Origin of the sequence: Xanthomarina spongicola (assembly GCF_003148645.1) — a bacterium.
Taxonomy (GTDB): Bacteria; Bacteroidota; Bacteroidia; order Flavobacteriales; family Flavobacteriaceae; genus Xanthomarina; species Xanthomarina spongicola.
In genome coordinates this window covers 230,687-288,357 of sequence record NZ_QGGP01000003.1, presented here as the reverse complement: position 1 = coordinate 288,357, position 57,671 = coordinate 230,687, and the positions used below count along the sequence as shown (strand labels likewise).

57 protein-coding genes and 1 tRNA gene (2 of these 58 running past the window's edge) are annotated in these 57,671 nt (G+C 31.1%); 32 read left to right on the top strand and 26 right to left on the bottom strand.

Annotation, left to right across the window (positions count from 1 at the left end; translation table 11 throughout):
- Together LX78_RS08260 and LX78_RS08255 are read left to right on the top strand one after the other, a co-directional pair.
- A protein-coding gene (locus tag LX78_RS08260) for an O-methyltransferase (RefSeq protein WP_109682186.1) crosses the window boundary here: on the top strand, nt 1-197 show its 3' end. 448 nt of this gene lie to the left of the window's left edge; 197 of the gene's 645 nt are visible here — the last part of the coding sequence; its start codon lies off the left edge, out of view; it ends in the stop codon at nt 195-197.
- 38 nt (nt 198-235) lie between these two features.
- Nucleotides 236-712: a hypothetical protein gene (locus tag LX78_RS08255; RefSeq protein ID WP_109682185.1), complete on the top strand. Its 477-nt coding sequence runs from the start codon at nt 236-238 to the stop codon at nt 710-712.
- A gap of 151 nt (nt 713-863) precedes the next feature.
- Here LX78_RS08255 and LX78_RS08250 read toward each other — a convergent pair whose 3' ends face one another.
- The 6 genes from LX78_RS08250 to LX78_RS08225 form a co-directional block, all read right to left on the bottom strand.
- Complete coding sequence (locus LX78_RS08250; RefSeq protein ID WP_109682184.1) at nt 864-3,128, bottom strand: ATP-binding response regulator; 2,265 nt, start codon at nt 3,126-3,128, stop codon at nt 864-866.
- Between the two features lie 141 nt (nt 3,129-3,269).
- Nucleotides 3,270-3,554, bottom strand: a complete 285-nt coding sequence (locus tag LX78_RS08245) for a Sec-independent protein translocase subunit TatA/TatB (RefSeq protein WP_408068259.1) — start codon at nt 3,552-3,554, stop codon at nt 3,270-3,272.
- An 88-nt stretch (nt 3,555-3,642) separates the two neighbouring features.
- On the bottom strand, nt 3,643-5,949 hold the full coding sequence (locus LX78_RS08240; protein ID WP_109682182.1) for a M1 family metallopeptidase: 2,307 nt from the start codon (nt 5,947-5,949) through the stop codon (nt 3,643-3,645).
- Between the two features lie 65 nt (nt 5,950-6,014).
- Nucleotides 6,015-6,518: a DUF6702 family protein gene (locus LX78_RS08235; protein WP_109682181.1), complete on the bottom strand. Its 504-nt coding sequence runs from the start codon at nt 6,516-6,518 to the stop codon at nt 6,015-6,017.
- Nucleotides 6,519-6,586: 68 nt separating this feature from the next.
- Complete coding sequence (locus tag LX78_RS08230) at nt 6,587-7,342, bottom strand: hypothetical protein (RefSeq protein WP_245881501.1); 756 nt, start codon at nt 7,340-7,342, stop codon at nt 6,587-6,589.
- Nucleotides 7,343-7,464: 122 nt separating this feature from the next.
- The gene (locus tag LX78_RS08225) at nt 7,465-8,238 is read right to left on the bottom strand and encodes a carboxypeptidase-like regulatory domain-containing protein (protein WP_170109824.1); all 774 of its coding nucleotides are present in this window, start codon (nt 8,236-8,238) and stop codon (nt 7,465-7,467) included.
- Between the two features lie 125 nt (nt 8,239-8,363).
- Between LX78_RS08225 and pepE the strand changes: the two genes are divergently transcribed.
- On the top strand, nt 8,364-9,071 hold the full coding sequence (gene pepE / locus LX78_RS08220) for a dipeptidase PepE (protein WP_109682179.1): 708 nt from the start codon (nt 8,364-8,366) through the stop codon (nt 9,069-9,071).
- A gap of 147 nt (nt 9,072-9,218) precedes the next feature.
- Here pepE and LX78_RS08215 read toward each other — a convergent pair.
- Nucleotides 9,219-9,291: transfer RNA gene (locus tag LX78_RS08215), tRNA-Gly, on the bottom strand.
- Nucleotides 9,292-9,355: 64 nt separating this feature from the next.
- Here LX78_RS08215 and LX78_RS15020 point away from each other — a divergent pair.
- From LX78_RS15020 to LX78_RS08195, 4 genes are all read left to right on the top strand, one after another.
- The gene (locus LX78_RS15020) at nt 9,356-10,294 is read left to right on the top strand and encodes a GNAT family N-acetyltransferase (RefSeq protein ID WP_109682178.1); all 939 of its coding nucleotides are present in this window, start codon (nt 9,356-9,358) and stop codon (nt 10,292-10,294) included.
- A 47-nt stretch (nt 10,295-10,341) separates the two neighbouring features.
- Nucleotides 10,342-11,106 (top strand): M48 family metalloprotease, encoded by a 765-nt coding sequence (locus LX78_RS08205; protein ID WP_109682177.1) that lies wholly within the window; start codon nt 10,342-10,344, stop codon nt 11,104-11,106.
- Between the two features lie 102 nt (nt 11,107-11,208).
- Nucleotides 11,209-12,726: a 2,3-bisphosphoglycerate-independent phosphoglycerate mutase gene (gene gpmI / locus LX78_RS08200; RefSeq protein ID WP_109682176.1), complete on the top strand. Its 1,518-nt coding sequence runs from the start codon at nt 11,209-11,211 to the stop codon at nt 12,724-12,726.
- A gap of 38 nt (nt 12,727-12,764) precedes the next feature.
- Complete coding sequence (locus tag LX78_RS08195; RefSeq protein ID WP_109682175.1) at nt 12,765-13,178, top strand: BT0820 family HAD-type phosphatase; 414 nt, start codon at nt 12,765-12,767, stop codon at nt 13,176-13,178.
- 23 nt (nt 13,179-13,201) lie between these two features.
- Here LX78_RS08195 and LX78_RS08190 read toward each other — a convergent pair whose 3' ends face one another.
- Complete coding sequence (locus LX78_RS08190) at nt 13,202-14,473, bottom strand: acetyl-CoA hydrolase/transferase family protein (protein WP_109682174.1); 1,272 nt, start codon at nt 14,471-14,473, stop codon at nt 13,202-13,204.
- A gap of 121 nt (nt 14,474-14,594) precedes the next feature.
- On the opposite strand from LX78_RS08190, the gene map reads away from it, so the two are divergent.
- Genes map through LX78_RS08175 form a run of 3 tightly spaced genes read left to right on the top strand, consistent with a single transcriptional unit; the run spans nt 14,595 to nt 16,652 of the window.
- Nucleotides 14,595-15,413, top strand: a complete 819-nt coding sequence (gene map, locus LX78_RS08185; protein WP_109682173.1) for a type I methionyl aminopeptidase — start codon at nt 14,595-14,597, stop codon at nt 15,411-15,413.
- 47 nt (nt 15,414-15,460) lie between these two features.
- A complete protein-coding gene (locus LX78_RS08180; RefSeq protein ID WP_109682172.1) occupies nt 15,461-15,838 on the top strand; it encodes a GxxExxY protein in 378 nt (125 codons plus the stop codon).
- 37 nt (nt 15,839-15,875) lie between these two features.
- Entirely contained in the window at nt 15,876-16,652 is a 777-nt protein-coding gene (locus LX78_RS08175) for a class I SAM-dependent methyltransferase (RefSeq protein WP_109682171.1), read from the top strand.
- A 124-nt stretch (nt 16,653-16,776) separates the two neighbouring features.
- Here the strand turns inward: LX78_RS08175 and LX78_RS08170 are convergent, their stop codons facing one another.
- Nucleotides 16,777-17,754, bottom strand: coding sequence for an FAD:protein FMN transferase (locus LX78_RS08170; RefSeq protein WP_109682170.1), 978 nt, complete (start codon nt 17,752-17,754; stop codon nt 16,777-16,779).
- A complete protein-coding gene (locus tag LX78_RS08165) occupies nt 17,754-18,131 on the bottom strand; it encodes a Na(+)-translocating NADH-quinone reductase subunit F (protein ID WP_109682169.1) in 378 nt (125 codons plus the stop codon). Before LX78_RS08165 ends, LX78_RS08170 begins: the two co-directional genes overlap by 1 nt.
- 179 nt (nt 18,132-18,310) lie before the next feature.
- On the opposite strand from LX78_RS08165, the gene LX78_RS08160 reads away from it, so the two are divergent.
- The 4 genes from LX78_RS08160 (at nt 18,311) to ggt (ending at nt 21,996) form a co-directional block, all read left to right on the top strand.
- A complete protein-coding gene (locus tag LX78_RS08160) occupies nt 18,311-18,502 on the top strand; it encodes a hypothetical protein (protein WP_109682168.1) in 192 nt (63 codons plus the stop codon).
- Between the two features lie 196 nt (nt 18,503-18,698).
- Nucleotides 18,699-19,439 carry a DUF6090 family protein gene (locus LX78_RS08155; RefSeq protein ID WP_109682167.1) on the top strand — a complete coding sequence of 247 codons (741 nt, stop codon included), beginning with the start codon at nt 18,699-18,701 and terminating at the stop codon, nt 19,437-19,439.
- A gap of 40 nt (nt 19,440-19,479) precedes the next feature.
- Nucleotides 19,480-20,229 carry a hypothetical protein gene (locus LX78_RS08150; RefSeq protein WP_109682166.1) on the top strand — a complete coding sequence of 250 codons (750 nt, stop codon included), beginning with the start codon at nt 19,480-19,482 and terminating at the stop codon, nt 20,227-20,229.
- A gap of 69 nt (nt 20,230-20,298) precedes the next feature.
- Nucleotides 20,299-21,996, top strand: a complete 1,698-nt coding sequence (gene ggt / locus LX78_RS08145) for a gamma-glutamyltransferase (protein ID WP_109682165.1) — start codon at nt 20,299-20,301, stop codon at nt 21,994-21,996.
- 143 nt (nt 21,997-22,139) lie between these two features.
- On the opposite strand, the gene nqrF is transcribed toward ggt, so the two are convergent.
- The 6 genes from nqrF to LX78_RS08115 all read right to left on the bottom strand — a co-directional run bounded on the left by nqrF (nt 22,140) and on the right by LX78_RS08115 (nt 28,259).
- Entirely contained in the window at nt 22,140-23,447 is a 1,308-nt protein-coding gene (gene nqrF / locus LX78_RS08140) for an NADH:ubiquinone reductase (Na(+)-transporting) subunit F (protein WP_109682296.1), read from the bottom strand.
- Between the two features lie 4 nt (nt 23,448-23,451).
- Nucleotides 23,452-24,180 carry an NADH:ubiquinone reductase (Na(+)-transporting) subunit E gene (nqrE, locus tag LX78_RS08135; RefSeq protein ID WP_109682164.1) on the bottom strand — a complete coding sequence of 243 codons (729 nt, stop codon included), beginning with the start codon at nt 24,178-24,180 and terminating at the stop codon, nt 23,452-23,454.
- A gap of 77 nt (nt 24,181-24,257) precedes the next feature.
- A complete protein-coding gene (locus tag LX78_RS08130) occupies nt 24,258-24,902 on the bottom strand; it encodes an NADH:ubiquinone reductase (Na(+)-transporting) subunit D (protein ID WP_109682163.1) in 645 nt (214 codons plus the stop codon).
- 3 nt (nt 24,903-24,905) lie between these two features.
- Nucleotides 24,906-25,652, bottom strand: coding sequence for a Na(+)-translocating NADH-quinone reductase subunit C (locus LX78_RS08125; protein ID WP_109682162.1), 747 nt, complete (start codon nt 25,650-25,652; stop codon nt 24,906-24,908).
- 2 nt (nt 25,653-25,654) lie between these two features.
- On the bottom strand, nt 25,655-26,854 hold the full coding sequence (locus tag LX78_RS08120; RefSeq protein WP_109682161.1) for an NADH:ubiquinone reductase (Na(+)-transporting) subunit B: 1,200 nt from the start codon (nt 26,852-26,854) through the stop codon (nt 25,655-25,657).
- Between the two features lie 49 nt (nt 26,855-26,903).
- The gene (locus tag LX78_RS08115) at nt 26,904-28,259 is read right to left on the bottom strand and encodes a Na(+)-translocating NADH-quinone reductase subunit A (RefSeq protein ID WP_109682160.1); all 1,356 of its coding nucleotides are present in this window, start codon (nt 28,257-28,259) and stop codon (nt 26,904-26,906) included.
- A gap of 193 nt (nt 28,260-28,452) precedes the next feature.
- Between LX78_RS08115 and LX78_RS08110 the strand changes: the two genes are divergently transcribed.
- Nucleotides 28,453-29,703, top strand: coding sequence for a type IX secretion system plug protein (locus LX78_RS08110; protein WP_109682159.1), 1,251 nt, complete (start codon nt 28,453-28,455; stop codon nt 29,701-29,703).
- 96 nt (nt 29,704-29,799) lie between these two features.
- Nucleotides 29,800-30,186: a Co2+/Mg2+ efflux protein ApaG gene (gene apaG / locus LX78_RS08105; RefSeq protein ID WP_109682158.1), complete on the top strand. Its 387-nt coding sequence runs from the start codon at nt 29,800-29,802 to the stop codon at nt 30,184-30,186.
- Between the two features lie 8 nt (nt 30,187-30,194).
- On the opposite strand, the gene LX78_RS08100 is transcribed toward apaG, so the two are convergent.
- Nucleotides 30,195-31,190 carry a DUF6695 family protein gene (locus tag LX78_RS08100; RefSeq protein WP_109682157.1) on the bottom strand — a complete coding sequence of 332 codons (996 nt, stop codon included), beginning with the start codon at nt 31,188-31,190 and terminating at the stop codon, nt 30,195-30,197.
- Nucleotides 31,183-31,908 (bottom strand): NRDE family protein, encoded by a 726-nt coding sequence (locus tag LX78_RS08095; RefSeq protein WP_109682156.1) that lies wholly within the window; start codon nt 31,906-31,908, stop codon nt 31,183-31,185. The genes LX78_RS08100 and LX78_RS08095 overlap by 8 nt, the downstream gene beginning before the upstream one ends.
- A gap of 148 nt (nt 31,909-32,056) precedes the next feature.
- On the opposite strand from LX78_RS08095, the gene pruA reads away from it, so the two are divergent.
- The 3 genes from pruA (at nt 32,057) to LX78_RS08080 (ending at nt 36,732) form a co-directional block, all read left to right on the top strand.
- Nucleotides 32,057-33,682 carry an L-glutamate gamma-semialdehyde dehydrogenase gene (gene pruA, locus LX78_RS08090; RefSeq protein ID WP_109682155.1) on the top strand — a complete coding sequence of 542 codons (1,626 nt, stop codon included), beginning with the start codon at nt 32,057-32,059 and terminating at the stop codon, nt 33,680-33,682.
- A gap of 148 nt (nt 33,683-33,830) precedes the next feature.
- Nucleotides 33,831-36,206 (top strand): T9SS type A sorting domain-containing protein, encoded by a 2,376-nt coding sequence (locus tag LX78_RS08085; protein WP_109682154.1) that lies wholly within the window; start codon nt 33,831-33,833, stop codon nt 36,204-36,206.
- Between the two features lie 10 nt (nt 36,207-36,216).
- Entirely contained in the window at nt 36,217-36,732 is a 516-nt protein-coding gene (locus LX78_RS08080) for a hypothetical protein (protein WP_146192553.1), read from the top strand.
- A 1-nt stretch (nt 36,733) separates the two neighbouring features.
- On the opposite strand, the gene rsmG is transcribed toward LX78_RS08080, so the two are convergent.
- Nucleotides 36,734-37,363, bottom strand: a complete 630-nt coding sequence (gene rsmG, locus LX78_RS08075) for a 16S rRNA (guanine(527)-N(7))-methyltransferase RsmG (protein ID WP_109682152.1) — start codon at nt 37,361-37,363, stop codon at nt 36,734-36,736.
- A gap of 143 nt (nt 37,364-37,506) precedes the next feature.
- Here rsmG and LX78_RS08070 point away from each other — a divergent pair, with 143 nt between their 5' ends.
- Both LX78_RS08070 and LX78_RS08065 read left to right on the top strand, forming a co-directional pair.
- The gene (locus tag LX78_RS08070) at nt 37,507-38,601 is read left to right on the top strand and encodes a fatty acid desaturase family protein (protein WP_109682151.1); all 1,095 of its coding nucleotides are present in this window, start codon (nt 37,507-37,509) and stop codon (nt 38,599-38,601) included.
- A 32-nt stretch (nt 38,602-38,633) separates the two neighbouring features.
- Nucleotides 38,634-39,821 carry a pyridoxal phosphate-dependent aminotransferase gene (locus tag LX78_RS08065; RefSeq protein ID WP_109682150.1) on the top strand — a complete coding sequence of 396 codons (1,188 nt, stop codon included), beginning with the start codon at nt 38,634-38,636 and terminating at the stop codon, nt 39,819-39,821.
- Between the two features lie 56 nt (nt 39,822-39,877).
- On the opposite strand, the gene LX78_RS08060 is transcribed toward LX78_RS08065, so the two are convergent.
- The 3 genes from LX78_RS08060 to trkA form a co-directional block, all read right to left on the bottom strand.
- Complete coding sequence (locus LX78_RS08060; protein WP_109682149.1) at nt 39,878-40,141, bottom strand: hypothetical protein; 264 nt, start codon at nt 40,139-40,141, stop codon at nt 39,878-39,880.
- A gap of 186 nt (nt 40,142-40,327) precedes the next feature.
- Complete coding sequence (locus LX78_RS08055) at nt 40,328-41,821, bottom strand: TrkH family potassium uptake protein (RefSeq protein ID WP_109682148.1); 1,494 nt, start codon at nt 41,819-41,821, stop codon at nt 40,328-40,330.
- Between the two features lie 9 nt (nt 41,822-41,830).
- On the bottom strand, nt 41,831-43,180 hold the full coding sequence (gene trkA, locus LX78_RS08050) for a Trk system potassium transporter TrkA (RefSeq protein ID WP_109682147.1): 1,350 nt from the start codon (nt 43,178-43,180) through the stop codon (nt 41,831-41,833).
- 133 nt (nt 43,181-43,313) lie between these two features.
- Here trkA and ubiE point away from each other — a divergent pair, with 133 nt between their 5' ends.
- Nucleotides 43,314-44,039: a bifunctional demethylmenaquinone methyltransferase/2-methoxy-6-polyprenyl-1,4-benzoquinol methylase UbiE gene (gene ubiE, locus LX78_RS08045; protein WP_109682146.1), complete on the top strand. Its 726-nt coding sequence runs from the start codon at nt 43,314-43,316 to the stop codon at nt 44,037-44,039.
- 4 nt (nt 44,040-44,043) lie between these two features.
- Nucleotides 44,044-44,757 carry a type IX secretion/gliding motility protein PorT/SprT gene (porT, locus tag LX78_RS08040; RefSeq protein WP_109682295.1) on the top strand — a complete coding sequence of 238 codons (714 nt, stop codon included), beginning with the start codon at nt 44,044-44,046 and terminating at the stop codon, nt 44,755-44,757.
- Nucleotides 44,758-44,841: 84 nt separating this feature from the next.
- On the opposite strand, the gene LX78_RS08035 is transcribed toward porT, so the two are convergent.
- On the bottom strand, nt 44,842-45,561 hold the full coding sequence (locus tag LX78_RS08035) for a TrmH family RNA methyltransferase (protein ID WP_109682145.1): 720 nt from the start codon (nt 45,559-45,561) through the stop codon (nt 44,842-44,844).
- A 135-nt stretch (nt 45,562-45,696) separates the two neighbouring features.
- Between LX78_RS08035 and tamL the strand changes: the two genes are divergently transcribed.
- From tamL to accD, 3 genes are all read left to right on the top strand, one after another.
- Complete coding sequence (gene tamL, locus LX78_RS08030) at nt 45,697-48,219, top strand: translocation and assembly module lipoprotein TamL (RefSeq protein WP_109682144.1); 2,523 nt, start codon at nt 45,697-45,699, stop codon at nt 48,217-48,219.
- Between the two features lie 51 nt (nt 48,220-48,270).
- Nucleotides 48,271-49,338 (top strand): class II fructose-bisphosphate aldolase, encoded by a 1,068-nt coding sequence (fbaA, locus tag LX78_RS08025; protein WP_109682143.1) that lies wholly within the window; start codon nt 48,271-48,273, stop codon nt 49,336-49,338.
- A 172-nt stretch (nt 49,339-49,510) separates the two neighbouring features.
- Entirely contained in the window at nt 49,511-50,368 is an 858-nt protein-coding gene (gene accD, locus LX78_RS08020) for an acetyl-CoA carboxylase, carboxyltransferase subunit beta (RefSeq protein ID WP_109682142.1), read from the top strand.
- Nucleotides 50,369-50,414: 46 nt separating this feature from the next.
- Here the strand turns inward: accD and LX78_RS08015 are convergent, their stop codons facing one another.
- Nucleotides 50,415-51,260, bottom strand: coding sequence for a hypothetical protein (locus tag LX78_RS08015; protein ID WP_109682141.1), 846 nt, complete (start codon nt 51,258-51,260; stop codon nt 50,415-50,417).
- A gap of 182 nt (nt 51,261-51,442) precedes the next feature.
- Here LX78_RS08015 and rpsO point away from each other — a divergent pair, with 182 nt between their 5' ends.
- Entirely contained in the window at nt 51,443-51,712 is a 270-nt protein-coding gene (rpsO, locus tag LX78_RS08010; RefSeq protein ID WP_109682140.1) for a 30S ribosomal protein S15, read from the top strand.
- A 161-nt stretch (nt 51,713-51,873) separates the two neighbouring features.
- Nucleotides 51,874-54,102 carry a polyribonucleotide nucleotidyltransferase gene (locus tag LX78_RS08005; protein WP_109682139.1) on the top strand — a complete coding sequence of 743 codons (2,229 nt, stop codon included), beginning with the start codon at nt 51,874-51,876 and terminating at the stop codon, nt 54,100-54,102.
- A gap of 73 nt (nt 54,103-54,175) precedes the next feature.
- Here LX78_RS08005 and LX78_RS08000 read toward each other — a convergent pair whose 3' ends face one another.
- Complete coding sequence (locus LX78_RS08000; protein ID WP_146192552.1) at nt 54,176-54,571, bottom strand: hypothetical protein; 396 nt, start codon at nt 54,569-54,571, stop codon at nt 54,176-54,178.
- Between the two features lie 167 nt (nt 54,572-54,738).
- Between LX78_RS08000 and LX78_RS07995 the strand changes: the two genes are divergently transcribed.
- Both LX78_RS07995 and rpe read left to right on the top strand, forming a co-directional pair.
- Nucleotides 54,739-55,602: a sigma-70 family RNA polymerase sigma factor gene (locus LX78_RS07995; RefSeq protein ID WP_055442537.1), complete on the top strand. Its 864-nt coding sequence runs from the start codon at nt 54,739-54,741 to the stop codon at nt 55,600-55,602.
- A 143-nt stretch (nt 55,603-55,745) separates the two neighbouring features.
- Nucleotides 55,746-56,408, top strand: a complete 663-nt coding sequence (gene rpe, locus LX78_RS07990; RefSeq protein WP_109682137.1) for a ribulose-phosphate 3-epimerase — start codon at nt 55,746-55,748, stop codon at nt 56,406-56,408.
- Between the two features lie 43 nt (nt 56,409-56,451).
- Here rpe and LX78_RS07985 read toward each other — a convergent pair whose 3' ends face one another.
- Entirely contained in the window at nt 56,452-56,871 is a 420-nt protein-coding gene (locus LX78_RS07985) for a CBS domain-containing protein (protein ID WP_109682136.1), read from the bottom strand.
- A gap of 161 nt (nt 56,872-57,032) precedes the next feature.
- On the opposite strand from LX78_RS07985, the gene LX78_RS14875 reads away from it, so the two are divergent.
- Nucleotides 57,033-57,296 (top strand): hypothetical protein, encoded by a 264-nt coding sequence (locus LX78_RS14875; protein WP_185117706.1) that lies wholly within the window; start codon nt 57,033-57,035, stop codon nt 57,294-57,296.
- A gap of 58 nt (nt 57,297-57,354) precedes the next feature.
- A protein-coding gene (locus LX78_RS07975; protein ID WP_109682135.1) for a glycosyltransferase family 9 protein crosses the window boundary here: on the top strand, nt 57,355-57,671 show its beginning. The gene runs 1,780 nt beyond the window's last position; 317 of the gene's 2,097 nt are visible here — the first part of the coding sequence; the start codon lies at nt 57,355-57,357; its stop codon lies beyond the right edge, outside the window.

Below are 57,671 nucleotides of genomic sequence, written 5' to 3'. Positions count from 1 at the left end.
AACGATTAAAAAGAGGTGGAATTATTTTATCTGATAACGTTTTATGGAGTGGTAAAGTTCTGGACACTACTTTCAAAAAAGAGGACACATCTACACCTGCACTTATTGAATACAATTCTCTTTTAAAAACCGATAGTAGAATAGAAACGGTTATGTTGCCAATTAGAGATGGGTTGACCATTAGTAGGAAGAAATAAGTTGAATTAATAATAAATCACCCAAATATTACCATAAAATGAAAAAATATTTAATGCTTTTACTTTTAGTGATTTGTTTTTTAAGTTTCAATAAACCAGAAAGTCAAACTGATGAAAAACTCTCTGAAACTCAATTACAGTTTATAATAGAAAACTATCATTGGAATTCTGAAGACTTAATCATTGTAAATTTTAAACAACCTCGAAGCAGTTGTCATTACGACAATTATAAGAATTTGAAGCAATCTTCCGAATGGTGGACTGAATATTATTCTAAAATGGAATTAGTAAATGTGCGAAACATTTTTGTTTATTCTGAAAGTAAAAAAGCAACAGAAATTATTGATTCACAAAATCATTTTTCAGATATAAGTAACTTTTTCCTTGACAATTTCTTTAATAAAGAACAATCTTGCTATGGTATTCTAGTTATTAATAAGAAAGGTGAGTTTCAGAAAAAAAATGGAGAATATACTCAAGAAGACATTGTCAAGTATATAAATATTTTAAATTAAAAACTAATAGTTGTTGTTAGGATAACACTTGACTTAAAAAAATAGACGGCCTTCGTTCCTGTCTGCCGAGAGGCAGGTACACTATTTATAAATCATTAAAACAGATTTATATATGTACGTAAACGAAACTATAAATCAGAAAATCGTATTCTTAAGACACCTTTACAAGTGGTGATTTTTCGTCAATCTTATTTTTGCTTTTTTGAATATTAGATAATATGGTTTGGTAAAAACGTGAATTATCAAATGGTTTCGTTATAATATCATTATAGCCTATAGCTTGATATTCTTTTTTAACTTCTTCTATATCTGCTGCTGTTAATGCAATAATTGGTATCAGACTATTGGTCTTTCTTATTTCTTTTGTGGCTTCATTTCCGTTTAATATTGGCATATTAATATCCATTAATATCAGGTCATAATCTTTCAGTTTTAAGGCATTAACAGCCTCTAAACCATTTTTAGCTATATCGCATTGAAAGTTTCCTTTTTCTAAAATATTTCGGGTTACTATTTGATTAATTTTATTGTCTTCTGCTACTAAAATTTTATAATTCCCATTTAATGGAACTGTCTTCGTTTCATTTAATTTATTAGAGTAATCATTATCAACTTCAAAAGATACTTGAAATCCAAATGTTGAACCTTTTCCAACTTCACTTTCTAATTCTATTTGACTTCCAAATAATTCTATTAAATTTTTAGTAATTGGCAATCCAAGTCCAGTACCTTTATAATTCACATTATTGTTTTCATCCAATTGCAAAAAATTCTCAAAAATGCTTTCATGCATTTCTTTAGGAATTCCTGGTCCATTATCTTTTACAGAAAAGTGTAGGCTTACTTTGTCTTGGTCAATTTTTAAAGCTTTAACCGTAACAGTTGTTACTTCATTTTCAGTAAATTTTATACTATTCCCAATTAAATTTATTAATACTTGAGAAAGTCTCACATTGTCACATTTAATATACTTTGGAATGCTTTTATCAATATCTACCTTTATTCTATTGTTAGTCTCTTGCAACTTATATTCAAATGAATCTGTAATATTGTCTATTAACTCTCTTATATTGATTGTAACATTTTTTAATTCAATTTTTTGAGATTCAATTTTACCAATCTGTAAGATATCATTAATTAGATTCATGAGGTAATCACCTGAGTATTTTAATGATTTCAAATATTTACTATCTCTCTCACTTAAATCGTTTCGTTTTAATAATAAAGAGGTTAAACCAACAACACCATATAGAGGTGTTCTTAATTCATGCGTAACATTTGAAATGAATTTTGATTTTAATTGAGACGACTTTTCAGCTTGATCTTTGGCGTATTCTAATTGTTTATTCTGTGCTTCTAAAACCTGACTTAACTTTCTCTTTGAAAGGTAATTTCTATATAACATTAATAATGATATAGCTAGCACAAAGATAGTTACAATTATTGCGATATTAATTTTTTTAATTTTTTGTGTTATCTGTTCTTGAGCTATTTTTTCCTTATTTGCACGTTCGGCTATTTGTTTATAGTCGGCTAAATAAAATTTAGATTTTGCAATATTTTCTTGTTTGACTTTTTCTTCATTAATAAACTGTTCTCTGTAAAAATTATGCTTGATTAAAAAATTATAAGCCATTTCAGTATTATCCAATTTGGAATTAGATAATGATAAATCGCGATATATTTCACTAATTAAGAGGTTACTATTTAAATCCTTTATTTGTTGGTCTTTAAGAAATGTAATGGCTAATTCAAATTTATCATTTGCCTTGTTAAAAAAATTCTTTCGGTTAAAATAACGTCCATATGCATAATTAAATTTGGCATATGTGTAGGCATCGAATGGTAATTTGTTCAAGTTATTTTCTGCTCTCAGTAAATTTATTAAAGCTAAATCAAGATTGTTTCTTTGCATATAAACAGAACTCATTTCCATTTTGATGTCAAACAATATGCTATTTTGCTTGTCATGATTATCCTGATCCCTTACGTTTGATTTTTGCCCATATTCTAGTGCCTTTTCTAAATAAGGTATAACGTCTTCATCCTGATTTATTTCTTCATATAATTGTGCTAAACTTAAGTATGAATTAGCTATTAAAAAATTATCATCTATTTTAAGTGAGTACACTAACATCTTATTATAACACAACTTAGCATCATCATATTCATGCATATAATTATAAATCCTTCCTAAATTGTAGGTGGCAACTGCATGACCATAATTATCTTTTATAGAATCTGATAATTTTATAGCTTCATTAAATTTATTAAAGGCTTTGGTAATGTCATTATGGTTATAATGAACTAATCCTTGCGAATTTATTTGATCAATTTTATTAATAATCTCTCTTTCACTTTGAGAAAAAGACAGAGTAATAATAAAGAAGAAACTGATTAGTAGGTAACTTTTCATCTCTTTAATGGTTAATTTGGGTACTACAATATTTGATAATTTGATTAATCTTTCTAAAAAATGGGATGAAAAGAACTGTTTTTCGTTTATTGGATGAAATAAGCAATAAAAACAGTTAAAATGCAGTATATAAAGTAGATGTTATAGTTTTCTTCTTACAGAACCCGTAAAATCTTCTAAGTCGTCTTTTACTTTATTAAGTTCGTCTTGAACATCTTTAGTGATGCTGGTATCAATGCCATTTTTTTCGGCACTCTTTGTGATTTCCGTTTTAATGTCGTTTGAAGCATCTTTAAGCATACGTATGCCTTTTCCTAAACCTTTGGCTATTTCAGGAATTTTGTCTGCACCAAAAATCATGACTACTATAAATAGTATAAACATGATTTCTGTAGTACCTATAAATAAAAAAATGCTTGCTTGTATCACACTGCAAATATAGTGAGTTGATTCTTGAGAATAAAAAAAGCCGACTCATTTTTATGGTCGGCTTTTAAATATTTAACGTTTAACATTAATCTTTTACTTCGTCTTTAAACTTATCGAAGTCACTTTGTTTAACTTCTTTTGGCCAAGAGTTGTTAGATGTATCTACATCTGCTGTTTCTAGATTAGGATCGACTGTAATTTTTACAATTTCCTTATCTGATGCAACGGCTTTACTAACCTCTTTATCGTTCAGTCTCCAAATTTGTGCAGGATATTTTTCAGTTTTAGAAGTTCCATCAGCATAGGTATATTCAACTATAATTGGCATTACCAATCCTCCTGGTTTCTCGAACGTCACGTTATAAAAGTACTTAGGCTCTTTCATAGTTTTACGTTCTTCTTCACTAAAATTATCCATAACATACTCTTTAAGAGGAGTTGAGTTTTCTAATAGCGTACCGTTTTTCATTTCTTCTTTAAACTCTTCGCTTCCTTCTTCAACCATATATACTAAAGGTGGTAAATCTGACAATTCCATACCATAACGTTTAGCCATCATTTTAGCGTATTCGTTAGGCTCTGAAGACACGTAATATTTCTTTACTTCTTTTACGCCCATATCCACATAATCTGTAGTATAGAACCAACCTCTCCAAAACCAATCTAAATCGAATGCTGATGCATCTTCCATGGTTCTAAAGAAATCTTCTGGTGTTGGGTGTTTAAACATCCAACGATTTGAGTATTCTTTAAAAGCATAATCAAACAACTCTCGACCCATAACTGTTTCACGTAAAATATTAAGTGCAGTTCCTGGTTTTCCGTAAGCGTTGTTTCCAAACTGGTAGGTATTTAAACCCTTGGTCATAATTGGTGCAATAAAATCTTGATCTCCTCCCATATAAGGAACTATGTTTGCTGCTGGACCACGACTTGAAGGATATTTATCGTGTCCTGGAGATAATGCAGCTGGATACCATTCGCCAAAATCTTGTTCAGCTACGTATTGTACAAAAGTGTTTAATCCTTCGTCCATCCATGTCCATTGACGCTCGTCACTATTTACAATCATCGGAAAATAATTGTGTCCAACTTCGTGGATAATAACACTTATCATTCCGTATTTAGTTCTATCACTATAGTTTCCGTTTTCATCTGGACGACCATAGTTAAAGCAAATCATTGGGTATTCCATTCCTTGATTTTTAGCATGTACCGAAATGGCTTTATGATAAGGATAATCGAAGGTCATTCGTGAATATGATTTTAAAGTACTGGCTACTGCATACGTTGACCATTCTTCCCAAAGTGGGTTTCCTTCTTTAGGATACATAGAAACAGCCATAACATCTTTGTCTCCAATCTTAACAGCCATCATGTCCCAAATATATTTTCTTGAAGTTGCAAAACCGAAATCACGTACGTTTTCAGCTTGAAATTTCCAAGTCTTTGTACCTGTTGCACGACTTTTTTCAGCCTCTTCTGCTTCTGCTTGTGTTACAATTAGCACAGGCTTATCATAAGATTTCTTTGCTTCTTCATAGCGTTTCATCATGTCTTTTGAAAAAACTTCCTTACGGTTTACCAATCTTCCAGTAGCATCTAAAATGTGATCTGAAGGCACAGTAATATTTACTTCGTAATTACCAAATGGTAAAGCAAACTCATCACGTCCCCAGAATTGAGAATTTTGCCAGCCCTCTACATCATTATAGACAGCCATTCTTGGAAAGAATTGTGCAATAATATAATTTCTATTTCCATCTTTTGGAAAGAATTCATAACCAGAACGTCCACCCATATTAACATAGTCGTTAATATTATACCACCATTTAATTGAAAAAGAGACTTTCTCTCCTTTCAATAAAGCTTTAGGCAATTCAACACGCATCATCGTGTTGTTTATCAAATGTGGCAAATCTTTTCCATTAATATCTTTAACAGCTTCAATTTTAAAACCACCATCAAAACCATCTGTCATATAAGAAGATGCAAATCTACCTGCTTGTTGTGCTTGAGCTACTCCTCCACCTTCAATTAAAGGTGTTTCAGAGTCTTTTGCACGCATGTTTTGGTCTAATTGTACCCAAAGGTAATTTAATGGATCTGGAGAATTGTTTGTATAAGTAATAGTTTCGTATCCAGATAATTTTGCGTTATCATCATCTATAACAATATCCATTTTATAATCTGCTTGTTGCTGATAATAAGCTGGTCCTGGAGCTCCAGAAGCTGTTCTAAACATGTTTGGGGTTGAAAATTCGTCATATAACTGCTTAAACTTGTTGTTGTTAGTATGACCTGGTTTGCGCTCTGGCTGCTCCTGTTCTTGAGCAAAAGTGTTTGCTGAAATAAACAAAACAGATAGAAAAAGATACTTTAGTGTTTTCATCATTAAAATTTAGATTCAAAAAATTGAAGGGGAAATTAACGATATTTTTTTAGGTTTAATTCGCTTTATTTAAAGTTTAACAAACCTTTATCATTTTCTTTAATAAGAATAAAGCTTTTATTTTTGGAATTAATATTGGTTCGTATAATATTCTGTTGTTCAGCATAAAGATCAAAAAGCACTAGATTTTGAATTTCGAAAGAATTAATTTCTTTTACTCCTTCAATTTCTAAATAACATATAACAATATCGTTATCAAATTCTTTCCCTAAATAATTATATGCTTTTTCTTCTCCATTAATTTTAATAGCTAACTTTCCTTTTAAATATCTCTCAATATAAAAATTGACATCTGGAGCTTCGTTTTCCTTTTTAATTATCAAATCTTCATTGTAGCGAAGTTGAAGGACATCTTCTAGGTCTTCAATAAAAATTCTTGAAGTTATTTGTACTGCTTTTTTTTCTTTTACAAATTCTATTTGAGTAACACTAACATAATATTTATGAAGAGTTGTGAATGCAAATAGTGGCAATACAAGAATGAGAATTGATTTTTTAAAAATCTTCATATATTTATTTTATTATTACAAAACTACATAAATGAATGTTCAAAAAGTGTTCCATAGATTGCAAATAATTATTTTTTAAGATTGGACTTATATTGTTCAAGCTTTTCTTTTAGAAATTCTAAAATTTCGAGATCGCTTTTTCCTTTACATCTAACTATAAAATATTCGTCTTCCGAACAAAAATAAAAGAAATCGGTTCTAACATTTTCTGGAAGTGTCTCGTCTGAAAATAAAAGTGGTTCTAATTTAATTCGAATGTCATACAATAAGTCATCTTTTCGCTCTAATTTTATTTGATTTTTCAACTGTTTTGTTCTTCCTGTTATGGCATTTATAATTGGAAATAATGGAATAAAACCTCCTCCAGTTGTAGCTTCGTTTAGTTTTCTTTCGCTTTGTGTTTTCAATTTTCCTTGATAACTTGGAATACCTAGCTTTTTAGCAGTTATTGGTTCGCCTTCAATTCGTGAAGCATCTATTAACAAGTCTCCAGTTAACATTCTGCCTACAACAACTTCATCTAATGCATAAGTGAGCTCTTCTAAGTGAACCTCTAGTTCTTTATCTATTATTATACTTGCATCAACTACTACTTCTTTTAGTTTATGTTGAATGGAAGTAAACTGTAAGGTGTCGTTTAACTTTACAGAGATTTTAAAATTCCCAAAAGCATTAGTTGTTGTAAATACTTGTGCTGTTTTATTGATAACATGAATATTTTCAACATCTAACATGGTTGTAACTTTTCCGGTAATTTCAACAGTTTGCGAAAAAGCAGTTTGTAAATACACGGCAAAGAGCAAGAAGAAGAATAAATGTTTCAATTGGTTAATTTTCACCTGATAAAGAAACCATTTCAAATCTTAAAATAAATACAAAAGCGATTAAACTTATGTTAAAAACTAAAAACCCTAATCAAAGTAGCCAATAATAAAAATCAGAGTTGTTAATTTTTTTTAGTCTCAGTTTCTAAAAATAATTTGCTTTGGTTTACTAAATATTCTATCAACTCGATATCTTTTCCATTCTCGTAAAGTGAAGTATCTTTATTATTTGCTTCTGCAAAAGCAATAAACGCCTCTACTTCTTCTTCAGGGATATTAAAACTTGAACTTATAAAATCTTTTGTGTAGGTATCTCTTAAGGCATCATAATTAGAATTGTCGAAGCCTGTATTCACTATAGTTGTTTTATTAGAAGCAAATAATGGTTTAATTAACCAATTGGTGATTTTAACAAAATCTACACCATTATAAAACTTCCCTTGATTTAAAATTGTGTTTTCTACTTTTTGGTAATAAATTTCTGCCTCTGGATTATCTTCTATGTCAATTTCTCTAAAATAAAAATTTTCAAACCTAGGGTTATGTATTTTAATTTTGTTTAAATCTAAAGCTAAATCTCCTGTTAAGCTAAAAGGTAAGATAACTACCTCATCAAGGGTTGTTAAGCGTTCGTTTAAAAATACTGTTAATTGTTTTGAAGCCATAATTTCTTTTGTTACAACCAAATAAACAGTCTCAAATTGCAAGGCAGATATCTCTAATTTATCATTTAATGCAACTAACAATAAAAACTCACCATTCATATCTGTTACAGCTATTCTATTGGATGTTTTATTACTTACTGTAAGTCCTTCTACATCGTTAGTATCTACAATAACTTTTCCAGAAATTTCAATTCTTTCTTCATTTTGTGCCATGCTAAAAGAAAGAAACATAAAAAAGACGATTAAGGGCAAAACATTTTTCATAGTATTTATTTTTTGATGATTAATTAAATACAAAATCGATTAAACTTTTGTTAAATCCTGTATTTACTTAAATTTACGACAAATTAATGTAAATGAAAAACTTAATTATAGCAAGTACATCAACTATTCATGGAAGTGATTATTTAGAATACCTATTAGATGAATTATCTGTGTTTTTTAAACTTGTTGATTATATACTTTTTATTCCATATGCAAGACCAAGTGGTATATCTCATGATGATTATACTAATAAGGTGCAGGAAGCTTTTCTAAAAATTAACAAAACAGTAAAAGGAATTCATGAATTTGAAAATCCTGTTGAAGCCGTTACTCAAGCAAAAGCTATTTTTATAGGTGGAGGAAATACTTTTGTGTTGTTGAATCAGCTATATAAAAACCAATTAATAGAACCCTTAAAAAAAGCTGTGCAGAATGGGACTCCATATTTAGGCACAAGTGCTGGAAGTAATATTTGTGGTCTTACTATAAACACGACAAACGACATGCCTATAATCTATCCTCCAAGTTTTAAAGCTTTAGGCTTAGTTCCATTCAACATCAATCCACATTATCTCGATCCCATTCCAAATAACAAGCACATGGGAGAGACTAGAGAAACTAGAATTAAAGAGTTTCATGAGTTTAACACACAACCAGTTATAGGACTTAGAGAAGGTAGTTGGTTAATAGTTAAAGATGATTCTATTATATTAAAAGGTAGATTATCTGCTAGAATTTTTGAGTATAACAAAACTCCATTTGAAGTTGAAACAGAAACAGAATTAAATACTTTAAAATAAAAAAAGCCTCATCAATTAGACAAGGCTTTAGAGCGAGAGACCGGGTTTACTTCGACTTAGCTCAGCATAAACTTCTCACCCTAGCTTTTAGAATATTAACTAAAATGATGAAATAAAAAAAGCCTTATCAATTAGACAAGGCTTTAGAGCGAGAGACCGGGTTCGAACCGGCGACATTCAGCTTGGAAGGCTGACGCTCTACCAACTGAGCTACTCTCGCATTTCCTCTGCAAATATAAACAAGAATTCAATCTAATAAAAGAAAAAAATTATAAGTTTATATTATGAATATTATCTTTAAAACTAACCGTCTCTATTTGAGGGAATTTAACATACAAGACGCCATACATTTATATAAAATGAATAACGATCCTGATGTTATTAAATATACTGGAGACTTAGCTTTCAATTCTCTAGAAGATGCAGAAAAATTATTATTAGATTATGATTACAAAGCATTTAACATGGGAAGATGGGCTGTATGTCTTAAGGAGAATGATACTTTTTTAGGTTGGTGTGGCTTAAAATATCATCCAAATGAAAAACTTGTAGAAGTTGGTTATCGTTTTTATAAAACACATTGGAATAAAGGTTATGCAACCGAAAGTGCTAAAGCATCCATAACTTATGGTTTTGAAACTCTAAAATTGAGAGAAATATATGCACATGCTCATATAGATAACCTACCTTCTCATAGTGTTATCGAGAAATGTGGTTTGCATTTTATTAATGAAGCCATTTACGATGGTATGCCTGCGAAACTTTATAAAATTGAAAGTCCCTTTTATAGTATTAAACACATTTCAGCTCATGAAACTTATATTGTAAGACAGCCTGTTTTAAGAGAAGGCAGACCCATTGAAGATTGTGTTTTTGAAGGAGACAATTTTGAAGACACCTTTCATCTTGGCTTATTTTTTAAATCTCAACTTGTTGGAGTTGCTTCTTATATGAATAATAAATCAAAACTGTTCTCTGAGGAGAATCAATATCAACTTCGTGGCATGGCCATTTTAAAAGAATTTCAACATAAAGGTTTAGGTAAACTACTAGTGATTGAAGGTGAAAAAATATTACTTCAAAAGAAAGCTGAAAGACTTTGGTTTAATGCTAGAGAAATAGCAATATCTTTTTATAAAAACAATAATTATCATATTCATGGAAACGCATTCAACATTCCACAAGTCGGAATTCATTATATTATGAGCAAAAAATTAATCTAAGAAGTATTGCATAACTTTTGTAAATTTAAAACTTAATTCAATGCAGCATGAGAACTAAAAATTTCAAAGTCAGACTATTAATAGGATTAGCCATCGTAGCTTTTGCCTATTTAAGAAAATGTAGTCAGCAAGAAGAAAACCCATATACAGGGCGAACACAAACCATTACACTGTCGCCTGAACAAGAAATTGCTATTGGATTACAAAGTGCACCACAAATGGCACAACAACATGGAGGTTTATATGCCAATGCTAATTACCAAGATTTTGTAGATAAAGTTGGTAATAAACTGGTTAATACTAGTGTTGCTAAACAAACACCATATCAATATGAATTTCATTTACTTGCAGATGAAAAAACCATTAATGCTTTTGCACTTCCAGGTGGACAAGTTTTTATAACCTATGCGCTATTTTCACAGTTAGAAAATGAAGATCAATTAGCTGGAGTATTAGGTCATGAAATTGGGCATGTATTAGGAAAACATTCTAATGAAAGGATTAGTGAAGCTAATTTTTGGAAAACAATTGCGCTTGGTGCAGATGTTGGAGCAGATTTAGGAAGTTTCGCCAGTAATATTGGAAATAACACATTATTGACTAATGGTCGTGAAGACGAATTAGAAAGTGATGATCTTGGTGTTAAATTTATGATAGACGCTGGATATAATCCTGAAGAGATGATTGGAGTCATGGAAATTTTAAAAACTGCTGCTGGTCCAAATAGAGTACCAGAATTTAAGAGCACACATCCAGATCCAGAAAATAGAATTGAGCACATAAAAGAAGCTATTGAGAAATATGAAAAATAAATTCTCTTAATTTTTTTTACAAAGAAATTTATCACTTTTTCAAGTCTTATTAAACTAAAAGAATTCTAAACTTTTATCTTTGGTGAATAAAGCCAAATTAATATGAATAAAAAAGTCATTTTAATGATTCTTGATGGTTGGGGGAAATCTCCAGACCCAAAAGTTTCAGCTATAGATCATGCTAATACGTCTTTCATAGATTCACTCTACACCAAATATCCTAATGCCAGTTTACGAACGGATGGTTTACATGTTGGACTACCTGAAGGACAAATGGGAAACAGCGAAGTTGGCCATATGAATCTTGGTGCTGGACGTATTGTTTATCAAGACTTAGTTAAAATTAATCTGGCTGTAAAAAATAATACCTTAGCACAAGAACAAACATTAAATAAAGCTTTTGAGTATGCTAAAATAAATAACAAACCCATTCATTTTTTAGGTTTAGTTAGCGATGGTGGCGTGCATTCGCATATCAATCACTTAAAAGGATTAATTTCTGCTGCTGAGACTTTAGGTGTTCAAGAATCATACATTCATGCATTTACAGATGGTCGTGATGTCGATCCAAAATCGGGTTATGGTTTTATTACTGAACTGGAAACATATATTGAAAACAAATCAACAAAATTAGCATCAATTACTGGACGTTATTATGCCATGGATAGAGATAAACGCTGGGAGCGTATAAAATTAGCTTACAATGCTCTAGTAAATGGTATTGGTGAACATTCTAGAAATGCTCTAAAATCTATTAAGAATAGTTATAACGAAAATATTACAGACGAGTTTATCGAACCTATTATTATGGTAGATAAAAACGATGAACCTATCGCTAAAATAAAAGAAGGAGATGTCGTAATATTTTTTAATTTCAGAACAGATCGAGGTAGACAACTTACTGAAGCATTGACACAAAAAGATTATCATGAACAGAATATGCACAAATTAAATTTGTATTATGTAACCATGACTAATTACGATGAAACTTTTAAAAACATCCACGTAGTTTATAAGAAAGACAACCTAACAGATACTTTAGGTGAAGTCCTTGAAAAAAATAACAAAAAACAAATCAGGATAGCAGAAACTGAGAAATATCCACATGTTACCTTTTTCTTTTCAGGTGGAAGAGAAACTGTTTTTAAAGGTGAAACTCGTATTTTACGTCATTCACCGAAAGTGGCTACTTACGATTTAAAACCAGAAATGAGTGCTTTTGAGTTAACAGATGCTTTAATCCCTGAACTTAAAAAAGGGGAAGTAGATTTTGTGTGTTTAAATTTTGCAAATGGCGATATGGTTGGACATACAGGAGTTATGGAAGCTGCCATTAAAGCTTGTGAAGCTGTCGATACTTGTGTAGAAAAGGTAATTAATACTGCTCTTGAAAATAATTATACAACCATACTTATTGCAGATCATGGTAATTGTGAAACTATGATAAATCCCGATGGAACTCCTAATACAGCTCATACCACAAATCCAGTTCCAATAATTTTAATCGACAAAGATTTGAAAGCAATAAAAGATGGTGTTTTGGGAGATATTGCTCCAACAATTCTAAAACTTATGGGAATTGAACAGCCTGAAAAAATGACACAACATTCATTAATATAGAATTATAAATTACGTATTTTAGCGATCTAATTTAAATTATGAATTTTATCGACAAACTTATTCTAGCTATAGATTTCGATGGAACAATCGTTGATGATGCTTATCCAAAAATAGGTAAGCCTAAACTTTTTGCTTTCGAGACACTTAAGCGTTTACAAAAAGATGGCCATCGTTTAATTTTATGGACTTACCGAAGTGATATAAGATTACAAGAAGCTGTTGATTTTTGTAAAGAAAACGGTTTGGAATTTTATGCTGTAAACAAAAGTTTTCCAGAAGAACAATTCGATTATTCCAAAAGTAGAAAAATTCATGCCGATTTATTTATAGACGACAGAAACATAGGAGGTTTTATTGGTTGGGGAGAAGTGTACCAAAGGCTCTCTAACCCTAAATACAATCCACTTCAACAAGAAAAGAAGAAAGGCTTCTTCTCGTTTTTTAGAAAATAAAAAACCTCAATTACATATTTCAATTAATAACCAATCATTTCAAAATATTGCTTATCTATAGCTTCTTTATGATCTGGATGCGCAATGTTCACTAAGGCTTTTACACGCTCTTTAATTGTTTTACCATATAGATTTGCTATCCCAAACTCAGTAACTACATAATGTACATGAGATCTTGTTGTTACAACACCAGCTCCAGGTTTTAAACTTGGTACAATTCTACTTATTCCAGATTTTGTAGTAGAAGGTAAGGCAATAATAGCTTTTCCTCCTTCACTTAATGATGCTCCTCTAATAAAATCCATTTGTCCACCAACACCAGAATACATGTGTGCACCTATAGAATCTGCACAAACTTGTCCAGTAACGTCAACTTCTATTGCAGAATTTATTGCTACCATTCTTGGATTTTGTCTAATTATAGATACATCATTGGTGTAATTTGAAGCTCTCATTTCTATAAATGGATTATCGTCTACATAATCATATAAACGTTTAGAACCCATTAAAAAAGTAGTTAAAGCTCTTCCTCTATTAACTCCTTTATAATTACCATTAATCACATCTTTTAATATTAAATCGATAACACCATCTGAAAACATTTCAGTATGTAATCCTAAATCTTTATGATTTGATAATAGTGATAAAACAGCATTTGGTATACTACCAATTCCCATTTGTAAGGTGCTTCTATCTTCAATTAATCCAGCCACATGATGTCCAATTTTATTTTCAATTTCAGTAGGCTTAGCCATACCATGAACTGGTAAAGGCTCATCGCATTCAACAAAAGCATTAATTTCAGAAATATGAATAATTCCAACACCATGAGTTCTAGGCATTTGCTTATTAACTTGAGCAATCACATAATCGGCATTTTCAATAGCTGCCAAAGTTGCTTCAACCGAAACTCCTAAAGAACAATATCCATGTTTATCTGGAACAGACACATGTATTAAAGCTACTTGTAAATCCACTATATTTCTTTTAAACAACAGAGGTAATTCACTTAAAAAAACTGGAGTATAAGAACCATTTCCAGCTTTTAGCGTATGTCTTACATTTTTACCAATAAAAAAAGAATTAACATGAAAGCTATCTTTAAGTTCAGGATTAGCATATGGCGCTTCGCCTTCTGTATGCAGTTGGCAAATTTGAACATTTCTTAATTCTTCATGTCTAGCAGTCATAGCATTAATTAGCACTTGTGGTGCTGCTGCTGCTGCTTGAATATATACTTTATTATTAGACTTAATTACTTTTACTGCTTCTTCTGCGCTAACCGATTTATACATGATGTTTATTTTAGAGCACAAAACTATTCAATAAAATCCAACTAAAAACTGTCGAAAGTCATGTTTCAGAAAAAAGATTACCATTTTAATTTTATTTATCTTTGCGCATATTTTTTTAAGAATGATTATAGTAAAAACAAGAGAAGAAATTGAATTAATGCGTGAAAGCGCATTGGTTGTATCTAGAACTTTAGGAATGCTCGCTAAAGAAGTAAAGCCTGGAGTAACAACACTTCAATTAGATAAATTAGCTGAAGAATACATAAGAGAACAAGGTGCTATTCCTGGTTTTTTAGGATTATACGATTTTCCAAACACGCTTTGTATGAGTCCAAATTCTCAAGTAGTACATGGATTTCCTACAAACGAACCTCTAAAAGAAGGTGACATTATTTCAATTGATTGTGGAGCAATTAAAAACGAATTTTATGGTGATCATGCTTATACTTTTGCAGTAGGGGAAATTGCTCCTGAAACTCAAAAACTGTTAGACGTTACTAAAGAATCTCTTTATGTAGGAATTCGTGAATTTAAAGTAGGTAATCGTGTTGGAGATGTTGGTTATGCCATTCAAAAGTATTGTGAAGACCATAGTTATGGAGTTGTAAGAGAGCTTGTAGGTCATGGTTTGGGAAGAAAAATGCATGAAGATCCAGAAATGCCAAACTATGGAAAACGTGGTCGTGGTAAAAAGTTTATAGAAGGCATGGTTGTAGCTATAGAACCTATGATTAATCTTGGAACACATCGCATTAAACAACATAGAGATGGTTGGACAATTACTACTTTAGATAATAAACCAAGTGCTCATTTTGAACATAATGTAGCTATCCTAGATGGCAAACCAGAATTGCTTTCAACATTTGCCTATGTTTATGAAGCTTTAGGAATTGTTTCTAATGAAGAAAATGAGTTTAGACAGAAGGCTTTAGTGCTTTAGTTTTTACACTGAGATTCACAGAGTCTCACCGAGATACAAAGAGAATTATGGATAACAAACTAACTGAAAAGATTATAGGAGCTGCCATAAATGTACATCGTGTTTTAGGTCCTGGCTTATTGGAATCTGCTTATCAAGAATGTCTCCTATTTGAACTTCAATCTGTTGGATTATCTGTTACTAAAGAAATTGCTTTGCCTATTGTTTATAAAGATATTAAGTTAGATCATGGTTATAGAATTGATTTACTTGTTGAAAACAAAGTTGTCATCGAATTAAAAACTGTTGAAGCTTTTACTGATGTTCATACGGCTCAAATTTTAACTTATATGAAATTAGGAAACTATCCCATAGGTTTATTAATTAACTTTCATACCAAACTATTGAAAAACGGTATTAAGCGTTTTGTTAATACACCTCAGTGATTCTCCGTGAAACTCTGTGAATCTCTGTGAAATAACTATGAAAAAAATCTTCAAACTCATCCTAAACACCATTCCAAGACCCATTCTTATTAGATTAAGTTATATGGTTCGACCTGTTTTAGCATTGATTTTAAAAGGAAATACGTATACTGATCCTATTGATGGAAAAAGTTTTAAAAGCTTTTTACCTTATGGTTATGGCAACCAAAGAAACAATGTCTTGTCTCCTTCTACTCTAAGTTTAGAAAGACATAGATTACTTTGGTTGTATTTAAAAAACAATACAGAATTCTTTTCTAAAAACTTAAAAGTCCTTCATTTTGCTCCAGAACAATGTTTTTTAAAACGTTTTAAAGCTTTAGGAAATCTAGATTATACAACAACCGATTTAGAATCGCCAATTGCTGATGTAAAAGCAGATATTTGCAATCTTCCGTTTAATGAAAATGAATTTGATGTCATACTCTGCAATCATGTTTTAGAACATATTCCAGATGACACTAAAGCCATGCAAGAATTATATAGAATTTTAAAACCTGGTGGTTTTGGTGTGTTTCAAATACCTCAAGATTTATCTAGAGAAACCTCTTTTGAAGACAGTTCAATAACAGACAAGAAAGAACGAGCTAAAATATTTGGACAATATGACCATGTTCGAATTTATGGTCGCGACTATTTTGATAAACTTCGAAGTATTGGATTTAAAGTAGATGAAGTTGATTACACAACTACTCTTCCAGAAGAAGATATTACTAGATATTGTCTAGCAAAAGGTGAAATTATTCCTGTGGTATATAAACCAATTCCTGCGTAGGCAGGAATCTCATGAATCTAACTGATGTTTTTCTTATATAATTACTCTTCTTTATTAAGTCATATTTGTTAGCGAAATTAGATACTTTGAATCCCAAAGAGATTCCTGCCTTCACAGGAATTTGTTAATTTTCTGGAAATCCATTTAAAGACAACGTTTCAAATTCATTTTTATCGTTTTCAAAAATAAAAAAGACTTTAAGTTCTGGGTGTGACTGAAGAAATTGTTTAACGTTTTCGATTCCCATGGCTTTAAAAGCTGTAGCATAGGCATCTGCTGTCATACAATCTTTAGCAATAACAGAAATACTCAACAAATTTGTTTTACTAGGATAACCAGTTTGTGTATCAATAATGTGTGAATATCGATTACCTAAACTATCGGTTTTAAACTTTCTATAAGTTCCAGAGGTCGCCATAGCTTCATCGTGTAAAGAAATAGCCTTCAAAACAGATTGTGTACTATCAAAATGTGGTTCTTCCACACCTACTTTCCATGCAGATTGTTTTACTACATTCTTACCTCTAGCTCTAATTTCACCACCAATTTCAACCAAATAATTAGTAATGTTTTTATCTTCAAAAAACAAACCAATAACATCTACACCATATCCTTTAGCAATGGCATTGAAATCTATAAATGTATTTGGATTTTGCTTTTCAATTTTAAAATTATTACGCTTTACTTTATCAAGTCCTACACTAAGCATCAAGCTGTCTATTTTTAAACTATCTAAGCTCGCTATTTTCCCTTCTGGACCAAAATCCCATGCATTTACAACAGCTCCAATAGTTGGATCGAAAACACCTTGAGTTTGTTTGTATATCTCTTTTGAAGCATCAAATACATGAACAAAATGTGCATCGATATTAAAAGCTTCATTTCTATTTATTTTTGAAATATCTGAGTTGACTTGATAGGTTGACATGGATTTATTAATGACATAAAACAAGCTGTCAAATTGTTTTTGGTAATTAGTATCAGAATCGTAAATCACAGAATAACTAGTTCCAAAAACTTCACCAGTTAACTTGGTGTTTTTAGGTTCTTTTTTGCAAGAGAACAAGAATAAAACAAATAAAACTATTATTATATTTTTCATTAATTCAAATTAGTTTCAACGACCTGGATGCCATTGTATTCAATCAGATATTCTTCATTCAAATAAATAGGCAAATCTTCACCTTCGGGATTACCAAGGCCAACTCCAGCGTACAACACTTTGGCATCTTTATCAGTCGCGTGTTTTTTAAAAGATTCCATCCAAACAATATCATAATTATTTGGATTTTCTGGAAGCATGACAGCTCTAACAATAACAAAAAAGTATTGTTTGGTTTTATCCATACACACAAACTGTGGATGCTTTTTTAATTTACTATTTACAGCTATAAACTCAAATCCACGTGCTTCTAATTCTTTACCAACATGATTCATGGCTAAATAATGCAATTCTTGTTCTGAAAGTACTTTTTTCATATTACAAAATTAATAATTATTTATCTTCTTCTTATAGAATAAAAAATGTTTAACTTTAAATGCTAAACCAACCAAAACTACCTACACCTTTATACCTACTTACAATCTTAGTGAGTGAATATTGAAAACCTTATTAGATTAATAAACACAGATTTAAATAGCTAAATAAAACAAAAACCATGGGAATATTTTGGGATTTATTACAACAAGATGAATTAGAAAAACAACAAAACCAAGCTGATAGTGTGGAAGAACGTGTAAAGCATTTAGAAGAAGAATTAGCCAACACGAAAGTCTTACTTAAAAAAACATTGATTGCTTTAGAAACACATTTAGTAAAAGATATTGATGGCGACGGGAAAGCAGGTTAAGTTTTTACTATCAATAAATAAAACACATTTAATTTAATGATTTAATATATGGAAACTAAAACCATAATCTATTTAATTGCATTTGCCCTTATTCTACGCATTTTATTTCGTTTAATTTCTAAGTATAGAAAAGATCAAAAAAATACGGAGGAAAGCAATGATTAAATTTTTTCGTCATATCCGAAAATCACTCCTTATGGAAAACAAAACAAGCAAGTACTTTAAATACGCTATTGGAGAAATAATACTAGTAGTAATTGGAATTTTAATCGCATTACAGATTAATAATTGGAATCAAGAACGACAAGACAATGCTTTAGGCAGAAATTATTTAGAGCGCATACATAGAGATATTGTTTTAGACACGATTAGTTTCAAAAAAAAACTAATCTCTAATGCGGCATTGCGAATAGATATAAAAAATGTACTAATTGATTTAGACAATAAAGTAGATTCTTTTGAAGAAGTAACACATATCTGTACCGTTTTTGGTAATATTCTCGATCAAATATTTACACCCAATGATAATACGTATAGAGGTATGGTAAGTTCTGGCAATTTACCATTAATTAAAAACACAGAACTATTAGAAGCAATTGCAAATCTATATAGTGATTATGACAAAAAAAGTGAACTATTTAAATACAATAAAGAATGGATGGATGCCATTTCTATTCATTTAGATTCACATACAGATTTGGTGAAATTTTCTGAATTTACTATGGATATTTACCCACAACCAAGTATGTTAAACGAGAGTGATTGGGCATTTTTAAATAATCCTGAAGACGAGAGATTTAAAATAGTTATCAGAGCCTTGTCTGCATGTGCATGGAATCAAAAAGCAGCAGATGCTTATTACTCAGATCTTATTAGCCATTGCAAAAACGTCTTGCAACAAATTGATAAACAATTGAAACAACCAATTACTAATTGAATAATATTATTTTTATAATTAATAAAATTAGATTGTAAACATGAATAAATTTTTAAAGAGACTAGTTGATCATTCAAAAAAAGAGGATAAATCTGGGCGTTTTTTAAAAAATGGTCTTGTAGAAATACTATTAGTTAAAGCAGGTATTTTATTGGCTCTAGCAATTTATAGCTGGTATGTAGAATATCAAGAAAAACTGAAAATAAAAGAATACTTTACAAGTATTAGTCAAGAAATTAAACCTGCTATTCCAATTGCTAAAGATAAAGCAAAACAAACTGATTCTTTAATTATAAAAACAGTTAGGTGTTTAGAAATTCTCAACTCAAAAAACATAGATTCGTTACCCTATTTAAAAACAAATTTAGGTCCTTTAGTTTGGGTAAATAGTCAGGAATTTTCATTTCCTGCAGTTACAGAACTTTTAAATGGCAGCTATATTGAAAAGGTGAAAAACAAAGAAACCATTGCGTTATTAAGAGAATTGAAACAACAGTTAAGTATAATTAACGACAATCATGATTATAGCACAAACAGGTATTTATTAGCAATAGAGCCATTTACCAACAAATATCTAAATTATACCGAAGTGGCACTTCCAACAAAACAGTCCTTATTAGTTCAAGGTGGCCCAAAAACTAACTATGAAGCACTTTTTGAAAATATGGTCTTATGGAATCTTTTATCTCAAAAACTAGAAGGATACAAATCTCAAGTAATTAGACAAGAAAATTTAGGTAAGCTTCTAAAAGCTTTATCAGAAAATTTAGAAAGTCAAATTAATGATTAAATTATTTATAAAAACATACCATTATCACAAAAATAATAATTCATTTAACTGTCAACAAACCCAATAACAATGAAAACAAACATAAAACCACTATTTAATATATTATTAGGTCTTTTTCTTTTCATTAACTCATCCATTTCATTGGCACAATCTTATGCAAAAAATGGTATGGTGGTTACTGCAAGCAAAATTGCTTCTCAAACAGGTGTAGATATCTTAAAACAGGGAGGTAATGCTGTCGATGCAGCCATTGCAACGGCATTTGCATTAGCTGTAACGCATCCAACTGCTGGAAATATTGGTGGAGGTGGTTTTATGGTCTTTATGAATTCTGAAGGAAAAACAACAACCATCGACTTTAGAGAGAAAGCACCTTTAGCAGCTACAGAAACCATGTTTTTAGATGAGAACGGTAAAATTAAAGACGATAGTAACCATACAGGTTTATTAGCAGTTGGAGTTCCTGGCACAGTTGCTGGTTTGTATTTAGCATACCAGAAATATGGTAAATTACCATGGAAAGATTTAGTGCAACCTGCTATTAAATTAGCCGAAAACGGATTTGAATTCAATTGGACTTTGTATGGTGAAGCACTATATTTTAGTAGTAAAGCTGATGAATTCCCTTTTATGACAACTTATTTTAATAACGAAAAGGGGGAAATATCTCAACCAGGAGACACATGGAAGCAACATGCTTTAGCAAATACATTAAAACAAATTAGAGACCATGGTCGCGATGGTTTTTATAAAGGTGAAGTCGCTAAAAAAATAGAAGATTATATGAAAGCTAATGGTGGCATTATTACTACTGAAGATTTAGCTAAATATGATGCTATTGAACGTGAGCCAATAAAAGGATCCTACAAAGGTTATGATATTTATGGTATGCCTCCACCAAGTTCTGGTGGCGTTGCACTCATTGAATTAATGAACCTTATGGAATTAGTTGATTGGGATAACATTGAATTTAATTCAACCGAATATGTTCACATACTTGCTGAAGCAATGCGTAGAACTTTTGCTGATAGAGCTGAATTTTTAGGTGATCCAGATTTTAATCTAGATATGCCATTAGATAGATTAACATCTAAAGAACATGCTAAAAACAGGTTTGAAAATATAAATATGGAAAGAGCTTCAGTTAGCGATTCCACTAAATTTGGACAAATCTATGATGGTAAAAACACAACTCATCTTTCGGTAATCGATAAAGATGGGAATGCTGTTTCTCTTACTTACACACTAGAAAATTGGTATGGTGTTAAAATGGGTTCTAAAGACCTTGGTTTTATTTTTAATAATGAAATGGGAGACTTTAATCCAATTCCTGGTTTCACAGACTCAGGTTGGTTAATTGGCACAAATCCAAATTTAATAGCTCCAGAAAAACGCATGCTTTCTAGCATGACACCAACTATTGTAGCAAAAAATGACAAACCCTATTTAATTATTGGAAGTCCTGGAGGACGAACCATTATCAATACGGTTTTTCAAACCACTCTAAATGTTTTAGAATTCAATATGCCAATTCATAAAGCTATTGAGGTTATGAAAATTCATCATCAATGGTTACCAGATGAACTAATATATGAAGATGATTTAATGTCACCAGATACTCGAAAAGGGTTAGAAGCTATGGGTCATTCCTTAAAAGCAACAGGTTATTTAGGTGCCTTGATGGGAATTACAATAAATCCTGAAAGCAATATAATTACTGGAGCTTCAGATTCAGCTCGTCCGGAAGGTGCAGCTATTGGATATTAATTAGTTAACTTTATCAATTAAAAAACCCAACACACTGTATTGGGTTTTTTGTCTTTCCTGCGAAAGCAGGAATCTATTTTATTTATATGAGATTCCTAGCACAAACTTGGAATGACATTTCATTATTAAATGGCAATTATCGACTATCCTCCAAAGTCATCAAATCTAATATGCTCATCTGGAATTCCAAAATCTTCTCCCATTTTTTGAACAGCTTGGTTCATTAATGGAGGTCCACAGAAATACAATTCAATATCTTCTGGAGATTCATGATGATTTAAATAGTTTTCAATAACGCAGTTATGAATAAACCCTACAAACCCATCTCCTGGAGCATCAATATTCTCTTTTACTTTCCAGTTATCTTCTGGCATTGGCTCAGATAAAGCTAAATAGAATTTAAAATTAGGAAATTCTCTTTCTAATTCAGCAAAGTGCTCTAAGTAGAATAACTCACGCTTAGAACGTCCACCATACCAATATGTTACTTTTCTACCTGTTTTTAAGGTTTTGAATAAGTGGTATAAATGTGAACGCATAGGTGCCATTCCAGCTCCTCCACCAACGTAAAGCATTTCGCTTTCAGATTCGTTTATAAAGAACTCGCCATAAGGTCCTGAGATAATAACTTTATCGCCAGGTTTTTGGTTAAATATATACGAAGAAGCAATTCCAGGATTAACATCCATCCATCCGTTTTTATTTCTATCCCAAGGTGGAGTAGCAATACGAACGTTTAACATAATCTCACGTCCTTCAGCTGGATAAGAAGCCATTGAATATGCTCTTTCAACAGTCTCAGTATTTTTCATTACTAAAGGCCAAAGATTAAACTTGTCCCATTCAGCTTGAAACTTATCTGGAGTTTCATGCTCTTCAGGATGAGCTGTAATATCCATATCCTTAAAATTCACAGTACATTCTGGAATTTCAATTTGAATATACCCTCCAGCTTTATAACCCATATCTTCTGGAATTTCAACAACAAATTCCTTAATAAATGAGGCTACGTTATAATTACGAACTACAGTTGCTTCCCATTTTTTAATTCCGAAAACTTCTTCTGGAATGCTAATTTCCATGTCTTGTTTTACTTTTACCTGACAAGATAAACGAGCACCTTGTTGTAATTCTTTACGAGTAAAATGAGGTGTTTCAGTTGGAAGAGCTTCTCCTCCACCAGATAATACATGACATTCACATTGAATACATGTTCCACCTCCACCACATGCTGATGGTAAAAATATTTTTTGAGCTCCTAATGTAGTTAGTAAACTATCTCCAGAAGCAACCTCAATTTCTCTTTCACCATTAATCAAGATCTTTACTGGACCTGATGGTGATAATTTTTGTTTTACAACCAATAATAACGCAACTAATAACAATGTAATTATTAAGAAAGCGACTACTGTTATGATGATTGTTCCTAATGTACTTGCTGCTAATACTATCATGCTATTCAATTACTTTTATTGTGTTATCAGCTAATGCTTCTGTTTTATTTTCTTCCTGTTTTACTACAGGTTCTACTACTGCTGTTTTTTCTTCAGTTTTAACTTCTTCATCTCCTCCAGTTAACATACCTCCAAAGCTCATAAAACCAATAGCCATTAAACCAGTAATAATAAATGTAATTCCTAAACCTCTTAAAGGTGCAGGTACATTTGAATATCTAATTTTTTCACGAATAGCAGCAATTGCAAGAATGGCTATAAACCAACCAATTCCTGAACCAATTCCGTAAGTTGTTGCTAATCCTAAAGTTGCTATTTCTCTTGATTGCATGAATAATGAACCACCTAAAATAGCGCAGTTTACTGCAATTAATGGTAAGAAAATACCTAGTGAGTTGTATAATGATGGAGAAAATTTCTCTACAATTATTTCTACTAATTGAACCATGGTTGCAATGGTAGCAATAAACATAATAAATGAAAGGAAACTTAAATCGTAGTCTGCATATTCAGCTCCTAACCATTTTAAAGCACCAGGTTGTAATAAATATTGATCCAGTAACCAGTTTAATGGTACTGTAATAGCTAATACAAAGATAACTGCAGCACCAAGTCCAACAGCTGTAGCCACCTTTTTAGATACTGCTAGGTAAGAACACATTCCAAGGAATACTGAAAATACCATGTTATCTATAAATATCGATTTGAAAAATAATTCTATATGTTCCATATATGTTAGTTTGTTAGTGGCTAGTAATAAGTAGTTAGTCTAAAACTAATTCCTTTTACTTGCTACTAGTTACTAGTTTAGTCTTCTATTAATGCTTTATTTCTACTACGTTGTACCCAAATAATAATTCCTACAACTATTAACGCCATTGGAGGCATAATCATAAACCCGTTATTTTCGTAACCTGTTGCATACAATCCTGTTTTTGCTATTGGGTCTCCTAAAACTGGGATTCCAAATAAAGTTCCAGATCCTAATAATTCTCTAAAGAATCCAACAATAATTAAAATAACACCATAACCTAAAGCGTTACCAATTCCGTCTAGGAAAGAACGCCAAGTACCATTTGCTAAAGCAAAAGCTTCAAAACGTCCCATAATAATACAGTTTGTAATAATTAATCCAACAAAAACCGAAAGTGTTTTACTTAACTCATAAGCAAAGGCTTTTAAAACTAAATCCACAATAATAACTAAAGTTGCCACTACGATTAGTTGCACGATAATTCTAATTTTAGACGGAATAATATTTCGCATTAAAGAAATAACCACATTTCCAACACCCATTACAAATATTACAGAAATAGCCATTACTAATGAGGCTTTTAGTTCTGCTGTAATTGCTAAAGCAGAACAAATACCAAGTACTTGAATAGTAATTGGGTTGTTATCTGCTAAAGGGTCTAATATTAGATTGGCATCTTTTTTTGATAAAAGTCCCATATATTAATTGTTTTTTAAGTTTTCAAAATAAGGCACATATAGTCTCAACTCATTTCTAAGCATGGCAGAAACACCATCTCCAGTAATTGTCGATCCAGCTATTGCGTCAACCTCGTTATCTGTTTTATCTATATTTAATGGATCTGCATTTCCTTTGGCAACCTTAATTCCAACAAATTTACCGTTAGACATTAAGTCTTCACCAATAAAATCGTCCATAAAGAAACGTTTATTAATGTTTGCTCCAAGGCCAGCAGTCTCTCCTTTATGGTCAAAGAATGCACCTTGTACAACCATATTTTCATCCATTGCAATGTAAGCCCAAATAGCATCCCATAGACCTTTCCCTCTAATTGGAGCTATATAATAAGTTACACCCTCTTTTTCACCAATAAACAATGGTAATCTTCTTTCTTTACCTGCTTTTGCATTGGTTTGTTCTTTTTTAACATCAATTAAATAAGCTTGGTTGTCTTCGGTAACATTATCACCTTGAATAACTAATTGCTTTTTAATATATTCTGTAAACAATTTAGGTGCTTCTTTTGTTGAGACAAAAATAGCATTGCTTTCATCGTTTTCATTAATTCCCATAGCATACAAAATATTTTGTTGCTTTTCCAACTCTCTATTAGTTGTAATTCTATCTTTTAAGGATGACGATGCATAAGCTAATAACGTACCTACTACTAATACCATTCCTACTGCAAAAATGATGGTATATGAGTTTTTATCTGTTCTTTTTTCCATTGTTATGCGTTTTTAACTTTAAGACGTTTCATTCTTTGTTTCACATTTCCTTGAACCACATAATGATCGATAGTTGGTGCCATAACGTTCATTAATAAAATAGCTAACATAACGCCTTCTGGATATGCTGGATTGAATACACGAATCATAATAGATAAAAATCCTATTAAGAAACCATAAATCCATTTTCCTTTATTGGTTTGCGAAGCTGTTACAGGATCTGTAGCCATAAATACGGTTCCGAAAGCAAAACCACCAATTAGTAAGTGATGCCAGAATGTTGTGCTCATTAAGCCATAGAACTTACTCCCTTCAGAAATAATGTCTGCACTAACAAGTCCGTTAAATATTAAGCCCATAACTAAGGCTCCAATAGTAGAGGATAACATAATTCTCCAGCTACCAATTTTAGTGAAGATTAAAAATAAACCTCCTAATAATATTAATAAGGTAGATGTTTCTCCAACTGAGCCAGGAATAAATCCGTAGAACATATCTGAAAGTGAATAGACTACCTCTTTACCTTGTGCTAAGGTCCCTAGAATGGTTTCTCCAGAGATGGCATCTAATTTTTCGCCAGCTGCAATCATTTGGTCTCTTTCTACTGCACCATGTACCCAAACTTTATCTCCAGACATCCATGTTGGATAGGCGAAGAATAAAAAGGCACGAATAGTTAATGCAGGATTTAAGATATTCATTCCTGTTCCACCAAAAACTTCTTTCCCAATAACAACTCCAAATGCCACTGCTACAGCAAGCATCCATAGTGGCGTATCTATTGGAACAATTAATGGCACTAACATTCCTGTTACAAGATACCCTTCTTCTACTTCGTGTTTATTAATTACAGCGAATAGAAATTCGATAGCTAACCCAACACCATAAGAAACAATTACTAGGGGTAATATTTTTATTAATCCTATGTAAAAGGCATCCCATGACAAGAATTCAACTGGTGTTCCTAGAGCAGAAAAATGCTGATATCCAGCATTAAACATTCCAAAAAGTAAACATGGTACCATAGCCATAATAACTATGTTCATGGTACGTTTTAAATCGTCTGCTACTTTAATATGAGTCCCATTGTGTGTGGTCTCATTTGGCAAGTATAAAAAAGTATGTAGTGCATTAAATGCTGGAGCCATCTTGGTTCCTTTATACTTTTCTTTTAAGTTATGTAATGTGCTTTTTAAACCCATATTCTTATATTAATATTTATCATTTTGTTTCACAAAATGAATAAAATAATTATCCAATCTCTTTTATCATTACGTCCAACCCTTTTCTAATAATCTCTTGATGTGGCTGTTTAGACACACAAACAAATTCTGTTAAAGCAAAATCTTCAGGAGCAACTTCGTACATTCCTAAAGCTTCCATTTCATCTAAATCGTTATACATACAAGCTTTTAATATCTGTAACGGATAAATATCAAGAGGAAAAACCTCTTCGTAATTACCTGTTAAAACAAAAGCTCTATGTTCGCCATTCGTATTTGTATTTAAATCGAATTTTTTATTCGGTGTTAACCAAGAAAAAGTTAAAGCTCTAGATTGAGATATTTTATTAAAAACTGGTTTATTCCATCCAAACAGTTCATAATCATCTCCTTCTGGAATTACTGTAATTACATTACTGTAATAATCTAAGCTTCCATCTGGTTTCACGTGTTTTCCAGATAAAACGTTACCGGAAATAATTCGGTCGTTTCCATCTTTATCTATACCATTATCATAAACCATAGTAGCAATTTCGCTACCAATTTTGGTTTTAAAGTATCTTGGCTTTTTAATTGAAGAACCTGCTAAAGCAACAATACGTTCTGCATTAAATTTACCAGTTAATAACATTTCACCAATAATTACAAGGTCTTGTGCATTAACTGTCCAAACAACTTCTCCTTTATTTACTGGATCAATTTTATTAATCAGCGTTCCAACATTTCCAGAAGGGTGTGGTCCTGAAACTGTGTGTAAAGTTATTCCGTTTAAACCAGATAATGGTGAATTTGTGTTTTTACCAACAGACACATGTACTTTCCCTTCAGTAAGTTTTCCTAAAGCTGTTACTGCTGCTTGCAGTTCTACTTCTTTTCCTTTTAAGGTATAGTCTAAATCTGCTGCTAAAGGTGCAGAAGCATAACCTGAAATAAAAATCGCTTTAGGAGATTTATTTGGGTTTGCAATAATATCATAAGGACGTTGCTTAATAAATGGCCAGCATCCAGATGTTAATAAATGTGCTTTAACATCTTCTGCTTTTGCAGAATTAACATCTAACTTTCCATGATCTTGGAATGATTGTTCTTTATCAGCTTGTATTTTAACAGCTAATATTCTTCTTTTTTCTCCACGAGAAATCTCTAAAATTTCACCAGACACAGGCGAAACAAATTTTATTGCTTCGTTAGATTTATCGTAAAAAATAGGTTCACCTGCTTTTACTTTAGCACCAACTTTAACTAATAATTTTGGAGTAACTCCGTGAAAATCTTCAGGTCTCAAAGTGCAGAAATTGCTAATTATAGCATTTTCAGTAGCTTTTTCAGCTTCACCTTTAAGTTTAATGTCCAGACCTTTTTTAATCTTAATGTCGTTTGACATATTTATAAATCTATTTGTTAATAGTAAATGTGATTAAGATTTTTAATCGACTTAAAAATCCGTGCAAATTTACTAAATTCTATATGAATTTATACTAGAGTTTAATGAAGTTTGTTATTTATATTTATTCTAAATAACAAAAAATAGTTAGGCATAAAATTTGTTTATATTTACCCAACTAATGAAACACAAAATGACACAAAGTATAAAACACTCTTTTTTATTAATAATATTCCCTTTTTTGCTTTTTGGACAAGCAGAAGAAGTCATTGCTCCAGACTATATTAAAACGGTTGTTTTTTCCGGGAAAACACCTGAAAGTCAATTGCCAATTATAAAATTAGGCGATAGAATTGTTTTAACTTTTGATGCTTTAAACGGAAATGAAGATGATTTTTATTATAAAATAGAACATTTCGATTTCGATTGGAAACCATCAAATCTTAGTAAAGCTGAATATATGGTTGGCTATGATAATAATAGAATTAGGCATTATGAAAATTCATTTAATACATTTCAGATATATTCTCATTATAACCTTACAATCCCAAACGAAAGAACTCGTGGTTTAATTAAATCAGGAAATTATATGCTTCAAATTTTTGATGATTATGATGAGTTAGTGTTTTCTAGAAAATTCATGATTTATGAAAACCAAGCAGATGTTGGTGTAATTGTAAGAAGATCTAGAGACGTTAAATATTATGACGAGAAACACACTATTGATTTGGCAATTTCGTCTTCAAGTATCTTATTCAATAATCCAGTAGAAACTGTTAAAACATTAATTGTTCAAAACAATAATTTAAATACTGCAATATCTAATCTTAAGCCACAATATACATTAGGAAACGAATTAATATATAAATATACAAGTGAATCGAGTTTTTGGGCAGGTAATGAATATTTAAATTTCGAAAATAAAGATATTCGTGGAGCTAACGTTTCTATACAATTTATTGAACTAGAAGACTTATATAATAATTTTTTATTTACAGACATTGTTAGAGCAAACAGACCTTATACATTCAACCCAGATATTAATGGGAATTTTGTTATTACTGCTTTAGATACTGAAAGACCTTGGATTGAAGCAGATTATGTTTGGATGCATTTTTCTTTATTAGCAGAAGAATCTATTATGAATAAAAACATTTACGTTTATGGCAATTTTAATAATTACGAACTAACCGAAGCAAACAAGATGCATTATAACGATGCTCGTGGAGTTTACGAAGCACAATTATTATTAAAACAAGGTTTTTATAGCTACAAATATGTGTTAACAGACGAGAACAATAAACTTCAAGAAGGTGCCATAAGTGGTAATTTTCATCAAACAGACAATAATTATAAAGTATTGGTTTACTATAGAGATTTAGGTGCCAGATACGATAGACTTATTGGAATAGGTGAAGCAAATTCAATAAATATTGCGAATTAGAACCCGTTTTTATTGGCAGTTGTCTTAAAATTTGTAATATTAACATATATATTTTATAATTTTGTTATATTACATCACATTGTAACCCTAGTATAAATGGTTCAGCAAGTAACAAAAGGTATTAAAATTTCTGTAGAAACGTCTTTCGAAGGTACATTTTATAAAAATTATAAAATGCAATATGCTTTTGGATATAAAGTAACTATTGAAAACCAGAGCAAAGACTCCGTTCAACTTCATGCTAGAGAATGGACTATATTAGACTCTTTAAATAATCAAGAAACTATTACAGGTGAGGGCGTTATTGGTAAAAAACCTGTTTTAAAGCCTGGCGAATCTCATACATATTCTTCTGGATGTTTATTAACGTCACCTTATGGCGCTATGTATGGACATTATAATATGATAAACTTAACAACATCTAAAAAGTTTAACGTAACAATTCCTGCATTTAAATTAAGTGCTCCTTTTGCTCTTAATTAATTATAAAGCTAATCCAAGACTCTATTAAATCTAAAAACTTGATTCTCTTGTTTTACATGAAAGAATTTACAATTTGAATAATGAATAAATTCAAATCCATTTTCATATTTAAAACTAATATTATCTATTTCATAGATGGCGTCTATATCTACATTTCCATAAGGAGATATGCGTCTAAAAACATATAAATGAATTTCATTAGTTGGATGCAATTCAAACCAGGCTCCAGCTGCAATACCAGATAGCCATTGTGCTAATTCATGAGATTTAGCTATTGGTTTTGGTTGTAAAGTACCAATAAAATTAGGTTTATGTTCTTGTAATTTATCTAAAAAATGTGTTCTATTAATCTTGCTGACAGAAATAGAAGCATCTAAGAAATTCCCTTGTTCATCTAATTGATAAACTTTATTATTAGTATCAGCTATTACTACATTTCCAACAGTACTTGGAGTAAACCATTTAGACCGAATTAGTTGTTTTCCAATTTTGATATTAGTTACAGAAGCAATTAGCGTATCTGTTACAAATCTGGCGCAATTACATGCGTTTTTAATAAATGCTGCATACCTAATAAAATGCTTGTTTTGCATTTTAGTTATATGATTTCTAGCTAGATTGTAATCAACCTCATTACAAACAGAAGCATACATTGTTCCATCTCCATGAGTTAATTTTGGATGCGTGGCTAAATAGACTAAAATTTCTTCAAGGTTAATAATTACATCGTCTTTTATTCTAGCAATTAACGGAAATTCTAATTCGCAATCTGTATCTTTCCCTCTTACACGACCACTAGGCTCAGGAGTTATATATCTGCCAAAGTCATGATATTCTAGAATACCCGTTTTCTTGTCTATTAACACCAATGCTGCATGACCAGCGCGAACATAATTCTTTTTGCCAATACCTACATAACGCATATAAGGTGAAAACCATTCTTCTGAAACCATAACAATAGTTTCCGGATAAGCTAATGTTAGTATAATACCCGAATTAGTCATTTATAGATTTAGAAAATGAAAAATTTGTATTAGAGATTTTGTTTTTATGTAAGTTATAGAAATTCATATTAATATTAGATTCAACTTTTATTACTTGGGTAATACTAGTTGTTTTGACAAAACCTCTATCCATAATTACTCCGTAATCTTGATTTCCTTTCCCTGCAGTCTTATGAAAATGCAATATATTTTCAGGATTAAGGATATTCTTACTTTTAAATGTTTCAAACCATACCAAACGAGTTTGTTTCATTTCTTCTGTATATAAAGTAGATGAAGACCATATCTTAGGTTCTAGAGGCAGATTAGTAACATGTTTTTCTGAACCATCCCAAACCAACTCATAGAAAAGTAGGCTTTTATTCCAATCCACTATTACTATAGTAAAAGGTTCAATATTTATAAAATCAAAATCCTCGATTGTTCTCAAAACTTGACTAGAAATCAATAACTCTCTAACCACAATTCCTCGACTCATTTTATAATTATCCAGTCTATTATGTTGTTTGAAACCACCATTTAACAAACAAATTAATCTGTTTTTATCACTCACTCCAATCCATGTGCCACCAGCTAACGCATCCTTTGGATATAATAACTTCACGCCATTTTCGGCATAAAAATCCGGATCTAATGTCTCTCTTTCTGGTGCTTCATCTCTATTTGAAGTCAACACAAAATTAGAATTCCCTAAAGGAATAAGAGTTACTGTACACATAAAATTACCAGTCTTAATATGGTTAAGCAACTTACAAAAAATTCTAATAATTTAACTTGTCTTTAGGATATCAATGAAATGTTAATCGACAAAAATATTGTAACTTTGCATTTGAATTTTTTTTACAAATTACAAAACAAAAATAATCATGGGAAAAGGATTTTTTAATGTACCAGTTGCTGTTAACGAACCTGTTAAAAGTTATGCTCCAGGATCTCCGGAAAGAGAGGCGGTTTTAAAAGCTTATAAAGAAATGTTTAATAGTCAAGTAGATGTACCAATGTACATTAACGGAAAAGATGTTAGGACTGGAAACACCAGAACGATGTCTCCTCCACACGACCATAAACATATAGTTGGAACATTTCATTTGGCTGAAAAATCTCATGTAGAAGAGGCTATTGCAACAGCTTTGGAAGCTAGAAAATCTTGGTCGCAAATGCCATGGGAACAACGAGCTGGTATCTTTTTAAAAGCTGCTGAATTAATTGCTGGTCCTTACAGAGCTAAAATTAATGCTGCAACCATGATTGCACAATCTAAAACAGTACACCAAGCTGAAATTGATGCAGCTTGTGAGCTTATTGATTTCCTACGTTTTAATGTTCAGTTTATGACTGACATTTACATGGAACAACCAGAAAGCACAAGTGATGCTTGGAACCGAGTAGAATACAGACCTCTTGAAGGATTTACCTATGCTGTAACACCTTTTAACTTTACTGCTATTGCTGGAAATTTACCTTCTTGTATGGCATTAATGGGTAATGTTGTTGTATGGAAACCAAGTAACAACCAAATATATTCTGCAAAAATTATTATGGATGTTTTTAAAGAAGCAGGTGTTCCAGATGGTGTTATTAATGTTGTTTTTGGAAATCCAGGAATGATTACAGATACTGTTATGGCAAACCCACACTTTTCTGGATTACATTACACAGGATCTACTCCTGTTTTTCAAAATTTATGGAAACAAATTGGAAACAATATTGAAAACTACAAAACCTACCCAAGAATTGTAGGTGAAACTGGTGGAAAAGATTTTATTGTTGCTCATAAATCGGCAAATGCAAAACAAGTTGCAACTGCTATTTCTAGAGGAGCTTTTGAATTCCAAGGTCAGAAATGTAGTGCTGCATCTAGAGCTTATATTCCTAACAACATTTGGGAAGATGTAAAAAAATATGTTATAGCAGATGTTAAGTCATTCAAAATGGGCTCTCCTGAAGATTTAGGTAACTTTGTTACTGCTGTTATTAATGAAGGTTCTTTCGATAAATTAGCAAAATATATTGACGAAGCTAAAGCAGCGTCTGATGCAGAAGTTATTGCTGGAGGTGGTTACGATAAATCTAAAGGTTACTTTATAGAACCAACAGTTATTGTTACTACAAATCCGAAATATGATACCATGTGTACTGAATTATTTGGCCCTGTTATCACGATTTATGTATATGATGAAAATAAATTTTCTGAAACATTAAAATTAGTTGACGAAACTAGCGAATATGCTTTAACTGGTGCTATTTTATCTACATGTCGTTATGCAATTGTTGAAGCTACCGAAGCGTTACAAAATAGTGCTGGAAACTTCTATATTAACGATAAACCAACTGGAGCTGTTGTTGGACAACAACCATTTGGTGGCGCAAGAGCCTCTGGAACAAATGACAAAGCTGGATCTGCACAAAACCTAATGCGTTGGGTGTCTCCAAGAATGATTAAAGAAACATTTGTAACTCCAATAGATTACAGATATCCTTTCTTAGGATAACAGAAAAAATAATACTTTAAAAAAATCCCAAATATCTATTTGGGATTTTTTTTGTTTCAAGATTAACCTATGCTTTTAAATTTTCATTAAATTGTAAGTTGAATTATAACCATCATTTAATTATTACTAATCAACTAATTGCTTTAATATGAAAAATATCTACCTTCTATCTTTACTTTTATTATCTGTTAGTGTGTTCTCTCAAAATAAAAAAAATGCACTTCAAAAGTTTGATGTTTCAGATATGGAAACTTCGGTTTTAATACCAAGTTCTCCAATTACAAACCTTGATGTTTATAATGAAAAAACTGTGACAAACTACAGTTTTTATCAAGCATACAAAGCTATAGTACAAGGCGATTTAGAAAATCGTTACTTTCCACTTGATAATTTAAAAGAACAAAGCAAGCAAAGCTATTTTACCAACGTCATTCCACTAGTTATCTTACATAGTGAATACGAATCCATTAGTAACTTAGCTTTACAAAACAACGCTGTTACTAAAGACTCTGAAGGTTATTTAATAAGAAATGGGAATGCATCTATTTTTGAAAAAAAACATATTACATTAACAACTCCATTACGAAGTAGCAGCAAAGGTTTGCAAACAACATTCAAACTATCAGATTCAAATATCTTTAATACAACAAATCAAATAATTGAACATATTGAAATAGATTTTAATGATGGTTCCGATTTTAGAAATATCATCTTAAACCAAAATATAGTAGTTAATTACACCGAAGCTGGTAAAAAAACAATCACTTTCAAATTAACCTTTGAAAATGGCGATGTTATTACTCGTCAATCAAGAATTGATATTAAATATTCCAACGCAGATTTATTTACCAATTATAATCGTGTAATAACCACATTTAATTCAAGTATTACACCAGATTTATTACCTTATGGTGAAGCTGTTTCGTATCCAGGAACAGGAGAATATGAAATGTATTTAAGTGCAGATAATATTCTTGACAAACCTATTTTTCTTGTAGATGGTTTTGATCCAGGAGATGGAAGAGATATAACAGGTTTATATAATTTATTAAACTTCGATGATGATGGAAGCACATCGAATCTAGGAGATTTAGTTAGAGCTGAAGGCTTTGATGTTGTTATCCTTAATTTTCCTATTTACACAAGAACTGCAGATGCTGCAGTTATTGATGGAGGAGTCGATTTTATTGAGCGCAATGCCATGCTATTGGTAGAGTTAATTAATACTATTAATACTCAAAAAGTTGGTACAGCCGAAAATGTAATTATAGGTCCAAGTATGGGAGGACTTATTTCCAGATATGCCTTAAACTTTATGGAAGACCAAAATATGAGTCATGAAACACGACTTTGGATTTCATTTGATGCACCACATCATGGAGCAAATGTACCAATTGGATTTCAACATCAATTTAATTTCCTGGCTTTTGGCTTAGATGATTTTTTAGTACTTGGAGATTTAAATGTTGAAGAATTACAACCTATAATTGATGGAATGCTAAAATCTTCGGCTGCCAGACAAATGCTAACAGACCAATTTGAACCACATATTACAGATAGTGATGGTGTTACTTTTAATAGTTCTTTAGCCTTGCCAAGAGCACATCCTTTTAAAGCCATTTTAGATGGAAGAATGAATAGTTTGACTAGCTCAGGATTTCCTGAATTAACTCGGAATGTTACAATAATAAATGGCAGTGGAAGCAATAATAGATATCCAGATAATACTGCAGGAATGAATGATTTGGTTCCTGGCAGTCAAATAGTGAATGCTAATATTGAACTTTTTGGAGTTGCAGAATTAAAGGCAAACACATTTTTTACACCAACTGCAGGCTCAGAAATTGAAATGAGTCAAATACACTTAGATTTTCCTTGGTGGTTTCCTTTAGCTAACGATAGAATAAATAATGCTGATTCTAGAGCATTTACATATTCCAATGGTGTAGATGCAGCTTCTGGTGGTTTATTTGATATTATAAAGCTAACTGAAGATTTATCAACAGATGGACTAGTTGGTGAATTTTTGGCTTCTTTAAGTACAGATTATTTTAATTTTATTCCAAGCATAAGCTCCATGGCTTTTGAAATAACTAATGAAGAAATAGACTGGTTTCATACTCCAACTGGTGTTACAACTGCCAGAGCAACTACTAACATCACTCCTTTTGATGCTTGGTATATGCCAATAGATAACGAACCACATGTTACTTTAACTGAAGGGAATGTTGCTTTTGCGTTAAATGAAATTTTTCAAGAAACTTTATCTATAGAGTCAAACTTAGAAAGCTTCATTAAACTAAAACAAAACCCGATTACAGACAATCTTACAATTTTAAGCTCTCAATTTTTTGAAGAAGCTAATATTACTATCTTAGATATGACTGGGAAGTTTGTTTATAATAAAAAAACATCTTTAAATGAAAGTACAAACATTCCTTTAAATCTTTCATCTGGTATTTATGTATTAAACATTGAAACAAATTCACAACAAAACTTTAGAACCAAAGTCATTATTAAATAATTTAAAATGTATGAATAAAACACTTCAAATTCTAAAGAAAGAGTTCTTAGAAATGTTGCCACCAACTATTTTCTTTTTTGTTATTTTTCATATTCTATTTTTTGTTCGTTCGTTATTTGCTAATAAATATAGCATAAGTGTTGAATCTTCAATAGTTGCAACCATTGGTGCTCTAATAGTAGGGAAAGCTGTATTAATTGCCGATAAATTAAAATTGCTGAAGTTATTTCAGGAAAAACAACTTATAAAACATGTGTTATGGAAAGTCTTAATCTACACGATTATGGTTTTTATTTTTAGATATTTCGAAGAGGTAATACCTTTAATATCTAAATATGGCTCTTTTAGTTCTGCAAATCAACATCTAATAGAAGAGGTGAAATGGCCAAAATTTTGGACTATTCAGATTTTTCTGGTTGTTTTCTTAATAATATATGTCTCTTTTGCCGAGTTAATTAAATTAGTTGGTAAAGAAAGATTTAAAGAGATGGTGTTTGGTAAGAAAGAGAAGAATTCTAAAAAATAATTTACCCTCTAAACTTCAAAGGTAAATGCACTACTTTTTTAGTTTCAAAAAAGTCTTCCTCAAAGAAATCTGTAATATCATAAATAGTAGCAGTTTTATAATTTTGGAGTTCTTGGTTTAAATCACCTCCTTTTAGATAAACAATACCATTTTTTAATTCATGATTTTGTTTTTTAGCAATTTTCCCTTTAACCCAATGCACAAAAGTTGGCATAGCTGCTACTGCTCTACTTACAATAAAATCGTAAGTACCTTTTATTTCTTCAACACGTTTATTAGTTGTCTTTACATTTTCAAGTCCTAAACCTTCAACAACCTCATCAACTACTTTTAGTTTTTTTGCAATGCTATCTACTAAATGAAAAGAACACTCTGGAAACATAATAGCTAAAGGGATTCCAGGAAAACCTCCTCCTGTCCCTACATCCAAAATTTTGGTGCCAGGTTTAAAATCTATCACTTTTGCTATAGCTAAAGAATGAAGCACATGTCTTAAATACAATTCGTCTATATCTTTTCTTGACACCACATTTATCTTTAAATTCCAATCTTTATATAACGCTTCTAGCTTGGTAAATTTATCAATTTGATCTACAGTAAGGTTAGGAAAATACTTTAGAAGTAACTGCATTGTTTTTTAATTTTGCACAAAAATAGATAAATTATTGTGCATTTTTATGAAAACTTTATTAAGTTACACGTCATTATTATTTATCTTTGTCTCCATATATGATACTCATTTTTATTACGTTGTATCATAGTAAAATTAATAGCATGACAAAACAAACAATATCATTCTCTAGAACAGACTCTGCAAAATTTTTTAGAACACTAAACAAACGTGTTAACAATTATTTTAAAGAAAACAATATTAAAAAAACAGGAAACTGGAAATTATACATTAAGGCTATAATAATGTTTACATTATTACTTGGCCCATTAGTACTATTATTAACGGTCGACTTACCAACTTGGTTACAAATTATTTCAATGATGGTTATTGGTATAGGAATGGCTGGAGTAGGAATGAATGTAATGCACGATGCAAACCATGGTTCTTTTTCTAGTAAAAAGTGGGTTAATAAATTAATGGGAAGTAGTATCCATATTTTAGCTGGTAACGATTATAACTGGAAAGTACAACACAATGTATTACACCATACTTACACAAATATTCAAGGGCATGACGAAGATATTGATGCAGGAAGAATTATTCGTTTTTCAAAACATTCTAAATGGTTGAAAATTCATCAATATCAAAAATATTATGCTTTTTTATTATATGGTCTGTTAACTGTTAATTGGGCAATTACAACCGATTTTAAACAAACTTACATTTATTTAAAAAGAAAATTATCTTATGGCGATTTTCCAAAACCAGCAACGCAATGGACTAAATTAATTATTGGTAAGATAATTTATTATTCAATCTGGGTAGTTTTACCATTAGCTTTAGGTTATGCTTGGTGGCAAGTTTTAATAGGTTTTTTTATTATGCATTATACAGCTGGAATTATACTAAGTGTTATTTTTCAATTAGCACACGTTATGCCTAATACCGAAATGCCTTTACCAGATGAAGAAGGAAATATGAAAAACACTTGGGCAATCCATCAACTATTTACTACTTCTAATTTTTCGCCTAAAAGTTGGTTGGTAGAATTCTATACAGGTGGTTTAAACAGACAAGTGGAGCATCATTTATTTTCTAATATTAGTCATGTGCATTATAAAAACATAGCTAAAATTGTTAAAGAAACTGCTCAAGAATTTAGTTTACCATATAACGAATACAACTCCATTTGGAAAGCTATTGCAGAACACTATCAGCAATTAAAAGTATTGGGTAAAAAACCTAGCTTAGCTTAATTTAATTTTAGCACTACTAACAACATTTTACAATGAGTTTACTTTCGGAAAGAGTTTTAAACATGTCTACTTCTGCTACATTAGCAATGGCTGCAAAGACAAGAGAACTTAAAGCACAAGGAAAAGATATAATAGGCTTAAGTCTGGGTGAACCAGATTTTAACACACCAGATTATATAAAAGATGCAGCTATTCAAGCCATAAATGAAAACTACAATTCGTATTCTCCAGTTGATGGTTATGTTGAGCTAAAAGAAGCAATTATTACCAAATTTAAGCGTGACAACAATCTAACATATACCTTACCTCAAATTGTTGTTTCAACTGGAGCCAAACAAGCTTTAGCAAATGTCGCTTCGGTTATGATTAACAAAGGAGACGAAGTTATTTTACCTTGCCCATATTGGGTAAGCTATGCAGATATTGTTGAACTTTTTGAAGGTGTTCCAGTAGAAGTAAAAACGTCTATTGAAAACGATTTTAAAATGACTCCAGAACAACTGGAAGCTGCCATTACACCAAAAACTAAAATGATTTGGTACAGTTCTCCATGCAATCCAAGTGGTTCATTGTATAGTACTGAGGAATTACGTGCTTTGGCAGATGTGCTTCAAAAATATCCAAATATCTATGTGGTTTCAGATGAAATTTATGAACATATAAACTTTACTGAAAATGGTCATGCAAGTATGGCACAATTTGATGACATGTTCGATAGAACTGTTACTGTAAATGGTGTCTCTAAAGCATTTGCTATGACAGGCTGGAGAATTGGTTATATTGGAGCTCCTGAAGTAATTGCACGTGCTTGTAACAAAATGCAAGGACAAATTACAAGTGGTGCTAATTGTATTGCGCAACGTGCAACTATTACTGCTTTAAATGAACCTCCGAGTCGTGTAAAATTCATGATTGATGAATTTAATATTCGTAGAGATTTGGTATTAAATTTACTCTCGGAAGTTGACGGTTTTAAAACCAACACTCCAGAAGGTGCTTTTTACGTATTTCCAGATATTTCTTATTACTTCGGAAAAACTCTAAGAGGAAACATCATTAATAACGCTACAGATTTTTCCCTATATCTTTTAGAAGAAGCACTTGTGGCTACAGTTACAGGTGATGCCTTTGGAGATCCTAATTGTATTCGCTTAAGTTATGCTGCAAGTCAGGAACAAATTATTGAAGCTATAAAACGAATTAAGGAAGCAGTTAGCTAAAACTTAACTAATTATATATAAATCATAAATCCACTATTTCTAGTGGATTTTTTTGATTAAAAGAAGTAAATAATTACACTTAAAAATGTAATCATAAAAATGCTAAAAATAACTATTGTTTTTAATAGCTTCTGCTTTCTCTCTTTTTGAAGTTTTAATCTTATTTTTATTAAATCTTCATGAGTTGCTGTGTTTTGAAATTCAAGTTTTTCACCAGAAAAACTTCCATTAATTACACGACGGTCTTTTCTCTTATTCAACATACTTTTATTGTTTCTCAAAGTATGTATCATATGCATCATTGATCCTTCTCCACCCATAATAATTGTTTTAAAATGAAACGAGTAAAATAGTACAACAAATCATATTCATGATGATGATTCTATAAAATATAAAAGATAGTTTGTATTAAGGTCACACTCAAAGAACATCAGTTAACGATCTATAAAAGCGCTTTAATTATAAGTCGAAAAAACTTACAAAATGTTACAGTTTTAAAATTGATTTTATCTATTCCTCCAAAAGAAAGGCGTTAATAAAATGAGTACTGTAAATAATTCCAATCGTCCAATAAGCATTAAAAAAGAAGCCCACCATTTCCCTAAAGTTGGTAGAGATGCATAATTATTAACTGGTCCAAAATCTCCAAGTGCAGGACCAACGTTTCCAAGACTAGAAGCAGCCAGACCAATAGATGATTCAAAATCAACATTCATCATAGAAAACACTAAGGCGCCAACAATAAAAGATAACATATATAATATAAAAAAGGCTAGAATATTAAATACAATATCTCCAGTTACAGCTTTATTATTATATCTAACTGGTAAGATAGCATTTGGATGCAAAGCTCTTTTAAATTCTAAAAAACCATTTTTAATAAGTAATAAATGCCTAACTACTTTAACACTTCCAGATGTACTTCCAGCAGAGCCTCCTAAAAACATCAATCCAAAAAAGAAAACCATTAAAAATGGTGTCCACATGGTATAATCTGCAGTTACAAATCCTGTTGTTGTTACAATAGCTAGAACTTGAAATAAGGAATGTCTAAAAGCACTTTCAGCTTTCCCCCAAACCATAGGATGCTCTATAGAAGATGCAGAAACATCTGCTTTAAAATATATTATTAATGCTGCTATGATTGTGAAAATAGCAATAAATTTAAAGTAAAGTTTAAACTCTTCGTCTCTTATTATTTTTTGAACCTTTCCTTTAAAAGCAAAATAACTAAGTACAAAGTTTGTTCCAGCCAAAAACATAAATACAATAATAATGTATTGTATAATTGGTTGTCCATTCCAATAAGCAATACTAGCGTTTTTAGTTGAAAAACCTCCTGTAGATAATGTACACAACGAATGATTAATAGCATCGAAAAAAGACATACCTGCTACTTTTAATAAAATGGTTTCTGCAACAGTATATCCAAAATAAATTAACCATAAACGCTTAGCTGTATCTGTTATTCTTGGATGCAATTTATCTGCACTAGGACCTGGAGCTTCGGCAGCAAACATTTGCATACCACCAATACCTAATAAAGGTAAAATGGCAATAGCTAAAACTATAATACCCATTCCACCAATCCAATGCGTTAAACTTCTCCAGAACAGAACACCTTCTGGAAGTGCTTCTATATCGTTTAAAATAGAAGAACCTGTAGTTGTAAAACCTGACATGGTCTCGAAAAAAGCATCTGTAAAATTGGTGATACTTCCTGTTAATAAATAAGGAATGGTTCCTGACAACGCCATAATAATCCACCCAAAAGCTACTACAATGTAACCTTCACGCTTATTCATTTCTTTGTTGTGGTCTTTGGTGTTAAACATCATTAAAAGACCAATCAAAATAGTTATACCTCCTGAAATAAAAAGATTAGATGTAACCCCATCTTTATAAATAAAACTGATTAAAGATGAGAGCAACATAAAACCACCATTAAATAATAATAGTAGTCCTAAAAAATGAAAGATTATTTTATAGTTAAGTTTCACAGTTTAGAATTATAGAAATAATTTTTCTACTTGCTTTATAGATCTTGGTAAACAACAGACAACAACTTTATCTGCAACACTAATTTTAAAATCTCCAAGTGCAGTATGCCCATTTCCATTTCTAATTACACCTCCAATAATGGCAGATCTAGGAAAATCGACATCCTTAATTAATTTATTACAAATTTTAGATGTTGGTTTTACTTGGAATTCTAACAACTCGGCATTCATGTTATTTAGCCTTGTCATGGCAATAACTTCACCTTTTCGTATATATCTAAATATATTATTTGCTGCTAAAAGTTTTTTATTAATTAAAGTGTCAATACCTATAGAATGTGAGAGTTCAAAATAATCCATATTCTCTACTAAAGCAATGGTTTTTCTAACACCTTTAGATTTTGCTACTAGACAGGACATTATATTAGTTTCAGAATTTCCAGTTACTGCAATAAAAGCGTCCATTTCTGTTAAGTTCTCTTCATCTAGTAAATCCACATTCCTACCATCCCCATTTATTACTAGAACATCAGATAGCTCGTCTGCTAAATCAAAAGCTCGTTCTTTATCTTTTTCAATAAGTTTAATGTTAGAGTAAACCTTACTTAAATCTCGAGCAGTTTTATACCCAATTTTACTTCCACCAAGAATCATGACGTTTCTAATTTCAGTGTTTATTTTTCCCGTAAGTGTACAAAGCTCTTGTCCTCCACCTTCAGAAGTTATAAAAACCACATTGTCACCTTCTTTAAATTGCGTGTCGCCTCTTGGGATAATGGTATATTGCGTTCCAAAACGTTGAATAGCAATTGGTACAAAATGTATTTCTGGGAATATTTTTGCAGCTTCTTTTACTGTTTTACCTACAAATAAAGCAGTTCTTGAAAGACTCAAACTAACCATTGTTAAAGCACCACCTTCAAATTCGTAGCTATCATTAAAAGCAGATTGATTAAGTAAAAGTTCAATTTCTGAAGCAGCTAAAGATTCAGGTGAAATAAGCTCATCGATACCTAATTTAGTAAAACCTAATTCGTCTTTATGAGTTATTAATTCTGTATTAGAAATCCTGGCTATAGTTCTATTTGCACCTAGTTGTTTAGATAATACACAAACTGTAATGTTTGTTGTTTCGGATGATGTAACTGCAATTAACAAATCACTCGTTTCTATTTTAGCTTCTTTTAATATAGCTATAGAAGTTGCATCTCCTTTAATAACTTTTATATCTAAATGATTGTCTGCATAAGTTAAACTATCTTTATTTGTATCTATTAAGGTAATTTCTTGAGACTCGTAAGACAATAATTTTGCTAAATGAAATCCAACTTCACCAGCTCCAGCAATAATTATTTTCATGTGTTATTTAATAATAAAGTAAGGCAAATATACTGCAAAATTGATAGATTAGTAAAATTTCTAGAATTATAATTATTTGATTTGAAGTTATTAAATGCTCCTATAAAAGTTTATATTTGGCAAAAAAATTACCTTGACAAAAGTAAAGCCTTATAAAAATAGTGATTTAGGAAAGAAGGAGCAAGTAACCAAAATGTTTGATGCTATTTCTAAAGAATACGATGGATTAAATCGTGTAATTTCTTTTGGTATAGATGTTAAATGGAGAAAAAAAGTTGTAGAAATTGTTGCTAACTCTCAATCTAAAGTCATTCTTGATATTGCTACTGGAACTGGAGATATGGCCATAAATTTGGCTGAAACAAATGCTGAAAAAATTGTAGGCTTAGACATTAGTGAAGGCATGCTAAATGTTGGGAAACAAAAAGTTTTAAAAAAAGGACTACAAAACAGAATTGAAATGGTAGTAGGTGATTCTGAAAATTTACCTTTTGAAAACAACTCTTTCGATGCTATTACAGTTGGTTTTGGTATTAGAAATTTTGAAACTCTAGAAAAAGGATTATCAGAAATACATCGTGTTCTAAAACCAAATGGTGTTTTTGTAATTTTAGAAACTTCGGTTCCAACAAAAACTCCCTTTAAACAAGGTTATAATTTGTATTCAAGACATATCTTACCTGTAATTGGAAAACTATTTTCAAAAGACCGAAGTGCTTATAAGTATTTAAGCGATTCGGCTTCAGTTTTTCCTTATGGAGAAAATTTAAACAATATTTTACGTAAAACTGGGTTTATAAATGTTATAAACAAACCACAAACATTTGGAGTGGCAACCATATATACCTCATCAAAATAATAATATGAAGAACCTTTTTTTTCTAATAGCTTTTTTATTTATTTATCAGCCTGCATCTGCTCAACTGTTTAGTAAAGAAAAAGTGTTAAATGATGAAAATGTTGATAAAACTTTTTTAAGTTATGGCTACTATATAGGGTTTAATAGTTGGGATTATAATTTTGATTATTTGAAAGACAAACCAGATATACTAGTTAAAAAAACAACTGGATTTAATGTCGGTCTAGTTGGAAATATGCGTATAAACGATTACTTAGACTTAAGACTAGAACCTGGTTTATCTATTACAACCAGAAATCTTGAATACGACGAAAGTTATTTTCAGGGAATGGAATATACTAGTTCAGATTTAGAAAGAGAAGTTAAATCGACTTATATCTATGTTCCATTATTGCTAAAATTTTCTACTAAAAGGTTAAACAATTTTAAACCTTTTATTGTTGGTGGATTATCTACTGCTTTAAATTTATCTAGTAATCAGGACAATCCTGATGATAATAGCGCTGGGCAATTTAGAACAAAGAAAAGCATGTATTTCTATGAACTTGGGTTTGGTATAGATTTTTACTTATACTATTTTAAGTTTACACCATCTATTAGAGGTGTATTTGCTTTAAACGATGAACTTGTTAGAGATGCAGACCCAAACAGTCCATGGACTGGAAATATAGACACAATGAAATCTCGAGGTGTGTTTATTAACTTAACGTTTCAATAACTGTATGTCGTGTAGTTGTGGGTCGTTAAGTTGATTTGACACGACTTAACAACAAACAACTTTACAACGAACAACACATTACAACTAACTCCTACGGAATTCACTTAACAATATAGCTGTTGCAGTTGCTACATTTAAGCTTTCTGTTGCTTGAACATTTCCAAAACGTGGAATAGCAATTTTTTTGGAAACTAGTTTTTCTATATCTTTTGAAATACCATTAGCTTCATTGCCTAAAATTAAAATACCCTCAGAAGGTAGTTTCATTTTATATACATTTTCTCCATCCATAAATGTTCCAAAAGATCTAGTATTTGCATCTTTAATAAATCCTTTCAAATCTAAATAAGTAATATTTACTCTACTTATAGAACCCATTGTAGCTTGTATAACTTTAGGATTATAACAATCTACAGTCTCTATATTACAAACCAAGTCTTTAATTCCAAACCAATCGCAAAGCCTTATAATAGTTCCTAAATTTCCTGGATCGCGAACATTATCTAAAGCAACTATTAATTGATTAAATTGTATTTGTTTAGATTCTGGTATTTTAAAAAGCGCCAAAGCCTTATTAGGCGTTGATAAAAAGCTAATCTTTTTTAATTCTGCTTCTGTAATTATTGTTTCAAGATTGGCATCAATTTTGAATGACTCAATAGTAAATAGTTGATGTAAATTAAATTTAGAAACTATTAATTCATTAATAGTTTTAACACCTTCAACAACAAATAAATTATGTTGAAGTCTATATTTTTTTTGTTTTAAACTACTTATTAATTTTATTTGATTTTTAGATAACATTCAAACTTATTTAAATATATTTTTCAACGGAAATAGTGTATTTTTGAGTTTAAATGAAGTAATTAATAAAATATAAAGCATTAATTACTATTTACAAACAACAACTCTTTTATTACTAGTTAATTTTATTTGTATTTGAAACTACATTTCTCAAAAATAGTATTAATTATTGTATTTACAGGTTTTTTATATTCTTGTAATTCTGTAAAAAGAGTTCCTGAAAACGAACATTTACTTGTTGAAAATACCATTTACGTAAATGATAAAAAAAACAAATCAGAACGAATAAACAATCTCCTTTTTCAGCAAAGAAATAAAAAAGCAGTTTCAATTCCTTTAAGACTTTACATTTATAATACAGCAAGACCAAATATAGACTCAATAATTAACGGAAAATTAGACTCCAAGTCTAAACGTAGAAATAGAGTTGAAAGCTTTTTATCTAAAAAACAATTAGAAAGGTATATTCAAGCTCGAGTTGGCTTTAACAATTGGTTAAAGAAAACAGGTGAAGCTCCTATTATTGTTAAAGACGTAAAAACTCAGAAGTCTGAAAACCAATTAGAAAAATATTATTTTAACAATGGTTGGTTTAATGTTAAAACCTCATCAAAAACAAATAAATTAGATAACAAAACGGCTACAATCGATTATTATGTAGAAACTGGCGAGCCATATATAATTGATTCTATTTCTACTAAAATAGCGTCTCCAGTAGTAGATTCTCTTTATAAATTTACTGAAAACAAATCTTTTATAAAACCTAACAAACAATACAGAACACAAACTTTTAACTTAGAAAAAGAACGTATTACCTCAGAATTAAGAAATTCTGGAGTTTATCATTTCAGTCAAGACTATATTTATTTTGAAATGGATACAGTAAAAACTAATAAAAAAGTTAATGTCGAATTACAAATACTAAATAGAGCTATTAGAACAGAAGATACTGTTTTAAGGCAACCATTTAATATATACAAAGTAAAAGAGGTTAATATTATTACAGACTATTCTTATGAAAACAGAAACACAGACTCATCAGATTCTTTAGTGTATAAAGGCTTTAATTTATATAGTATTGGAAAAATGCGTTTTAAACCCAAAGCACTTACTGATGCTATTTTTATAACACCAAATAAAGTTTTTAGAGACAAAGACAGGTCAAATACATTTAGACACATAAATAACTTACAAACTTTTAAGCATCCTAGTATTGAGTATATAGAAAATCCAGACACAACATTAACAGCAAATGTTTTATTAACACCATTAAAAAAGTTTGGCCTGAATTTTAGCGCAGAAGTATCACAAAGCAACATTCAATCTGTAGGTCTTTCATTTAATCCAAGCCTGTTAATGAGAAATGTTTTTAGAGGAGCCGAAACGTTAGAGTTATCTGCTTTTGGTTTAATAGGTGCCTCAAAAGATGGTGGAGATGAAAGCGATCCGTTTTTTGATATTAATGAACTTGGTGTCGATTTAAAACTAACTATTCCAAGGTTATTTTTTCCTTTTAATACAGAAAGAGTTATTCCAAAAACCATGTTCCCTAGCACAAGAATTTCTATTGCTACATCTAGTCAAACCAATGTTGGTTTAGATAAACAAACGGTTTCTGCAATCTTTAATTACAAATGGTATGCTTCAAAATTAGTGACCAATAGATTAGATTTATTTAATATTCAATATATAAGAAATTTAAATCCAGATAATTATTTTGGTGTCTATGGTAATTCATACGATTCATTAAACGAAATTTCTCAAGAAATAGATTATAACAATGGCGAAGATTTAACGTATCCAGACCAAACAGATATGTTTATTAACGATGTTTTATCTGGAAACACATCATTAGAGCCAGAAGATCCAGATTACGATACAGTTTCAAACATAAATGAAAGAAAAATTAGACTTACAGAAAATAATTTAATTTTTGCTTCAAACTTTAATTACACCAGAGACAATCGAGAAAATTTATACGATGAAACCTTCTCCATCTTTAGATTTAAAGTAGAATTAGCAGGAAACTTATTTTCAGCAATCTCAAAAATTGGAAATCTTCAGAAAAATGATGCAGGTCAATACGAAATTCTTAACGTTGCTTATTCGCAATATGTTAAAACAGAATTTGATTATATAAAACACTGGGATTTAAGCAGGAAGAATGTTTTGGCTATTAGAAGTTTTGTAGGTATTGCTATCCCTTACGGAAACTCAACAAACATTCCCTTCTCTAAAAGTTTCTTTGCTGGTGGTACAAACGACAATCGAGCCTGGACAGCATATAGTCTTGGACCAGGAAGTCTTGATAGTAACGACGAGTTTAATGAAGCCAACCTTAAATTAGCTTTTAATATTGAGCATAGATTTAACATCTTCGAAAAATTTAATGGAGCTCTTTTTATAGATACTGGAAACATCTGGAATGTGTTTGACGATGTTACAGATAATCGTGCCACATTTACTAATTTCTCTTCATTAGGAGACATTGCCATTGGCTCTGGTTTTGGATTGAGATACGATTTTGGTTTTGCCGTTTTTCGTTTCGATATAGGCTTTAAAACATACGATCCATCCTATCCATCTGGCGACAGATGGTTTAAAGACTATAATTTTGCAAACGCTGTTTATAACATAGGTATCAATTACCCTTTCTAAGCTATTTAATTTTCTTATTTTTGTTGTTTCTAACTATTTAATATTCTTTTTATGGCACATAATATAAAACCTGGAGTTGCTACAGGACTTGAAGTTCAAAAAATTTTTAAACTCGCAAAAGAAAAAGGATTTGCTCTTCCTGCTGTTAACGTAGTTGGTTCAAACAGTATTAATGGCGTTTTAGAAACTGCCAGAGATTTAAATGCACCTGTAATTATTCAATTTTCAAATGGTGGTGGCGTTTTTAATGCTGGAAAAGGTTTAAGCAACGAAAACCAAAAAGCAGCTATTGCTGGTTCTATAGCTGGAGCAAAGCACATACATTTATTAGCAGAAGCCTATGGAGTTCCTGTTATTTTGCACACAGATCATTGTGCAAAAAAATTATTACCTTGGATAGATGGCTTACTAGATGCCAGCGAACAACATTATAAAGAAACAGGAAAACCTTTATATAGCTCTCACATGATTGATTTAAGTGAAGAACCTATTGAAGAGAATATTGCCATCTGTAAAGAATATCTTTCCAGAATGAGTAAAATGGGCATGACTTTAGAAATCGAACTTGGAATTACTGGAGGAGAAGAAGATGGCGTGGATAATACAGATGTGGACGATTCTAAACTTTACACTCAACCAGAAGAAGTTGCTTATGCTTTTGAAGAATTAAGTAAAATAAGCTCTCAATTTACTATTGCTGCAGCTTTTGGAAATGTTCACGGTGTTTACAAACCTGGAAATGTAAAATTAACACCTAAAATTCTTAAAAACTCTCAAGAATACGTGTCAAAGAAATTTGGTGTAGGTCATAATCACATCGATTTTGTATTTCATGGAGGCTCTGGATCAACGGTTCAAGAAATTCGTGAAGCCATTGGTTATGGTGTTATAAAAATGAATATCGATACAGATATGCAATACGCATTTACATCTGGTGTTCGAGATTATATGAAAGAAAAAGAAGCATATTTACAATCGCAAATTGGTAATCCTGATGGAGAAGATGTTCCAAATAAAAAATATTACGACCCAAGAGTTTGGTTACGTAAAGGAGAAAACACCTTTGTAGAACGTTTAAAAAAGGCGTTCGAAGACTTAAATAATGTAAATACTTTATAAAATAACTTGGGCGTTTCCACAAAATTAAAAACAAAACTTTAATTTTGTGGTCTGGCTTTCGCAACTCGCTTTTTCTTTTTGCTATCTTGAGATAATTAAAAGCCTATAACCAAAAAGAAAAGAGCTCAAACAAGTTGCTCAATCCTTAACGCTAATTAAACAACATAACAATATGTCTTGGTTTAAAAGAAAAGAAAAAGGAATTCAAACTTCCACAGAACAAAAAAAGGATACTCCTAAAGGGTTGTGGTATAAATCTCCTACTGGAAAAATAGTAGACACAAAAGAATTAGAACAAAATTTCTATGTGAGTCCAGAAGATGGTTACCATGTAAGAATTGGAAGTAAAGAATATTTCGAAATCCTTTTCGACGACAATAAATTTAAAGAATTAGATATTAAACTAGAATCTAAAGACCCATTAAAGTTTGAAGACACTAAAAAATATCCAGACCGTTTAAAAGCTGCTCAAGAAAAAACGAAGCTTAAAGATGCTGTTCGTACTGCAGTAGGTAAATCTAAAGGCAAAGATTTAGTTGTAGCTTGTATGGATTTTAATTTTATTGGTGGTTCTATGGGCTCTGTAGTAGGTGAAAAAATTGCACGTGCAGCAGATTATGCCTTAAAAAAGAAATTACCTTTCATGATTATCTCCAAATCTGGAGGTGCAAGAATGATGGAAGCTGCCTTATCTCTAATGCAATTAGCTAAAACTTCAGTAAAATTAGCGCAATTAGCAGATGCAGGCATTCCATATATTTCGTTGTGTACAGATCCAACAACTGGAGGAACAACTGCCTCTTTTGCTATGTTAGGAGATATTAATATTAGCGAACCTGGAGCCTTAATTGGGTTTGCTGGACCTCGTGTTGTAAAAGACACTACAGGGCAGGAATTACCAGAAGGATTCCAAACGTCTGAGTTTTTATTAGAGCATGGTTTCTTAGATTTTATTACTCATAGAAAACATCTAAAAAACAAAGTCAATTTGTACATCGATTTAATTACCAATCAACCGATAAGAGAATAATAAAAAAAGCGACCAAATGGTCGCTTTTTTTATTTCTTAATCATATTTAGTTTAAAATAATATCTATTACAGTCCCATCTGTAAAGGTAAACGTTGCTAGATTATCGCAAGCTCCATCACCATAATCAAGTATACCTCCAAAAAAGGTGCGTTCAACATCTATAGATCCAGCTACAAAATGGTAGCAAGTTACTTCACGACGTAATGGTAAAACAATTTCATAACTATGTGTACCTCCATTTACAAATGTAGCATTCCAATATCCAGTAATTTCAAAAACATTATCAGTAAAAACACCTGAATCAAAACCTTCAATCCATTCTCTAATTATTTGTCCTTCTCTAGATGCTTGCATACCAGAAGGCCATACAACCGTTAAATCTACAGTATGTGTAAATTGAGGGTTCCCATTATCGTTAGACAGCTCTCTTAATATAGAGTTACTTCCAATTACATGCTTATTATCAAAATAAAAATCGTTTAACACATAACCCAAGAAAACTTGATGTTCAATAGGATTACGTTCGTATGTAATTACAACTTGTCCTTCATATAAATGACCTCTAATAACACAGCCACCATCAGCAAAATCAACAGTTAATTCTCTAAAGTTTTCTTCCATTACTAAAGTAACAGTCACACAATTTGGAAAAGACGCTTTAGAACTAACCATTCCCTTTGCTTCTGCATTTTCTTGATCTTCGTAAACTTCAATAATAAAATCTTCTAAAGAAGCTGACATAACATCCATCTCTGAAGATTGTACAACTTCGGTTAACTCTTGATCTTCAGTTACAGGCTCTGTAGATTCGTTTTCTGTACATCCAGTAATTAAAAGCCCAAAAGCCATTAGGGCAAATACTACTTTTGTTTTTAATTTCATTGTTTTCATAATCAATTTGTTTTTGTTAATATAATGTTAAGACTATGATATAACGAGAAGGTTTAAAAAAAATTACCTTTTTCATAAAAAATAATATTTAACAATGGATTACAGTTTATGAAAAAGTAGTATATTTGCAGCTTGAAAGAAAAACTTTCATATACATAAAAATCATTTAAAATAATATTGGAATGTATTTAGATCAAAAAGAAAAAGAAGCCATCTTTAAAAAGCATGGTAAAGACGCAAAAGACACTGGTACTGCAGAAGGGCAAATTGCTTTGTTTACCTACAGAATTAACCACTTAACAGAACACTTAAAAAACAATCGTAAAGATTTTAATACAGAGCGTTCATTAGTAAAGTTAGTTGGTAAGCGTCGTGCTTTACTTGACTACTTAACTAAAAAAGATATCTTAAGATATCGTGCAATTGTTAAAGAATTAGGATTAAGAAAATAATAATTACAAATTAAGAGGCTTAGAGCCTCTTTTTTGTTTTAATATAACTCATACGTAAGAGTTTAACATTCGTAATAAGAAGCTAATTACAGTTTTTCATTGGTCACACACAACTACTACTACAACACAACGACCATTGTTTAATTAGAATTAAAAAATTTATGATTCCAAAAGTTTTTAGAGAGGTCATAGACCTTGGTGATGGTAGAGAAATTTCTATCGAAACCGGAAAATTAGCAAAGCAGGCACATGGTTCTGTTGTTGTTCAATCTGGAAAATGTATGTTATTATGTACAGTAGTTTCCAATTACAAACAAAGTCCAGTAGACTTTTTACCATTAACTGTAGATTACAGAGAGAAATTTGCTGCTGCAGGACGTTATCCAGGAGGTTTCTTTAAAAGAGAAGCAAGACCAAGTGATGGCGAAGTGTTAACAATGCGTTTAGTAGACAGAGTTTTACGTCCATTATTCCCAAAAGACTACCATTCTGAAACTCAGGTAATGATTCAATTAATGTCTCATGATGACGATGTTATGCCTGATGCTATGGCAGGATTAGCTGCATCTGCTGCTATTCAATTATCAGATTTCCCTTTTGAGTGCCCAATCTCTGAAGCAAGAGTTGGTCGAATCAACGGTGAATTTGTAATCAATCCAACATTATCTCAATTGGCAGAATCTGATATAGATATGATGATTGGTGCCTCAGCCGACTCAGTAATGATGGTTGAAGGTGAGATGGATGAGATTTCTGAAGAAGAAATGGCTGAAGCCATTAAATTTGCACACGAAGCTATTAAAGTACAGTGTGCAGCGCAAGTAAGATTAGCTGAAGCATTTGGTAAGAAAGAAGTTCGTGAATATGAACCAGAAAGAGAAGATGAAGATTTAGCGAAGAAAGTTCATGATATGGCTTACGATAAAGTGTATACCATAGCAAAAGCTGGATCTGCTAAACATGAAAGAAGCGCTGCATTTGATGCTATAAAAGAAGAAATAAAAGCCACTTTTTCTGAAGAAGAATTAGAAGATTTTGGCGATTTAATTTCTAAATATTATTACAAAGCTGAAAAAGCTGCAATTAGAGATTTAACCTTAAATGAAGGGTTACGTTTAGACGGAAGAAAAACTGACGAAATTAGACCAATTTGGTGTGAAGTAGATTACTTACCATCTACACATGGTTCGTCTATCTTTACACGTGGAGAAACTCAAGCATTAGCAACTGTAACTCTAGGTACATCTAGAGATGCTAATCAAATAGATATGCCATCTCAAGAAGGTGAAGAGCGTTTCTATTTACATTACAACTTCCCACCATTTTCTACTGGTGAGGCTAGACCAATTCGAGGGACATCACGTAGAGAAGTTGGTCATGGAAACTTAGCACAACGTGCTTTAAAAGGTATGGTTCCAGATGAATGTCCGTATACAGTAAGAGTTGTATCTGAAGTCTTAGAATCTAATGGTTCGTCTTCTATGGCAACAGTTTGTGCTGGTACAATGGCATTAATGGATGCTGGTGTTCAACTTAAGAAACCAGTTTCTGGTATTGCCATGGGATTAATTTCACAAGGTGACAAATACGCTGTATTATCTGATATTTTAGGTGATGAAGATCATTTGGGTGATATGGATTTTAAAGTAACTGGTACTGCAGATGGTATTACAGCTTGCCAAATGGATATTAAAGTAAAGGGATTGAGTTACGAGATTTTAGTAAATGCACTAAAACAAGCTCGTGATGGTCGTTTACACATTTTAGATAAATTGGTTGAAACTATTCCTACACCTAATGTAGATGTTAAGGAGCATGCTCCTACAATGATAACAAGACGTATTCCTAATGAATTTATTGGAGCCTTAATTGGTCCGGGTGGAAAAGTTATTCAGGAAATGCAAAAAGAAACTGAGACTACAATTGTTATTAACGAAGATCCAGTTACTGAAGAAGGCATAGTAGAAATTTTAGGTGTTGGTAAAAAAGGTATTGATGCTGTAATGGCAAAAATTGATGCCATTTTATTTAAGCCTGAAGTTGGTAGTATTTACGAAGTAAAAGTTATTAAAATGTTAGATTTTGGAGCTGTTGTAGAATATACAGAAGCGCCTGGAAATGAAGTTTTATTACACGTAAGTGAATTAGCCTGGGAACGTACAGAAAATGTATCTGATGTGGTAAACATGGGAGACGTTTTTGATGTTAAGTACTTTGGTGTAGATTCTAGAACTAGAAAAGAAAAAGTGTCTAGAAAAGCTATTTTGCCAAAACCAGAAGGTTTTAAAGAAAGACCTCCAAGAGATAACAATAGAGACAACAGAGGTAACAATCGTGGACGTGACAACAAACGTGACGATAGAAAACCAAGAGAAGATAAGAAAGATTAAGTTCTTTTTTTTAACACTAAAAAAGCCCATTAAATTATTTTAATGGGCTTTTATTTTTTTTATAAACACTTCTTTATTTAGGAATATAAGTTTTCATCTTTATCATCTGAATTTCATCTAATATAGGGATCATCCCGTTTTGAAAGCTTTCATCACTTAACAAAGTTGATTGTATTTTATCCGTTTGGTCAGAATCCCCTTCAGATTTCATTGTTTTACTAGCCCCAAAACTTCCTAGCATTTTTTGAAACTTTTCACTTTTTAATTGGCTAACTACCAATCCTGAAACTTGCTCTTGTTGTGCGTCGTTCAAATTCAGTTTTTTTGTTAAACTCTTTACTTGGTCAGCTGCCAAATTTTCAATCATGGAACTACTTGACGAAGAGTTACTTTTCGTCATAGAAGACAAGTCTTGTGCAGATATTTGCATCATACTACATGCAAAAAATAAAAATAATACTTTTTTCATATTGTTAATTTTTAATGTTGGTTCAATATACTACTATTCTATTTATTTTGTTTTATAAAATACTTTCAAAAAAAATAAATAGAACTTTCTGTAACAAATAATATAGTTTCTACGTATAATTATAACATATTATATAAACACTTAACTTATTTATAGGCATTCATTAGATGAGACAACTTAAAATTACCAAGCAGGTTACCAATAGAGAAACTGCTTCGTTAGACAAATATCTTCAAGAAATTGGAAAAGTTGACTTAATTACAGCAGACGAGGAAGTAGAATTAGCACAACGTATTAAAGCAGGAGATCAACTTGCTTTAGAAAAATTGACAAAGGCTAATTTACGTTTCGTTGTTTCGGTAGCTAAGCAATATCAAAATCAAGGTCTAACTTTACCTGATTTAATTAATGAAGGAAATTTAGGGCTTATTAAAGCTGCGCAACGTTTCGATGAAACTCGTGGTTTTAAATTTATTTCTTATGCTGTATGGTGGATTAGACAATCTATTCTACAAGCCTTGGCAGAACAATCGCGTATTGTACGTTTACCTTTAAACAAAATTGGTTCTATTAATAAAATTAATAAAACTTTTGCGTTTTTAGAACAAGCTCATGAGCGTCCACCAAGTGCTGAAGAAATTGCCAAAGAATTAGACATGACTATTAACGATGTTAAAGAGTCTATGAAAAATTCTGGCCGTCATGTAAGTATGGATGCTCCTTTAGTTGAAGGTGAAGATTCTAACCTATACGATGTATTAAATTCAGGTGAATCTCCAAATCCAGATAGAGACCTGTTACATGAGTCTTTACGTACTGAAATTGAAAGAGCGCTTGAAACTTTAACACCTCGTGAAGCAGATGTAATTCGTTTATACTTTGGTTTAGGAAATCAACACCCAATGACTTTAGAAGAAATTGGTGAAACCTTCGACCTAACCAGAGAACGTGTTAGACAAATTAAAGAAAAAGCTATTCGTAGATTAAAACATACGTCTAGAAGTAAAATATTAAAAACATATTTAGGATAGTAATTTTATAATTACAACTAAATTGCAGTAACAAACAGTTACAAAATAACTGTTCGTTTTTTGATTGATGAAAGAAGCCAGAGCTGATTACTCTGGCTTCATTTTTTTGCCTATTTTTGCGAAAACAAAACAACAACTCTACAATGAACTCTAAATTAATAGCACCTTCAATTTTAGCAGCAGATTTTGGCAACCTTCAACGTGATGTTGAAATGGTTAATAACAGTGAAGCAGACTGGTTTCATATAGATGTAATGGATGGACATTTTGTTCCAAACATCTCTTATGGTATGCCAGTAATTCAAGCTATTAAAAAGCATGCAACTAAACCTTTAGACGTGCATTTAATGATTGAAAAACCTGAACGCTATATTGAGGAATTCGCTAAAGTTGGGGCAGATATTATTACTGTTCATTACGAATCTACTGTTCATTTACATAGAACCCTAACTCAAATAGAAGATGCAGGATGCAAAGCTGGAGTAGTATTAAACTTAACAACTCCTGTTTCTGTTTTAGAAGATATTTTACCAAAATGTTACATGGTATTACTTATGTCTATCAATCCTGGTTTTGGAGGACAGAAATTTGAAGAAATGACCTATAATAAAATTAAGAAGCTAAGAAAAATGGCCAACGATCAAGGTTTAAAAACCAGAATAGAGATTGATGGTGGAGTTACAGATAAAAATGCTAAAGCATTAATAGATGCTGGAGCAGATGTCTTAGTTGCTGGAAGTTATATATTTAAAAGTAGCAATCAACCAGAAACAATTAAAGATTTAAAAAGGCTTATAAATTCATAAAAAAAGACTCCAATTGGAGTCTTTTTTTTTAACTATTAATTAGTTAGAATTGTTCTATAAGATAGTTAATTAAATCTGTTGTAGTAACAATACCTACTAACTTATCATTATCTACAACTGGTAGAGCATGAAATTCTCTTTTTGATAAAATTTCAGCCACTTCTTTAATTAATGTTGTTGATGTTACACTTACTAAATTTTTTGCCATTACCTGTTCTATAGTAAACATATTATATACTACAGTATCTACAGAATCTTCATCTTCATCTATAGCATCGGCAAAACTAATACGTAACAAATCTGTATAGCTTAGCATGCCAATAATTTTTTCGCCACTCACTACAGGTATATGTCTAATTTTTTTAGTTTTAAATATACGCTCTGCAGTTTCTAAATCGTCTGTATGATTTAATGTAATGACTTCTTTGGTCATTATGTCTGAAATTGGTGTTCTACGTTTCATCTTATCTTGGTTTTAAATTCAGTAATAAAGTTATGAATTGGAACCCTTAAAAACCATGATAAATGTCAGTGTTAATACTAATTTTCTACATTTTTCGTTACAAAAAAAACATTTTGTGTTTATTGAATTTTTTTCTAACTTAGTTAACAAATCATTTTGTTATGAATAGGAGGCATTTTTTAAAAAAATCAGGAAAGGCATTATTAGCTATTTCTGCTATTTCAATTACAGCTTCTATTGCTACTTCTTGCAGCAGTGATGATGATGATTCCTTTAACGACGGCTATTATGGAGATGGGTATTATGATGATGGATACTACGATGATGGTTATTATGATGATGGATATTATGACGATGGATATTATGATGATGGATACTATTGTGATGGTTACTATGACGATGGATACTATTGTGATGGTTATTAAGGAGAATTGTTGAATTGATTAAACTGACTCTTACTCTTGAGTCTAAATTACTTATGCCTTGAATAACATTCTTTTTTTACACGACACCTCTTTAAATACTCCAAGAGGTGCAGAACTTACTATAAATCAATTAATCTCAACTGGCTCAAATTTAAACTACAATATTCTTACAGAAAATCTCAAGGATTTCGAAATCACGAAGAAAAATATTTTAAAATCTAATTTATTAGTAGTTAATAGTACATCTAGATGCCCTTTTGAATTAGAATTGATTGACTTTATATTATCATTATCTATACCATACATAAAAATAGAATTTGACTATAATTTTTGTATTAGAAGAAATATCCTTTGTACAGTAGACAGATCAATAAA

Coding starts and splice junctions, on each gene's coding strand:
- LX78_RS08235 (WP_109682181.1), bottom strand. CDS start 6,518: ATGAAGATTTTTAAAAAATCAATTCTCATTCTTGTATTGCCACTATTT.
- LX78_RS08160 (WP_109682168.1), top strand. CDS start 18,311: ATGGGAATATTTTGGGATTTATTACAACAAGATGAATTAGAAAAACAA.
- LX78_RS08035 (WP_109682145.1), bottom strand. CDS start 45,561: ATGTTATCTAAAAATCAAATAAAATTAATAAGTAGTTTAAAACAAAAA.
- LX78_RS08205 (WP_109682177.1), top strand. CDS start 10,342: ATGAGAACTAAAAATTTCAAAGTCAGACTATTAATAGGATTAGCCATC.
- LX78_RS08150 (WP_109682166.1), top strand. CDS start 19,480: ATGAATAAATTTTTAAAGAGACTAGTTGATCATTCAAAAAAAGAGGAT.
- LX78_RS08195 (WP_109682175.1), top strand. CDS start 12,765: ATGAATTTTATCGACAAACTTATTCTAGCTATAGATTTCGATGGAACA.
- pruA (WP_109682155.1), top strand. CDS start 32,057: ATGGGAAAAGGATTTTTTAATGTACCAGTTGCTGTTAACGAACCTGTT.
- LX78_RS08180 (WP_109682172.1), top strand. CDS start 15,461: ATGGATAACAAACTAACTGAAAAGATTATAGGAGCTGCCATAAATGTA.
- LX78_RS08250 (WP_109682184.1), bottom strand. CDS start 3,128: ATGAAAAGTTACCTACTAATCAGTTTCTTCTTTATTATTACTCTGTCT.
- apaG (WP_109682158.1), top strand. CDS start 29,800: ATGGTTCAGCAAGTAACAAAAGGTATTAAAATTTCTGTAGAAACGTCT.
- rsmG (WP_109682152.1), bottom strand. CDS start 37,363: ATGCAGTTACTTCTAAAGTATTTTCCTAACCTTACTGTAGATCAAATT.
- LX78_RS08115 (WP_109682160.1), bottom strand. CDS start 28,259: ATGTCAAACGACATTAAGATTAAAAAAGGTCTGGACATTAAACTTAAA.
- rpe (WP_109682137.1), top strand. CDS start 55,746: ATGAACTCTAAATTAATAGCACCTTCAATTTTAGCAGCAGATTTTGGC.
- accD (WP_109682142.1), top strand. CDS start 49,511: ATGTCTTGGTTTAAAAGAAAAGAAAAAGGAATTCAAACTTCCACAGAA.
- ggt (WP_109682165.1), top strand. CDS start 20,299: ATGAAAACAAACATAAAACCACTATTTAATATATTATTAGGTCTTTTT.
- LX78_RS08225 (WP_170109824.1), bottom strand. CDS start 8,238: ATGTTTCTTTCTTTTAGCATGGCACAAAATGAAGAAAGAATTGAAATT.
- LX78_RS08170 (WP_109682170.1), bottom strand. CDS start 17,754: ATGAAAAATATAATAATAGTTTTATTTGTTTTATTCTTGTTCTCTTGC.
- LX78_RS08190 (WP_109682174.1), bottom strand. CDS start 14,473: ATGTATAAATCGGTTAGCGCAGAAGAAGCAGTAAAAGTAATTAAGTCT.
- LX78_RS08065 (WP_109682150.1), top strand. CDS start 38,634: ATGAGTTTACTTTCGGAAAGAGTTTTAAACATGTCTACTTCTGCTACA.
- fbaA (WP_109682143.1), top strand. CDS start 48,271: ATGGCACATAATATAAAACCTGGAGTTGCTACAGGACTTGAAGTTCAA.
- rpsO (WP_109682140.1), top strand. CDS start 51,443: ATGTATTTAGATCAAAAAGAAAAAGAAGCCATCTTTAAAAAGCATGGT.
- LX78_RS15020 (WP_109682178.1), top strand. CDS start 9,356: ATGAATATTATCTTTAAAACTAACCGTCTCTATTTGAGGGAATTTAAC.
- LX78_RS08120 (WP_109682161.1), bottom strand. CDS start 26,854: ATGGGTTTAAAAAGCACATTACATAACTTAAAAGAAAAGTATAAAGGA.
- LX78_RS08080 (WP_146192553.1), top strand. CDS start 36,217: ATGAATAAAACACTTCAAATTCTAAAGAAAGAGTTCTTAGAAATGTTG.
- gpmI (WP_109682176.1), top strand. CDS start 11,209: ATGAATAAAAAAGTCATTTTAATGATTCTTGATGGTTGGGGGAAATCT.
- LX78_RS08130 (WP_109682163.1), bottom strand. CDS start 24,902: ATGGGACTTTTATCAAAAAAAGATGCCAATCTAATATTAGACCCTTTA.
- LX78_RS08060 (WP_109682149.1), bottom strand. CDS start 40,141: ATGGGTGGAGAAGGATCAATGATGCATATGATACATACTTTGAGAAAC.
- LX78_RS08070 (WP_109682151.1), top strand. CDS start 37,507: ATGACAAAACAAACAATATCATTCTCTAGAACAGACTCTGCAAAATTT.
- map (WP_109682173.1), top strand. CDS start 14,595: ATGATTATAGTAAAAACAAGAGAAGAAATTGAATTAATGCGTGAAAGC.
- LX78_RS08085 (WP_109682154.1), top strand. CDS start 33,831: ATGAAAAATATCTACCTTCTATCTTTACTTTTATTATCTGTTAGTGTG.
- LX78_RS08155 (WP_109682167.1), top strand. CDS start 18,699: ATGGAAAACAAAACAAGCAAGTACTTTAAATACGCTATTGGAGAAATA.
- LX78_RS08015 (WP_109682141.1), bottom strand. CDS start 51,260: ATGAAAACAATGAAATTAAAAACAAAAGTAGTATTTGCCCTAATGGCT.
- LX78_RS08255 (WP_109682185.1), top strand. CDS start 236: ATGAAAAAATATTTAATGCTTTTACTTTTAGTGATTTGTTTTTTAAGT.
- LX78_RS08095 (WP_109682156.1), bottom strand. CDS start 31,908: ATGTGTACAGTAACTCTTATTCCTTTAGGGAATTCTAATTTTGTGTTG.
- LX78_RS08000 (WP_146192552.1), bottom strand. CDS start 54,571: ATGAAAAAAGTATTATTTTTATTTTTTGCATGTAGTATGATGCAAATA.
- LX78_RS14875 (WP_185117706.1), top strand. CDS start 57,033: ATGAATAGGAGGCATTTTTTAAAAAAATCAGGAAAGGCATTATTAGCT.
- porT (WP_109682295.1), top strand. CDS start 44,044: ATGAAGAACCTTTTTTTTCTAATAGCTTTTTTATTTATTTATCAGCCT.
- LX78_RS08165 (WP_109682169.1), bottom strand. CDS start 18,131: ATGAAAAAAGTACTTTCAGAACAAGAATTGCATTATTTAGCCATGAAT.
- trkA (WP_109682147.1), bottom strand. CDS start 43,180: ATGAAAATAATTATTGCTGGAGCTGGTGAAGTTGGATTTCATTTAGCA.
- LX78_RS08175 (WP_109682171.1), top strand. CDS start 15,876: ATGAAAAAAATCTTCAAACTCATCCTAAACACCATTCCAAGACCCATT.
- nqrE (WP_109682164.1), bottom strand. CDS start 24,180: ATGGAACATATAGAATTATTTTTCAAATCGATATTTATAGATAACATG.
- LX78_RS08005 (WP_109682139.1), top strand. CDS start 51,874: ATGATTCCAAAAGTTTTTAGAGAGGTCATAGACCTTGGTGATGGTAGA.
- LX78_RS08110 (WP_109682159.1), top strand. CDS start 28,453: ATGACACAAAGTATAAAACACTCTTTTTTATTAATAATATTCCCTTTT.
- LX78_RS08240 (WP_109682182.1), bottom strand. CDS start 5,949: ATGAAAACACTAAAGTATCTTTTTCTATCTGTTTTGTTTATTTCAGCA.
- LX78_RS07985 (WP_109682136.1), bottom strand. CDS start 56,871: ATGAAACGTAGAACACCAATTTCAGACATAATGACCAAAGAAGTCATT.
- pepE (WP_109682179.1), top strand. CDS start 8,364: ATGAAAAACTTAATTATAGCAAGTACATCAACTATTCATGGAAGTGAT.
- LX78_RS07995 (WP_055442537.1), top strand. CDS start 54,739: ATGAGACAACTTAAAATTACCAAGCAGGTTACCAATAGAGAAACTGCT.
- LX78_RS08100 (WP_109682157.1), bottom strand. CDS start 31,190: ATGACTAATTCGGGTATTATACTAACATTAGCTTATCCGGAAACTATT.
- LX78_RS08125 (WP_109682162.1), bottom strand. CDS start 25,652: ATGGAAAAAAGAACAGATAAAAACTCATATACCATCATTTTTGCAGTA.